The sequence below is a fragment of the Serratia plymuthica NBRC 102599 genome (assembly GCF_001590925.1).
GTDB classification, from domain to species: domain Bacteria; phylum Pseudomonadota; class Gammaproteobacteria; order Enterobacterales; family Enterobacteriaceae; genus Serratia; species Serratia plymuthica.
In genome coordinates, this window is sequence record NZ_BCTU01000037.1 from 1 (window position 1) to 49,152 (window position 49,152).

Genomic DNA, 49,152 nt, shown 5'->3' on the forward strand with positions numbered 1-49,152 from the left:
ACAGGATCCGCGCTTTTTGCGGGTTCAGCGTACCGGCGGCGACAAAGCCGAATTTAGCGTCATCCACTTCCGCGTCTTCCGTGGTGGAACCGGTCGGCACTCTGGAAGATCGCACTACGGCCACACCGTTATGTGCGGCCGTAGCCAATGTATCAAACACCGTTTTGTACAGGTTGCCGTTACCGACCCCGGCGCTGACAATGCCCTGATAACCTTCAGCGATCAGCGCCTTGGCCGGCGCATCGGAAGCGTTGGCATAGTTATAGACAATGCCGACTTTGGGCAGCTCGGTCAGGCTGGATACGTCAAAGGGGGTATCGGTAGTATGCTTGCGCTGCGGTGAGCGCTGATAGTCTACCTTGCCGTTATGGATATAACCGAGCGGACCGAAATTGGGCGACTGGAATGTCTGCACCGAGGTGGTATTGGTTTTGGTCACGTCGCGCGCATCCAGCACGCTGTCGTTCATCGCCACCAGCACCCCGCGTTTGGCCGATTGCGGATCCGCCGCCGTCACCACGGCGTTATACAGATTGAACGGGCCGTCGGCGCTCATCGCCGTTGCCGGGCGCATTGCTCCGACGATCACTACCGGCTTGTCGCATTTGACGGTCAAATCGAGAAAATAAGCGGTTTCTTCCAGCGTGTCGGTGCCGTGGGTGATCACAAAACCGTCCGTTTTGCCGCAGTCAGCGTTGATTTTCTTCACCAGTTTCAGCCACACCTCATCGTTCATGTCTTGCGAACCGATGTTCACCACCTGCTCACCCTGCACATTGGCGACGTTTTTCAGCTCCGGCACCGCATTCACCAGCGCATCGACGCCCAGTTTGCCCGCCGTATAGTTGGATTTTGTCGCCGATTCGCCGCCGCCGGCAATGGTGCCGCCGGTCGCCAACAGAGTGATGGAAGGCAATGCCAGCGCAGAACCGCTTACGCCCGCCAGGAATAGCGCCACAACGCTGAGTTTCACTGATTTCATTAGGTTTCTCCTTGATAGATAACCCGCTGAATTATGGCCCTTATCCTTAAAAAAACTGTGACTTTACCGTCGCTTTAGGAATACATGGAGCTTGGGCGTAAAACCCCGTATCATTGCGCGTTTTTAGTACGCTCAAAAAGTGAAGACAATGACGCAAACTTTTATCCCTGGCAAAGACGCCGCGTTGGAAGACTCCATCGCCCGTTTCCAACAGAAATTAAGCGATCTGGGTTTTAATATCGAAGAAGCCTCATGGCTGAACCCGGTACCGCACGTATGGTCAGTTCACATCCGCGATCGCGATTGCCCGCTGTGCTTCACCAACGGTAAAGGCGCCAGCCAAAAAGCCGCGCTGGCTTCCGCTTTGGGCGAATACTTCGAGCGCCTTTCCACCAACTATTTCTTTGCCGATTTCTATTTGGGTAAGCACATTGCCGAAGGCGATTTCGTACATTATCCGAATGAGAAATGGTTCCCGATCCCGGCCGACAATTCGCTACCGGAAGGCATCCTCGACGAACGCCTGCATGCGTTCTACGATCCAGAGCAAGAACTGACCGCCGGCGATCTGATCGATCTGCAATCCGGCAACGGCGATCGCGGCATCTGCGCCCTGCCGTTCTCCCGTCAGTCAGACCAGCAGACGGTCTATATTCCGATGAACATCATCGGCAACCTGTACGTGTCCAACGGCATGTCCGCCGGTAACACCGCGAACGAAGCTCGCGTGCAGGGCCTTTCCGAAGTATTCGAGCGTTATGTGAAAAACCGCATTATCGCCGAATCCATCAGCCTGCCGGAGATCCCGAGCGAAGTGCTGAACCGTTATCCAGGCGTGGTGGAAGCCATTGCCCGCCTGGAACAGGAAGGCTTCCCGATCCTGTCCTATGACGCCTCATTGGGCGGTAACTACCCGGTAATCTGCGTAGTGCTGTTCAACCCGGCCAACGGCACCTGTTTCGCCTCGTTCGGCGCTCATCCCGATTTCGGCGTGGCGCTTGAGCGTACCGTGACTGAACTGCTGCAGGGCCGTAGTCTGAAGGATCTGGACGTGTTCACCGCGCCAACCTTCGATGACGAAGAAGTGGCCGAACACACCAATCTGGAAACCCACTTTATCGATTCCAGCGGTTTGATCTCCTGGGACATGTTCAAGCAGGATGCGGATTACCCGTTTGTCGACTGGAGTTTCAGCGGCAGCACGCAGGAAGAATTCGCCACGCTCATGAGCATTTTCGACAAAGAAGGCGCCGAAGTGTACATCGCCGACTACGAGCACCTGGACGTTTACGCCTGCCGTATCATCGTACCTGGCATGTCCGACATCTACCCGGCGGAAGATCTGTTGCTGGCCAATAACAGCATGGGCGCGCACCTGCGTGATACCCTGCTGGCACTGCCGGGCAGCGAATGGGAACCACAAGAATATCTGGCGCTGATTGAGCGACTGGATGACGAAGGGCTGGACGATTTCACCCGCGTGCGCGAGTTGCTGGGCATTGCCTCCGGTAAAGACAACGCCTGGCACACCCTGCGCGTGGGCGAGCTGAAATCCATGCTGGCACTCGCGGGCGGCGATATGGAACAGGCTCTGATCTGGACGGAATGGACCCAGGACTTTAACGGATCGGTGTTAAGCCCGGCGCGCAGCAATTACTACCGTTGCCTGCAAACCCTGCTGCTGCTGACGCAGGAGCCGGATCGCGATCCGGCGCAGTACTACGGCGCCTTCGTGAAAATGTACGGTCAGGAAGCGGTCGACGCCGCCTCTGCGGCCATCAGCGGCGAAGAGCGCTTTAACGGCTTGTTCGCTGTCGACAGCGATCTGAAAGCGTTACCGGCGCATCAGGCGCTGCTGGCGGCCTACGAAAAACTGCAAAACGCCAAGCGCCGCCACTGGGCACAGGCATAACCGCAGTCTTAATGCGTCGGCAGCTTGCCTGCCGGCGCCACTCCTAAAGGGATAGTTTGCTGTACATCGCATTCGTAAACGCAGCAAAGAAAATAGCCAGATCTTATTTTGACGGTTAAATCACCGTTTTCTTCTTTTATTTTTTCCGGTTAATTACGCACTTATCAACAAACAAGACGTTAATTGTTGCAGGTTGGTGAAATAATAATTAACCGATAAGTCAACTTTAGCCGTCAAAAATAGACAATACCCGTAAATATTTAACCTTTATTAAGGGTATTTACCCCACCAATTCAAAATTATTTGCAAACATTAAAAAATAGTTTTCACTTAAAAATCAAATAATTAATTTAATTAACCCTGCGATTTGTCTGGTTTTGTACCCCTCTAGTTCCTCGCCTTATGATCCAAATCAATTTTTACCCTATACTGCTTTGCTAGTATCTCATTGCGTTGTTTTAACCCTTAAGAGAGAGAGTTAGTGTGAAAGCTGACAACCCCTTCGATCTGATATTACCTGCGGCAACGGCGAAAATCGCTGAAGATGCAGGTGTGTATAAAGCCACCAAGCATCCGCTGAAAACTTTTTATTTGGCGATCACTGCCGGCGTCTTTATTTCCATCGCGTTCGTATTTTATATCACTGCGACTACCGGCACTGCCGGTGTGCCCTTCGGCCTGGCAAAATTGGTCGGCGGCATCTGTTTCTCTCTGGGGTTAATGCTGGTCGTGGTCTCAGGTGCAGACCTGTTCACCTCAACCGTGCTGATTGTGATTGCCAAGGCCAGCGGCCGTATCAGTTGGCCCCAACTGGCAGCCAACTGGTTGAACGTCTATATCGGTAACCTGATTGGCGCCCTGTTATTTGTGGCACTCATCTGGTTTTCCGGTGAACACATGGTGGCCAACGGCCAATGGGGCCTGAACGTCCTGCAAACCGCTGACCACAAGCTGCACCACACTTTTATTGAGGCGGTCTGCCTCGGTATTCTGGCTAACCTGATGGTTTGCCTGGCCGTGTGGATGAGTTATTCCGGCCGCAGCCTGATGGACAAAATGTTCGCCATGATCCTGCCGGTCGGCATGTTCGTCGCCAGCGGCTTCGAACACAGCATCGCCAATATGTTTATGATCCCTATGGGTATCGTGGTTAAACACTTCGCCACGCCGGAGTTCTGGCAAGCCGTAGGGGCAACACCCGAGCAGTTTGCTCATCTGACCGTAAGCAACTTCATCATCGACAATCTGATCCCAGTCACCATTGGCAATATCATTGGCGGCGGCCTGCTGGTTGGGTTGACTTACTGGGTAATTTATCTGCGTGGTGGTGAACAACAGCATTAAGCTGTTAGTGACCGTGCGCCGAGTTAGAAATCCACAATTAAAGGTAGGTGTATAATGACCGAACTTAACGAGAAGTTAGCCAAAGCTTGGGAAGGTTTCAGCAAAGGTGACTGGCAGAATGAAGTCAACGTTCGTGACTTCATCCAGAAAAACTACACTCCTTACGAGGGTGATGAATCCTTCCTGGCTGGCGCAACTCAGGCCACCTCCACCCTGTGGGACAAGGTTATGGAAGGGATCAAACTGGAGAACCGCACCCATGCGCCAGTTGATTTCGACACCAACGTTGTCGCTACCATCACTTCCCATGACGCAGGCTACATTGCCAAAGAGCTGGAAACCATCGTTGGCTTGCAGACCGACGAGCCACTGAAACGCGCGCTGATCCCATTCGGCGGCATCAAAATGGTTGAAGGTTCTTGCAAGGTTTATGGCCGCGAACTGGATCCACAGCTGAAAAAAGTCTTCACCGACTACCGCAAGACCCACAACCAGGGTGTATTCGACGTTTACACCAAAGACATCCTGAACTGCCGTAAATCCGGCGTGCTGACCGGTCTGCCGGATGCCTACGGCCGTGGCCGCATCATCGGTGACTACCGTCGCGTTGCGCTGTACGGTATCGACTTCCTGATGGCCGACAAGCTGAACCAGTTCAAGTCATTGCAGAACAAGCTGGAAAACGGCGAAGATCTGGAAATGACCATTCAGCTGCGTGAAGAAATCGCTGAACAACACCGCGCACTGGCCCAGATTAAAGAAATGGCCGCCAAATACGGCTGCGACATCTCCAGCCCAGCGACTACCGCGCAAGAAGCCGTGCAGTGGACCTACTTCGGCTACCTGGCCGCGGTGAAATCCCAGAACGGCGCGGCAATGTCCTTCGGCCGCGTGTCCACCTTCCTTGACGTGTTCATCGAACGCGATATCAAAGCGGGCAAGCTGAGCGAAGAGCAAGCGCAGGAACTGATTGACCACCTGGTAATGAAACTGCGTATGGTGCGCTTCCTGCGTACCCCTGAGTATGATGAACTGTTCTCCGGCGACCCAATCTGGGCGACTGAATCCCTGGCGGGTATGGGCGTTGACGGCCGTACGCTGGTCACCAAAAACAGCTTCCGTTTCCTGAACACCCTGTACACCATGGGGCCGTCTCCGGAGCCGAACATGACCATCCTGTGGTCTGAAAAGCTGCCGTTGAACTTCAAAAAATACGCGGCGAAAGTGTCTATCGACACCTCATCCGTACAGTACGAAAACGACGACCTGATGCGCCCTGACTTCAACAACGATGACTACGCCATCGCCTGTTGCGTCAGCCCAATGATCGTCGGCAAACAAATGCAGTTCTTCGGTGCCCGCGCCAACCTGGCGAAAACCATGTTGTACGCCATCAACGGCGGCGTTGATGAAAAACTGAAAATCCAGGTAGGCCCGAAAGAAGCGCCAATGATGGACGACGTGCTGGACTATGACAAAGTCATGGAACGCATGGACCACTTTATGGACTGGCTGGCCAAACAGTACGTGACCGCGCTGAACATCATTCACTACATGCACGACAAGTACAGCTATGAAGCTGCGCTGATGGCCCTGCATGACCGTGACGTTTACCGCACCATGGCCTGCGGCATCGCCGGTCTGTCGGTAGCGGCCGACTCCCTGTCTGCCATCAAGTACGCCAAAGTCTCCACCATCCGTGATGAAGACGGCCTGGCGACCGACTTCAAAATCGAAGGTGAATACCCGCAGTTCGGTAACAACGATGCCCGTGTTGATGACATCGCCTGTGACCTGGTAGAACGTTTCATGAAGAAAATTCAGAAACTGCGTACCTACCGTAATGCGGTACCGACCCAGTCCGTACTGACCATCACCTCTAACGTGGTGTACGGCAAGAAAACCGGTAACACTCCAGATGGTCGCCGCGCAGGCGCTCCATTCGGTCCTGGTGCCAACCCAATGCACGGCCGCGACCAGAAAGGCGCTGTAGCCTCCCTGACCTCCGTAGCCAAACTGCCGTTTGCTTACGCGAAGGACGGGATCTCCTACACCTTCTCCATCGTGCCAAACGCCCTGGGTAAAGATGACGACGTGCGTAAAGCCAACCTGGCGGGCCTGATGGACGGTTACTTCCATCACGAAGCCTCCATCGAAGGCGGCCAGCACCTGAACGTCAACGTGATGAACCGTGAAATGCTGCTGGAAGCGATGGAAAACCCTGAGAAATACCCTCAGTTGACTATCCGCGTATCCGGTTATGCCGTACGTTTCAACTCGCTGACCAAAGAACAACAGCAAGACGTGATTACCCGTACTTTCACCCAGTCGATGTAATTGCCCCATCCGGGCGGGGTTTCCCGCCCGGTGGTTAAGCTGAATACCGGGGCCGGATCTTTCCGGCCCTTTTAACAAACGCAGTTTCCCTGACTCATCACGAGTCTGTTTTGCCAGATAGCTATACTGAATGAAATTGATGGATATCCGGCAAAACAGTTATCCGGCGCAATAACCGGCCAGCAGGAATCGTTCCACCCCAGCCGCCGGGCCTATCCGGTAGCTGCATCGCTGATCCCTGGCCGGCGGTTATGAGCCTACTTTTAGACTGCGTTTGACAGTCAATATTGGAGAACCCCCTGCAATGTCAGTGAAAGGTCGCATTCACTCCTTCGAATCCTGTGGCACCGTTGACGGTCCAGGGATCCGCTTTATCGTTTTCTTCCAGGGTTGCCTGATGCGCTGCCTGTATTGCCATAACCGCGACACCTGGGACACCCATGGCGGCAAAGAAGTGACCGTAGAAGAGCTGATGAAAGACACCGTCGCTTATCGGCACTTTATGAACGCTTCCGGCGGCGGCGTGACGGCCTCCGGCGGCGAAGCCATCTTGCAGGCCGAATTTGTCCGTGACTGGTTCCGTGCGTGCCAGCAGGAAGGTATCAATACCTGCCTGGATACCAACGGTTTTGTGCGTCGTTACGATCCGGTGATCGACGAGTTGCTGGACGCCACCGATCTGGTGATGCTGGATCTGAAACAGATGAACGACGACATTCATCAGAACCTGGTCGGCGTCTCCAACCACCGCACGCTGGACTTCGCCCGCTATCTGGCGAAACGCAACCAGCGCACCTGGATCCGTTATGTGGTGGTGCCTGGCTGGTCCGACGATGACAAGTCAACGCACATGCTGGGTGAGTTCACCAAGGACATGACCAACATCGAGAAAATCGAGCTGCTGCCCTATCACGAACTCGGCAAGCACAAATGGGTGGCGATGGGGGAAGAGTACAAGCTGGACAGCGTCCATCCTCCAAAAGCGGACACAATGGACCGCGTCAAAGGCATTCTGGAAAGCTACGGCCATAAAGTGATTTATTGATCTTTTTGTCGAGATAAAAAAACCGGCGCAATGGCCGGTTTTTTTGATCTCAGGCAGCAGCCAGCGGAGTCTGGTGATGGTTTGGCTTTTTCAGCAACATCATCAGGTACACCAGCGCAACGGCAGCAATCATCACAAACAGCAGGCGGTCGGAATAATTCTGCATCAACAACGCCGTCATTGACGGGCCAAGCAGGCTGCCGATTGTGTAGCTCATCAGCAACGCCTGATTCATCGCCACCAACTCATGCGGCAGCGCTTTCTCGCAGGCCCAGGACATCGCCACCGGGTACAGCGTGAAACCGGCGCAGCCGAGAATAAACAGCGCCGGCGCCATGGCATAGTTGCCGAGCATCGCCACACTGGCGAGGATCACCACAAACACCTGAATGCGCAGCACCAACAGACGACCATAGCGATCGGCCAGGCGCCCTACCGGCCACTGCCCGACAATACCGGAGCTGACCAGCAGAGCCATCCAGTAACCGACGTTGGCGTCGCTCATACCCTGATGGGATAAATACAGCGGCATCAAGCCATAGAGTGAACCCAGAACAATACCGGAGATAATGCAGCCATTGATGCCCAGCCGCGCGCTGCGGCGTTTCAGCATTGGCCATACCGCCGCCTGCTGCGGTTCGTCATGCTGGCTGTTAACCCGCGCAAACAGCATGGGCAGCATGGCGCAGATGATGATGGTGGCCACCCACGGCACCACGTTCAGCAATTCGGTCGATACCAGGCTCAACAGCAGTTGACCAATCACGGTGCCAAGATAGTAAACCATCATATAGGCCGCCAACAGTTGCCCGCGGTTGGACAGATTACCACTGCGCAGTAAGGCGCTTTCGACGATCACCCAAATCCAGGCGCAGCCAATGCCGGCAAAGAAACGCCAGCCCATCCAGCTCCAAAAATCGAGCGACAGCGCCATACCGGCCGTCGCGACGGCAAACACCACGCAGGCAAGATGATAGCTGCGGGTAAAGCCGATGCGTTTGATCAGTTTGCCCGCTATCAGCGTGCCTACCAGGTTGCCGGTAAAGTAAGAAGAGCTCACCATACCCACCTGGCCGGTTGACAACTGAGCGTGAGTCAACCAAAGAGGGACTAACGTATTCAATACGGCAATAGAAACCGTGAGCAATAACAAGCCACAGAGCAGCAGGAGCACTGGGCGGGAATATGCGGACATAGTGAAATTGAAACCGAACGCGCGATGAGAGTGCGCGCATCATGCCACTGGCGATAAAAAAGTCAATCCGCTCTTATCTATGCACCGCACAATTTGTTTCACTCCCGGCAACAGGGGCAACGCGCAGCAAAAAGGGCTATGCTGACGGCAGAAGAAATTCGCTCTCGCAGAGGCATAATGAAACAAACTATCGATAATGCCGTCGGCACTTTGCTGGCGGATATAGGCAGCACCCATGGTGAACTTCTGGACGTCGTGCAACGTGTTCGCCAGGTGGTCACGGCAACCGGTGGCGGCGTCAGTGAATCGGTAAAATATGGCGGCATCATGTTTGCTCATACGGCGTTTTTCTGCGGCGTGTTCGCCTACAGCGGCCATGTGACGGTTGAGTTTGGCCGGGGCTATCTGCTCGAAGACCGCCACCGGATGCTGGAAGGCGGGGGTAAGTATCGCCGGCATATCAAGCTTTATTCGGTTGCCGATGTAGAGGCAAAACATCTGGCAGATTACGCCAGACTGGCCTATGAGCTTGAGCCTCCACGCTAAAACCGGCGTACATCTGCAGCGCACCCTAAGGATAAGATGATGAAAAAGCGTGCCATTCAGATCGTCCCCAGCCGCCTCCAGGGTATGGAAATGGTAACGGCGGACACGGATTTTTCCTTTGGCCGCCATACTCACGACCAGTTTGGCATTGGCCTGATGGATCGCGGCGCCCAGAAATCGCTAAGCGGCAGAGGCCGCGTTGAATCATCCGCAGGGGACATCATCACCGTGAACCCCGGAGAAGTGCATGACGGCTCTCCCCTCGCCGGTGCCAGAGCCTGGCGCATGATCTACTGCCACCCGGAACGGCTCAATCAATGCTTCGCGGATATCAGCGAGGGGAGATTTACCTCCGGGGAGTTCAGCCACCCGGTTTTCAGCAATCATCACCTGGCCGCCTACTTTAACCGGCTGTTCTGCGCCGTAACGCAAAGCGATGCGCTGGCCGCCGAAGAGGCTTTGCTGGTTATCGCCGCAGCCCTGGCTGAGATCCCGCATCCCCCTTTAGCCTTCCCTCAAGATGGCATTGTCCGCGCACGGGAAATGATTGACGACGAGCCAGGCAGCCCGCTGACGTTGGCCGAGTTGGCCACCGAAGCCGGCCTGAGCCAATACCAACTCTTACGCGGGTTCAAACGCCGCACCGGTCTGACGCCACATGCTTACCTGCTGCAACGCCGCCTGTTGCTGGCGCGCCGGCTTATTCTCGCCGGTGACGGGCTGGCTGAGGTGGCCGATGCCTGCGGCTTCGCTGATCAAAGCCACATGACACGCCTGTTCGTCAGGAGCTTTGGGTACACTCCCGGCTCTTTCTCCCGGCAATCCGCCTGAACGTTGCCGCTGCAAAGGCGGGCTGCAATTTCGTTCAAGACTGTATGGCTCTTTCACCTGAAACTGGGTGCCAATTATCGCCAAAAGGAGCCTTACCCGTGAATGCAGATTTCCTGTTCACCTCATTACTGATCGTTATTTCGCCGGGGACCGGCGCGCTGATTACCTTGTCCACCGGGCTGCAGCAGGGTACGCGCAGCGCCCTGGTGGCGGCTGCGGGCTGCACCTTGGGCGTATTGCCCCATATGCTGGCTGCGGTGACCGGATTGGCCGCACTGTTGCAAACCAGCGCCCTGGCCTTTGACCTGGTGAAGTACCTTGGCGTGGTTTATTTGTTGTTTATGGGGTGGGAAACGCTGCGCGAAAAAGGGCCGCTGGCCCTGTCTCAGGCCAATTCGCCTTCCACAGACGGCGCTCTGGTGCGGTATGCCGTCGTAGCCAACGCGCTCAACCCCAAACTGTCCATTTTCTTTCTGGCGTTTCTTCCACAGTTTATCACCGTGGGAGATGCGCACCCTGCCCGTACCATGCTGCTACTTTCTGCGGTATTCGCCGTAATGACGTTCGTGATTTTCTCTCTTTATGGCGCCTTTGCCGCACGCGTCCGGCATCGCATTCTGGGAAATGCTCGCGTGATGCACTGGATACGCTGGTCGGTTTCCCTGGCATTTATCGGTCTCGCCATCAAATTGGCGTTGACCAGCCACTGACCCTCTGATTTTCAGACATAAAAAAAGCGCCCGCAGGCGCTTTCTTGCTGACTAGCTTTTCTAGCCGATATATTCCAGGCCATTCATGTAAGGGCGCAGAACTTCCGGCACCTGAATGCGGCCGTCGGCCTGCTGGTAGTTTTCCAACACGGCTACCAGCGTACGCCCCACAGCCAAGCCAGAGCCGTTCAGCGTGTGCACCAAACGCGGCTTCTTCTCGGTTTTGCTGCGGCAGCGTGCCTGCATGCGGCGCGCCTGGAAATCCCACATGTTTGAACAGGAAGAGATTTCACGATAGGTATCCTGAGCCGGCAACCACACTTCCAGATCGTAGGTCTTGCAAGCGCCGAAGCCCATGTCACCGGTACACAGCAAGACTTTACGGTATGGCAGATTCAGCAGTTGCAGCACTTTCTCCGCATGGCCGGTCAGCTCTTCCAGCGCCGCCATGGAATCTTCCGGGCGAACGATCTGTACCATCTCGACCTTGTCGAACTGGTGCATACGGATCAAACCACGGGTGTCACGCCCATACGAACCGGCTTCTGCACGGAAACATGGCGTGTGCGCGGTCATCTTCAGCGGCAGGGATTCTTCTTCCAGGATCTCGTCGCGCACCAGGTTGGTCAAGGGCACTTCCGCCGTTGGGATCAGCGCATAGTTGCTGCTGTCTGACTCTTCTTCCAAGGGTTTGGTATGGAACAGATCATCGCCAAACTTCGGCAACTGACCGGTGCCATACAACGTGGCATGGTTGACCAGGTACGGCACGTAGGCTTCCAGATAGCCGTGTTGTTCCGTATGCAGATCCAGCATGAACTGCGACAGCGCGCGGTGCATACGGGCGATCTGCCCTTTCATCACCACAAAGCGCGAACCCGTCAATTTTACCGCTGCGGCGAAATCCAGCCCACCGGCCATTTCGCCCAGATCAACGTGATCGCGTACCTGGAAATCGTACTGGCGCGGTTCGCCCCAGCGGCACACTTCCTGGTTCTCGCTGTCATCTTTGCCGTTCGGCACGGCATCGTCAGGCAGGTTCGGCAACGTCAGGGCGTAATCGCGGATTTCGGTCTGCAAGGAATCCAAGGCGGCCTTGGCAACATCCAGCTTATCACCCAGTTCGTTCACTTCACGACGCAGCGGCTCAATGTCTTCCCCGCGTGCTTTAGCCGCGCCGATGGATTTCGATCGGGAGTTACGTTCTGCCTGCAGCGTTTCGGATTCTACCTGCAGAACTTTGCGGCGCTCTTCTTGCGAACGCAGCAGATCCAGATCGAGTTTAAAGCCTCGGCGAGCCAGTTTGACGGCGACTGCGTCTAGCTCATTACGCAGCAGATTGGGATCGAGCATGCTAATCCTGTGCTTATTGTTATTGAAAGAAAATTTGTCGTTTTATACGGCTGAATATAAGCCGCATAAAGAAAGAGTGATACCCGGTAACCTTACCGCAACGGCAACGCTAGCGGTAGCGTTTTGTCGGGCTATTTTGATCCTGCTCAGCCAGCCATGCCAGCTTTTCACCGATTTTGCCCTCCAGCCCGCGTGCGGTCGGATGGTAGTAACGGGTCTTGGCCATTTCAGGAGGGAAATAGTCCTCGCCGGCGGCATAAGCATTGGGTTCGTCGTGCGCGTAGCGATACTCCGCGCCCAAGCCCATTTCCTTCATCAGCTTGGTCGGCGCATTGCGCAGATGCTCCGGTACGTCGTAATCAGCCATCTCTCGGGCGTCGCGCATCGCCGCTTTGAAAGCGGTGTACACGGCGTTGCTTTTCGGCGCGCAGGCCAGATAGACGATGGCCTGGGCAATTGCCCGTTCGCCCTCCGCCGGGCCGACGCGGGTAAAGCAATCCCAGGCCGCAATCGCCACCTGCATGCCGCGCGGATCGGCATTGCCGACATCCTCGGACGCAATCGCCAACAGGCGACGCGCCACATACAGCGGATCGCCACCGGCGGTAATAATGCGCGCATACCAGTACAGCGCGGCATCCGGTGCCGAACCGCGCACCGATTTATGCAGCGCCGAGATCAAATCGTAATAACGATCGCCTTTATTGTCGAAGCGCGCACTGCGCTCACCGGAGACCTCTTTTAACAATGACGGCGTCAAAACGCGGATGCCTTTGGCGTCGATTTCCGCCATATCCGCCATCATCTCCAGGCTGTTCAGCGCCCGACGCGCATCGCCGCCCACCAGCTCCGACAGCATGCGGCGCGTCTCTTCGGGCAACTCGATATTCTGGCCGCCGAACCCCCGGCTAGTGTCTTTCATCGCCTGATCCAGCACCTGGCTGATATCTTCGGCGGTCAGTGCTTTCAACAAATATACCCGCGCGCGCGAAAGCAGCGCCGAATTGAGCTCAAAAGACGGGTTCTCGGTCGTCGCGCCGATAAAGGTGATGGTGCCATCTTCAATATGCGGCAGGAAAGCATCCTGCTGGCTTTTATTGAAGCGGTGCACCTCATCGACAAACAAAATAGTGCGGCGACCGGCGTCACGGTTCTGACGTGCGCGCTCGATCGCCTCGCGGATCTCTTTGATGCCGGACGTGACGGCGGAAATCCGTTCGACGTCCGCCTGGCCGTAACGGCCGATCAGCTCTGCCAGCGTCGTTTTCCCGGTGCCCGGCGGCCCCCACAGAATCATCGAATGCAGTTGCCCTGCCTCGATGGCACGCGGCAAAGGCTTGCCGGCAGCCAGCAGGTGTTGCTGGCCGATATACTGCGCCAGCGTGGTTGGCCGCATCCGCGCGGCCAACGGCTGGAACTCATTCTGGGAAAAATCGAGCGACATATTACTCACGCGGACCTCACTGGCGCTGGTCGTCCAGCGTCACCCCCTTCGGCGGGGTAAATTTGAATTTGGCAGCGTCAACCGTGGTGTTCTGCTGGCTTTTCAGTGCGTAAGAGCTGCGCTGGCCGTCCTGCTCAACTGCGGCAAAACTGCGGATAGTACCGCTGTTGGTCACAGTAATGGCGAACTGTTTCAGGTTACCGCTGCTGGATTTTGGCGTCAGCTCAAAATCGTCGCCTTTCTGCTTCACATTATACTGTTTCCAGTCATTGGCATCGTTGCGGGTGATCAGCATAAACGGCGTGTTGCCGGTGGCATTTTTCAGCCAGGTGGCAGTGACCTGCTCGACAAACGGGTTATAAAACCACAGGGTTTGGCCATCCGATACCAGCACGCTCTCGTCAGGTGAGGTCATGTGCCAGTTAAACAGATTCGGGCGTTTCACCCACAATTCGCCTTCGCCCTGCTGTACCGCAGCGCCGTCGCTGCTGGTCACGGTCTGGGAGAAACTGGCGTGGAAACTGTTCACTTTCGCCAGACGACTTTGCAGATCCTGTGCGGCGTCGGCCAGCACAGAGGTGGAAGCGAATCCCGAAAGCAGACAGCAGGCAACCAACAGTTTTTTCATTATTCCAGATACCTTATGAAATGCGTTAACCGCAAGGCGGTGCCGTGCGGGTCAAATTAACCCTTAACCAACGTTACTTTACCCGAAGCCACAAGCCGGCAGATAGGCCAATGTTCCGAGAAGCAGACGGGTTTACGCTTCTTTGCACAAGGGCCGCTAAGCGGCCCTTTATTATTGAATAACAACGATTAAAGCTTCATCAGTCATGCCTTGGCGGTGCCAGCACCTCGCGGTTGCCGTTATGCCCCTGCTCGCTGACGATGCCCTGCGCTTCCATCTGTTCGATGATGCGCGCAGCGCGGTTATAACCGATGCGGAACTGACGCTGCACGCCGGAGATAGAAGCGCGGCGTTTATCCACCACAAACTCCACCGCCTGGTCAAACAACGGATCCAGCTCTTCGTCACCTTCCAGGCCGCCGCCAGCGCCACCCTCACCGTCGTCACCGGCGCTGAGGATACCCTCTTTATATTGAGGCCGCTCACGCGCTTTCCAATCCTTGACCACCGCATGCACTTCCTGATCGCGCACAAATGCACCATGCACACGTACAGGAATGGAGGAGTTAGGCGCCAGATACAGCATGTCACCCATCCCCAGCAGAGATTCTGCACCGCCCTGATCGAGGATAGTGCGCGAGTCAATCTTGCTGGATACGGTAAAGGCGATACGGGTTGGGATGTTGGCCTTGATCAGGCCGGTGATCACATCCACCGACGGACGCTGGGTCGCCAGCACCAGGTGGATCCCCGCAGCACGCGCTTTCTGTGCCAAACGAGCGATCAGTTCCTCAACCTTCTTGCCCACCGTCATGATCAGGTCGGCGAATTCGTCCACCATCACCACGATGTAAGGCTCTTTCTCCAACACCGGCGGCGTAATGTCCATACTGTCAGTCGGCTTCCAGAAAGGATCCGGGATCGGGCGCCCCATCGCTTCAGCCTGATCAACGCGTTCGTTATAACCGGCCAGGTTACGCACGCCGAGTGCAGACATCAGCTTGTAGCGACGCTCCATCTCCGCAACACACCAACGCAGGGCGTTAGCGGCGTCTTTCATATCGGTCACAACGTCCGTCAACAGGTGCGGAATGCCTTCATAAACCGACAGCTCCAGCATTTTCGGGTCAATCATGATAAAGCGCACTTCTTTCGGCGTGGCCTTATACAAGATGCTCAGGATCATGGCATTGACCCCAACCGACTTACCGGAGCCCGTAGTACCGGCCACCAGCAGATGTGGCATTTTAGCCAAATCGGCCACCACCGGCTCACCGGAAATGTCTTTCCCCAGGACGATCGCCAGCGGCGACGGATTGTCGCGGAACGCTGGGCAATCCAGCACTTCGCGCAGATAAACCGTCTGACGTTTAACGTTAGGCAGCTCCAATCCGACATAAGGCTTGCCGGGAATGACCTCTACCACACGCACGGCGGAAGTTGACAGGGAACGCGCCAGATCGCGTGACAGGTTGGAAATACGCGCAGCCTTGACCCCCGGCGCCAAATCCAGCTCAAAGCGGGTAATAACCGGGCCAGGTAAAATATCCACTACGTCGGCTTTCACCCGGTAGTCGGCCAAACTCGCTTCCACCAAACGCGCCTTCTGCTCCAACGCGAAAGAGTCCACCGGCTCCACCTCTTTCGGGGCTTCGGTCAGCAGATCCAGCGTCGGCAACGGCGTGGTCGGTTTTTGCAGCGGCATATCGTTGCGCATCAGGAACGGGTGAATCAGGCTGTCCATCGCCGGCTGCTGCGGTGCAGCCGGAGCCGGTTGCGCCACAGGTTGCTGATAAGCTGGCGGTTGCTGCTGTACCGGTTGCTGCTGTGGCGCCTGCTGGTAAGCAGGTTGAGCGGGCTGCTGATAAACAGGTTGAGCAGGCTGCGGCGCCGGAGTCTGAGACGAATAAGCCGGTGCAGCAGGCTCAAACTGGCCAAAGGGGACATCGTCTTCACGTTCGCTTTGCTGCTCGATACGTTCTTCAAGCTGCGGCGACAGAGTGAACAGGGGTTCACTCGGGCTATCGTCGACCAAATCATCCATCGGCGAGAAGCTGAACGCGTTGCGGGTATCTACCGGATTGGCGATCGGCGACGATGGCACAGGTTCCTGCTGGCCATAGCGTGCCTGCTGTTGCTCGGCAAACGCCTGACGCAACGCCGCTTCCTGCAGGGCTTGCTCATCATCTTGATTATCTTGCGGATATTCCTCACCGTAACGCTGGCTTTGCTGTTCGGCAAACGCCTGGCGCAGCGCCGCTTCCTGCAAGGCTTCTTCATCTTGCTGATGGCTTTCCGCAGCTTGCAGCGGTTGATCATCGCGGGGACGCTGTTCCTGCTCGGCTACACGCTGAGAAGGCAGCTTGATACCGTAAGACGCCAGCTCGCGCCGGGTAGGAATACGCACCGGATTCGGCCGTGGCAACTCAGGGCCAATGCCCTGTTTCACCTGCGAGTTACCGTCGCTGGTGGCCGTAAAGGCCGGCATAAAGGTATTGGCGACAACGGCCGCCGCTGCGGCTTCCGCCTGCGGTTTCATGCTGCCAAATGGCGTAACCTCAGGCTCGCCGGCACTGAAGCCGGTAGAGCTGCCAACGTCAACGCTGTCGCGCTGAGCCGCAGAGAAATCAAACGGGGAGCGATCGTGTGGCTGAGATACGGTCGGTGCGTCCCAATTGCCCAAACGCGGTTCATCATCGTCCCGGTAAGGATCGGCCGGGCGCGTCATTTTCGGCGCTGGCGTCTCTTCAGGGATTTCAAACGAATACAGCGGTGGCGCGGCGTTCTCCACTGCAGCACTCATCGGATGCTGGTTCACCGAGGCCGGAGCCGTTGGCGCTGCCGTTACCGCAGGCGCCGTCACCGGGGCCGCTATCGGCGCGGGAACAGGCGTTACCGGCGTGTTGACAGCCGCCGGCGCGACAGGTGCCACATCGGCATCGTCGTTAGCCCGCAAGCCGTTGAGCAGCGGATCTTCAGCCTCTTCTGCCGCGGCGTTGGCGGCATCCGTTACCGAAGGTGCAGAGAACAGTACGTCATCTTCTGCTTCTGCCGCATTGGCAGCAGCCGCAGAGGCGGCTACAGCAACGGCGGCTCCCTTCCCTGCCTGCTCCGGCTCGTCGTCGACATAGCGATCGTCATCGTCGTGATAACGCTCCTCACGGCGTGAACGGTTGGTCATGAAAGTGGCCGTACCCAGCACCACACCGCCGATTCTCTCGGCGATCACCAACCAGGACCAGCCGGTAAACAGCGTGAGCCCTGCGGCCCATACGCACAATAATGCCAGCGTTGCGCCAATGCCGTTGAACCACGGCAGCATAGCGTTGCTCAGCAAGCTGCCGATAACGCCGCCGGAAGCGAAGTAATAGAGATCGTCGACATTCAGTGCCGCCAAGCCACACGAGGTGAGCACCAGCGCCAGCGTGCCGATAAGGCGCAGTGAGAGCGCAAAATAGTCGATGTAATCGCCGCTGTCGCGCTGACGGTAAGCCGCCCAGCACAAAACCAGCATGATCGGCGGTATTGCGTAAGCAAGTACCCCGAAGGTGAAGAACAGCGTGTCGGCCATCCAGGCTCCGACGCCACCGCCCAGGTTATGAATCGGCTCATGCCACGCGGTCTGCGACCAACTTGGGTCAGACGGATTGAAACTGACCAAGGCAGCCATGAGGTAAACGGCAAAAATGGCTACCACAATCAACACAGCTTCAAGCAAACGGCGGCCACTGCTGAGTTTTTTCAGGGTAACTTCTTTATCTTCTGTATATTCCTGGCTCAAGAAAGGCTCTCCAGGTTCCTGTTAGCTGACATAGCAACAGCGCCGAGAAGCTTCCCCGGCGCCGAAACTGTATGAATAAACAGGAGTGTAACCAATTTAATCAGGTTTTGCACCTGCACCTTACCGTGTTTTGATAACCAGACGGTTACTCTGTTTGACTTCTTCCATGACCACGTACGTACGGGTATCGTTAACCCCCGGCAGACGCAGCAAGGTTTCACCGAGCAACTTACGGTAAGCCGACATATCCGGCACGCGGGTTTTCAACAGATAGTCGAAATCACCGGACACCAGATGACACTCCTGAATTTCTTCAAGCTTTTGAACTGCTGAGTTAAATTGCTCAAACACATCCGGCGCGCCGCGGTTCAGCGTGATTTCCACGAAAACCAGCAGAGATGCATCCAGATAATGCGGGTTGAGCAAAGCGGTATAGCCATGAATAAAACCCTGGCGCTCGAGGCGGCGCACACGTTCTAAACATGGGGTTGGGGATAACCCCACGCGCTTCGAAAGCTCAACGTTCGAGATACGCCCATCCTTCTGCAGCTCATTCAGGATATTGCGGTCGATACGGTCGAGATCTTTACCCGGGCGTTTCTTATTGTCTGCCATTATTATTGTCTCTCTTATTTTCTTCCCTGCACTTGCCACACCCTAGCCAACGTCAATGTGTAAGGGCTTGTTCCAAGCGAAGACCCGATGCCTGTCATATACTTCACTACCATCATTCATCGTTGTGCAACCTGTCTGTCAACCCTGCACAACGGATTCAAATGACGTTCATCTCAAGAAGGAAATTGCCATTCGCTGACGCGATGTTCCCCTCACCTGCCGCTCTCCGCTTCGACAATGGCGCAAAATCCTGCACCGCCGCCGCAAATACGTACGATTTACTGTAGGTAGGGGGATAATTTCTTCTTCCTATGATGTTTTCGCAAATGCGCAGCGGATTGTCAAAGTAAAAGAAGCAAAATCAGAAGAACCTGTCGTCATGAAAAGTCAGCACCCCATTTTTAGTTATGAATCGCTGGCTTAAACCCCGCAGAGCAAAACGGCTTAAACCCGGTAAACGTGGTGTCTCAGGCAGAACGAACGCATAACGTCGGCCAGTGGCTTCCATAAGTTAAATTGCTGCGTTTTACGCTCGTTTTGGTGGCAAAACAATAATTAATAGGTCACGGCTATCAAACAAATCGTTAACAACATCTGCTGACGCTTTTTTTAATGCTGCATTTTCCCTACAATCGGTTTCATTGTCCGCATTGTGGGAAAAGAGGGTATTCATGGGCACGGCTAAACATAGCAAATTACTGATCCTGGGTTCCGGCCCGGCCGGCTACACCGCCGCGGTTTACGCAGCGCGCGCAAACCTGAGCCCGGTACTGATTACCGGTATGGAACAAGGTGGCCAGTTGACCACCACCACCGAAGTGGAAAACTGGCCTGGCGATGCCGAAGGCTTGACCGGCCCGGCGCTGATGGAGCGCATGCGCGAGCACGCAGAAAAATTCCAGACCGAGATCGTGTTCGATCACATCAACAGCGTCGATCTGCAGAACCGTCCGTTCCGCCTGTTCGGCGACAGTGGCGAATACACTTGCGATGCTTTGATCATCGCCACCGGCGCATCTGCCCGTTACCTGGGCATGCCTTCCGAAGACGCCTTCAAGGGCAAAGGCGTTTCCGCCTGCGCGACCTGTGACGGTTTCTTCTACCGCAATCAGAAAGTCGCGGTAGTCGGCGGTGGCAATACCGCCGTGGAAGAAGCGTTGTATTTGTCCAACATCGCCGCTGAAGTTCATCTGATCCACCGCCGCGACAGCTTCCGCTCAGAGAAGATCCTGATCGACCGGCTGATGGAGAAAGTGAAAAACGGCAATATCGTGCTGCATACCGACCATACGCTGGATGAAGTGCTGGGCGATCAGATGGGCGTTACCGGCGTGCGCATTCGCAGTACCAAAGCGGATAATGCAACGCAGGAACTGGCGCTGGCCGGCGTATTTATCGCCATCGGACACAGCCCGAACACCAGCATCTTCGGTGGCCAACTGGAGTTGGAAAACGGCTATATCAAGGTTCAGTCCGGTATTCACGGCAACGCCACCCAGACCACCATTCCTGGCGTATTCGCCGCGGGTGACGTGATGGACCATATCTACCGTCAGGCGATCACTTCCGCCGGCACCGGCTGTATGGCGGCGCTGGACGCTGAGCGTTACCTGGACGGCATCGCTGGCGCAGAAGTGCTGTAACGGCACGTTCTGTTATCCTGAAAAGCGGCTGCTTCAGCCGCTTTTTTTGTACCTTAACGATGAGCGGACGGGCATAGGATGCAGAACCTTCTCCACTGGCGCTTGCTGGTCGCCGTGGCCGACAGCGGCAAAATTACGCTGGCGGCAAACCAGTGCGGCATGACCCAGTCCGGCGCCAGTCAGGCTATCGCTCAATTGGAAAGCGCCCTAAGCACGCAGTTGTTTGTCCGCCTGCCACATTCAGTGACTCTGACACAAAGCGGGGAACGAATTGTCATCCACGCCCGCGCCATGCTCGCCGAACTCGATGCGATCCAAAACTACGCGCTGCAGGCGAAAAGTGCGCACTCGGGCAAAATTCGGCTGGCCAGCTTTCCCTCGGCATTTGCCCTCTTGCTTCCGCCGCTATTGCGTAAATTCCGCCGCCTCTACCCCGCCATTGAGCTGATTCAGTTGGAAGGCACCGATCAAGAAGTGGAGAACTGGCTGGCGCTGGAAACCGTCGACGTCGGCGTGGTGCTGAACCCAAAGGAAGAAAGACAAAGCTATCCTCTGGGACAAGATCTGTGGCTTGCGGTTACCGCCAGCGGCCACCCGCTGGCCAGGGGCCGGCAACCGGTGGATTTTAAAGCGCTGGCCGGGTTACCCTTTGTGCTGGCTACCGGCGGCTGCAGCCTCAACGCGCAACGGTTGGCACAGCAGGCCGGTATTGCGCTGGCTGACATACGTGTGACCGTCAGCGACTGGAGCACCGCACTGACGCTGGTGCGTGAAGGCGTCGGCGTTTCGTTGATGCCTGCCTCGGTGATACCGACCGACGCCGCCGGCATTTGCGCTCTGCCGTTGAGCGTCCCGCTCTACCGTTATTTTGGCCTGGTCTGTTCGTTCACTGGCGCAAGCTCTGCACCGGTACAAACCCTGCTGGATTACCTGCGAGATCATCTGCCGCAGCCCGTCAGTAGCTGAACTGATGACGGGTTTCTGACATTCTAATTTTTCTGCAGGCCCCCCCGGCGCCATGCTGTCGGTCAAGCGATATCGCTTTTTGCCTCAGGAACTCTCATGAAACTCTATTTTGCGCCCGACACCTGTTCGCTATCCCCGCATATTGTCCTGCGAGAGCTGGAATTGCCGTTTGAACTTATCCGGGTGAATAACCGCAGCAAACGCAGCGCCGACGGCGGTGATTTTTATCAGATCAATCCCAAGGGTTATGTCGCGGCGCTGATGCTGGAAGACGGCCGGGTGATTACCGAAGGCGCAGCCATCGTGCAATATTTGGCGGATCTGCGCCCTGACGCCGCACTGGCCCCTCCGAGCCATACTTTCGAGCGGGTGCGCTTGCAGGAATGGCTGAATTTCATCACCGCCGAGATCCACGCCGGAGCCAGCCCGCTATTCAATGCAACCCTGCAGGAAGAGGTCAAAACACTGTTCCGCGACAAGCTGTGCCGCCGTCTCGATTATGTCGCTCAGGCACTGGATGGGCAGGATTTCCTGTTGGGGGATCGCTTTAGCGTGGCGGATGCCTATCTGTTTACCGTACTACGTTGGATGGCCCAATTTTCCATCGAGTTAAAATGCTGGCCTACGTTAACCCGGTATATGGCGCAGATCGGTCAGCGTAAATCGGTGCAAGCCGCCCTGGCGGCGGAAGCGGCCAGCCGGGAGGTGGAATAACCCTCGCAACCAGAGTCTGTTATAGGGATATTTGACCGCTTTATTATTTTCAGTCTGCCGGGTGAAGAGGTAACATTAGCCTTCGCTTGTTCGCTTCAGGTTGAGGCAAACACTTTTTTTAACAGTACGTTAACCTTGCTTGTAACAACAGGCACCGGCGACGCAGACTCATATCTGATGAAAAAAACCAGACAGCAACAGTTAACCCGTTGGCTCAAAACTCAGAGCACGTTGGCGCAGCGTTGGCTGCGCCTTTCCATGCTGTTGGGGCTGATAAGCGGCATTCTGATTGTCGTGCAGGCATGGCTGTTGGCCGCCCTGCTCCACGCCCTGATTATCGAACACGCCCCGCGCGAACAGTTGATCCCCTCGTTTATCTGGTTGGCCGCCACTTTCGCGCTGCGCGCGTTGTTGAGCTGGCTGCGTGAACGCGTTGGTTTTATCTGCGGCCAGGTGATCCGCCAGCGTATGCGTCGGCAGGTGCTGGACAAACTTCAGCAGCTCGGCCCCGCCTGGATCCAGGGGAAACCGGCGGGCAGTTGGGCCAGCATCATCGTTGAGCAGATCGAAGACATGCAGGATTATTACTCCCGCTATCTGCCGCAGATGTATCTGGCGGTGTTTATCCCGTTGCTGATCCTGATAACCGTATTTCCGATCAACTGGGCCGCCGGTCTGATTCTGTTGACGACCGCCCCGCTGATCCCGCTGTTTATGGCGCTGGTCGGCATGGGCGCCGCCGATGCCAATAGGCGCAACTTTGTGGCGCTGGCGCGGCTGAGCGGCAATTTCCTCGATCGCCTGCGCGGGTTGGATACGCTGCGTCTGTTTAACCGGGCTGAGGCGGAAACCGCGCAGATCGCCAAGTCGTCCGAGGATTTCCGCAGCCGCACCATGGAAGTGCTGCGGCTGGCGTTCCTGTCATCGGCGGTGCTGGAGTTCTTTGCCTCCATCTCCATCGCCGTGGTGGCGGTCTATTTTGGCTTCTCCTTCCTTGGCGAGCTGAATTTCGGCAGCTACGGCACCGGCGTTACGCTGTTTGCCGGCTTCCTGGTGCTGATTCTGGCTCCGGAGTTCTTCCAGCCGCTGCGCGATCTGGGCGCTTTCTATCATGCCAAAGCGCAGGCCGTGGGCGCCGCAGAAGCGTTGGAAACTTTCCTCGGCGCCGAAGGCGAGCAAAGGGGCACTGGCACGCAGGAGCTGAATACCGATGCACCGCTGGAGTTAAAAGCGCAGGATCTGGAAATTCTGTCGCCAAACGGCGTGCTGCTGGCCGGCCCTCTGAGTTTCACCCTGTCCGCACACCAGCGCATTGCTCTGGTCGGGCTGAGCGGCGCCGGCAAAAGCTCCTTGCTGAATCTGCTGCTCGGCTTCCTGCCCTATCGCGGTTCACTGACGGTCAACGGCACCGAGCTGCGTGAGCTGGCGGCAGAAGGCTGGCGTCGGCAGCTCGGCTGGGTGGGACAAAACCCGCACCTGCCGGCGCAAACGCTACGAGCAAATATTCTGCTGGGTCACCCGCAGGCGAGTGAAGCCCAATTGCAACAGGCGGTGGAGCAGGCTTACGTCAGCGAGATCTTGCCGCATTTGCCGCTGGGCCTGGACACTGAGGTCGGCGATAGCGCCGCACGTCTGTCCGTCGGCCAGGCGCAACGCGTGGCGGTCGCCCGGGCGCTCATCAGCCCACGCCGTTTGCTGTTGCTGGATGAGCCTGCAGCCAGCCTCGACGCTCACAGCGAGCGACGAGTCATGCAGGCGCTCAACGCAGCCTCGCATCAGCAAACCACCCTGCTGGTCACACACCAGTTGGAAGACACCGAAGATTACGACCAGATCTGGGTTATGGAAGGCGGGCGGATCGTGCAGCAAGGCGATTACGCCACGCTGAGCGCCCAACCTGGGTTGTTCGCCAATCTGATCGCACACCGCAGCGGGGAGCTATAATCATGCGCGTTTTGCTGCCGTTCCTGGCGCTATACCGTCGTCACAGCCTGCTGATCTGCCTGGGCATCCTGCTGGCCATCGTCACGCTGCTGGCCAGTATCGGCCTGTTGGCGCTTTCCGGCTGGTTCCTCGCCGCATCGGCGCTCGCCGGGCTAGCGGGCCTGTTTACCTTCAACTACATGTTGCCGGCTGCCGGCGTGCGTGGCGCGGCGATCTTCCGCACCGCCGGGCGCTACGCAGAGCGCGTGGTCAGTCACGACGCCACCTTCCGCGTTCTTTCTCATCTGCGGGTATTTACCTTTAAAAAGATCCTGCCGCTGTCACCGGGCGGCATCGCCCGTTTCCGGCAGGCCGACCTGCTTAACCGGCTGGTGGCGGACGTCGATACGCTGGACCATCTGTATCTGCGGGTGATCTCGCCGTTAGTCAGCGCCGCGGTGGTGATCATCGTGGTCACCTACGGCCTCAGTTGGCTGGACAGCTCGCTGGCCCTGACGCTGGGCGGTATTTTGTTGCTGCTGCTGCTGTTGGTACCACCGGTATTCTACCGCGCCGGCAAACCGATTGGCGGCCAGCTGACCGCCCTGCGCGGCCAGTACCGCACCGATCTGACCACCTGGCTGCAGGGCCAGGCAGAACTGGTGGTGTTCGGCGCAGTCAATGATTTCCGCGCCAGTCTGGATGCCACCGAACGGCACTGGCAGCGCCGCCAATGGCAACAGGCTTCGCTGGGGGGGATCGCGCAGGGGGTGATGATCCTGGCCAGCGGCCTGACGGTAACGCTGTTGCTGTGGCTCACCGCCGGCGGCATAGGTGGCGATACCCAACCCGGCGCGCTGATTGCGCTGTTCGTGTTTGCCGCGCTGGCCTCGTTTGAAGCGCTGATGCCGGTCGCCGGAGCCTTCCAGCATCTCGGCCAGGTCATCGCTTCCGCCACACGGGTAAAACAGGTTATCGATCGGCAGCCGGAAGTCACTTTCCCGGCCAGCGGCCCGGCGGCCGGGAACGGCGCTGCGTTAAGCCTGCAACAGCTCACCTTTAGCTATCCCGACCAACCTCTGCCGGTGTTGCAAGACGTCACGCTGGAGATTGCCACCGGGGAACACATTGCGCTGCTAGGGCGAACCGGCTGCGGCAAATCTACCCTGTTGCAGTTGTTAACCCGCGCCTGGAACGCCGATAGCGGCAGCATGCTGCTCAACGGCCAGCCGCTCAGCGCCTATGATGAAACTACGCTGCGCCAGATGACCACCGTCGTCAGCCAGCGGGTGCATATTTTCAGCAACACGCTGCGGGAAAACCTGCGCATCGCCGCCCCGACGGCGGCCGACGAACAGTTACGCGACGTGTTGTGCCAGGTCGGGCTGGAAAAGTTGTTGGAAAACGAAGGGCTAAACGCCTGGCTTGGGGATGGCGGCCGCCAGCTTTCCGGCGGTGAACAACGTCGCCTGGGTATTGCCCGCGCGTTGTTGCATCAGGCGCCTCTGCTGTTGCTCGACGAACCGACCGAGGGCCTGGACGCCGAAACCGAACAGCAGATCCTGGCGCTGTTGCGCCGGCACTGCCAGGGTAAAACGCTCATCCTGGTGACTCACCGCCTGTATGGGCTCGAACATCTTGACCGCATCTGCGTGATGGACGGCGGCCGGATTGTCGAACAGGGCGACCACCTTACCCTGATGCGCCGGCAAGGGCGTTATGCCCGTTTCCGCCAGCGCATCAGTGGGATACCGCTTTAAAATGGCCTGTAGAGGACGCTGAGACCTTTTATGCGTATTGTTAAGCTGTCACCACAGTCACTCGCGTTTCCCTCGCCAGAGGGCGCACTGCGCGATCCTAACGGCCTGCTGGCCATTGGCGGCGACCTGACGGCGCCGCGTTTGCTGGCCGCCTATGAGCGCGGTATCTTCCCCTGGTTTTCGCCGGGGGAGCCCATTCTGTGGTGGTCGCCTGACCCGCGTGCCGTGTTGTTCCCGGCGCAATACCATATCAGCCGCAGCCTGAAACGCTTTCTGAGCGGCAATCCCTTTCGCATTACGCTTAACCACGACTTTGCAGCGGTAATAGCCGCTTGCGCCGTTCGGCCGCATGAGGGCACCTGGATCGGCCCGGAGGTGCAGCACGCCTATCTGCATCTGCACCGCCTCGGTTTCGCCCATTCAGTCGAGGTATGGCAGGATAAAGAGCTGGTAGGCGGCATGTACGGCGTGGCGCAGGGCGCGCTGTTCTGCGGCGAATCGATGTTTAGTCGCACCACCAACGCCTCCAAGTGCGCGCTATTGGCTTTTTGTCGGCATTTTGCCGCTTATGGCGGAGAATTGATTGACTGTCAGGTGCTTAACGCTCACACTGCCACGCTGGGAGCGAGAGAAATCCCCCGCCGCCAATTTTTACAACAGCTCAGTAACCTCCAACGCAAGCCGTTAGCACCGGAATGCTGGGCAGCGCAAGTGTTACCCCCACAGCAGGCTGAACCACCCTCCCCAACAAACTAATTTTGCGGAAACGGTGCAATGTTCACCGACACGTCTTTACATAATGTGGGTTTTTCGGCATTATCTTGCCGGTTAAAAACTAAGGTAGTTAGACCTAGAGGATTCGATGGCCAAAGAAGACAATATTGAAATGCAGGGCACCGTTCTTGATACGCTGCCGAACACTATGTTCCGCGTTGAATTGGAAAACGGGCACGTAGTAACCGCACATATCTCCGGTAAAATGCGTAAGAACTACATCCGCATCCTGACGGGCGACAAAGTCACTGTAGAGCTGACCCCGTACGACCTGAGCAAAGGCCGCATTGTCTTCCGTAGCCGTTAATCGGCTCACTCGTCGCCAGCCGATGGCGGCACCGAGGATGTAACCCCTCCGGAGCCCTTTCCGTTTACCCCCGTAGCAACGTTCAACATCGAGTTGCAAGAGCGCAGGTAAACCGAGAGGGCTCGCTCATTTTTGTAGTGGTGATGAAATACTTTCACCCATAAAAAAAGCGATGCCGAAGCATCGCTTTTTCATTATCTGGACTGGCCGGCCTTTAGTGCACCGCACCTTCATCCGCTTTGCGTTTCTGCGCACTGAGGAAGTGGTAAGTCAGTTTCTGGTTGTCTTTGTCCAGTTCGACCTTCACCGAGCCGCCGTCCACCAGTGAACCGAACAGCAGTTCGTTGGCCAACGGTTTCTTCAGGTTTTCCTGCATCACACGCGCCATCGGACGAGCGCCCATCGCACGGTCATAGCCTTTCACCGACAGCCAGTCACGCGCTTCGTCGCTCACTTCCAGTGACACGCCCTTCGCATCCAACTGTGCCTGCAGTTCGACAATAAACTTATCGACAACCTGCTGGATCACCGTGGTCGACAGATGGTTGAACCAAAGAATGTTGTCCAGACGGTTACGGAACTCCGGCGTGAACACTTTTTTGATCTCTTCCATCGCATCGGTGCTGTTGTCCTGCTGCACCAGACCGATCGATTTGCGTTCGGTTTCACGAACCCCGGCGTTGGTGGTCATCACCAGGATCACGTTGCGGAAGTCCGCCTTGCGACCGTTGTTATCGGTCAGGGTACCATTGTCCATAACCTGCAACAGCAGGTTGAACACATCCGGATGCGCCTTCTCGATTTCATCCAGCAACACCACAGAGTGCGGATGTTTGAGCACCGCATCGGTCAGCAGCCCGCCCTGATCGTAACCGACGTAGCCCGGAGGCGCACCAATCAAGCGGCTGACGGTATGACGTTCCATATATTCGGACATGTCAAAACGCAGCAGCTTGATATCCATCGCCTTCGCCAACTGCACCGTCACCTCGGTTTTCCCGACGCCGGTTGGCCCGGCAAACAGGAAGGAACCGACAGGTTTGCGATCGTGGCCCAGACCCGCACGGCTCATTTTGATCGCTTCGGTCAGCGCTTCGATCGCCTGATCCTGACCGAACACCAGCATTTTCAGACGGTCGCCCAAGCTTCTCAGCACATCGCGATCGCTTGCCGATACGGTTTTTTCCGGGATACGCGCAATGCGCGCAACCACGGACTCAATGTCCGCAACGTTGACGGTTTTCTTGCGTTTGCTGATCGGCATCAGCCGGCTGCGAGCGCCCGCCTCGTCGATCACGTCAATAGCCTTGTCCGGCAGGTGACGGTCGTTGATGTACTTCACCGACAGCTCAACAGCCGCACGCACCGCCTTGGCGGTATAACGCACATCATGGTGCGCTTCGTACTTGGTTTTCAGACCGTTGATGATCTGAATGGTCTCTTCCGGCGTCGGCTCGGTAATGTCGATTTTCTGGAAGCGACGGGCCAGCGCACGGTCTTTTTCGAAAATGTTGCTGAATTCCTGATAAGTGGTGGAGCCAATCACCCGGATCTTGCCGCTGGAGAGCAGCGGTTTGATCAGGTTGGCCGCATCCACCTGCCCACCGGAAGCCGCACCGGCACCGATGATGGTGTGGATCTCATCGATAAACAGGATGCTGCTCTTGTCCTGCTCCAGCTGTTTCAGCAACGCCTTGAAGCGTTTCTCGAAGTCGCCGCGGTATTTGGTACCGGCCAGCAGCGAACCGATGTCCAGGGAATACAGCGTGCAATCCGCCATCACTTCCGGGACGTCGCCCTGCACGATACGCCAGGCCAGCCCTTCGGCAATGGCGGTTTTACCCACGCCGGACTCGCCGACCAACAGCGGGTTGTTTTTACGACGGCGGCACAGCACCTGAATAGCGCGCTCCAGCTCTGGGTCGCGGCCAATCAGGGGATCGATTCCGCCCACACGGGCCAACTGGTTGAGGTTGGTGGTGAAGTTTTCCATACGGTCTTCCCCTCCGGACTGCTCTTCGTTCACCGGGTTTTCCGCATTTGGCGCTTGGCCCGGCTCGTCTTTACGTGTGCCATGTGAAATGAAATTCACTACGTCAAGACGGCTGACGTCGTGTTTGCGCAGCAGATAAGCCGCCTGCGACTCCTGCTCGCTGAAAATCGCCACCAGCACGTTGGCACCGCTGACTTCGCTGCGGCCGGAAGACTGCACATGGAATACGGCACGCTGCAGCACGCGCTGGAAGCTTAGCGTCGGCTGAGTGTCGCGCTCTTCTTCGCTGGCAGGCAACGTCGGCGTGGTTTGTTCGATAAAGGCTTCCAGTTCCTGGCGCAGTGCGGCCAGGTCTACCGTACATGCCTCAAGCGCCTCTCGCGCGGCAGGGTTGCTGAGTAACGCCAGCAACAGGTGCTCCACGGTCATAAACTCGTGTCTGTGCTCACGCGCTCTGGCGAAAGCCATGTTGAGACTGAGTTCCAGTTCTTGATTGAGCATAAGCACCTCCCCAATAGTTGCCAAAATCTAGGCTTTTTCCAGCGTACAGAGCAACGGATGCTCGTTCTCCCTTGCATAACGGTTCACGTGTACGACCTTGGTTTCCGCCACCTCGGCGGTAAAAACACCGCAGATCGCCTTGCCTTGATAGTGGACCGTGAGCATCAGTTGCGTTGCACGTTCAATATCATAAGAAAAGAACTTTTGCAGAACGTCAATCACAAATTCCATCGGTGTGTAATCGTCGTTGTTAAGTATAACTTTATACATAGACGGCGGTTTTACCGCATCGATTTGTTTTTCTTCGGCCAAGTGTTCAAAATTCAGCCAATCGTTGTTATTGCCCATTGCTGCTCATCTTCTCTGCTCTGTCCTCTGATATGGGGACAGGTTCCGGTTATTCAAAGTGGGGTATCACTACTATTTTATCATCTTCGTCATCATCTCGCCGTACTGGAACGTGCGCAAAAATCTCTGACAAATTGTTACCAAACAATGTCAATAGCGTTAACTGCTTCAAACTTTGATGAACTGCTTCCTGCGGACAAAAGCCGATCCCTTGACGTGATGATCATTTGCTCTAGAGTGTAAATTCGTGAGCTGGTGGTCTTTTAACCGCCCCGTGCTCATCTGCTACCTGCCTTTGGCGGGTGCGAATTCAGTTATTCATCTCACCTAAAATAGCGTTGCGAGGGATGTAAAAGCATGGAGACGGGTACTGTTAAATGGTTCAACAACGCCAAAGGGTTTGGGTTTATCTGTCCTGAAGGCGGCGGCGAAGACATATTCGCCCATTATTCAACGATTAAAATGGATGGGTACAGGACACTAAAGGCCGGCCAACAGGTCAGTTTTGACGTGCACCAAGGGCCGAAAGGGAACCATGCGAGTCTTATTGTGCCGCTGGAAAGCGAGGCACTGGCCTAAACGCCGATGCAGAGCCAGCCTAAAGCAACCCGCTAAAAATGCCAGCCGCCGTGTGACTGGCATTTTTTATTATACGCTATAATGTCGAGTTGCCACTAATCACGCCGCAGCGTCAAATACCACGGAGATAGGCTATTACTCGCGCGCCAGTGCATCGATCGGGTTAAGCCGGGCAGCACTGCGTGCAGGCAGATAACCGAACACCACGCCGATACCGGTAGAGCACAAAAACGCGCTCAACAACGCCGCCGGCGGGAAGTTAATCTGCCAACCTGGCAGCACCAGTTGCACCAGCAACCCGATGGCGAAGGACAGCGTAATCCCCAGGGCACCGCCAACCAGGCACACCAGCACCGCTTCAATCAGGAACTGCTGCAATACGTCGCCGGAACGGGCGCCCACCGCCATACGGATGCCAATCTCGCGCGTACGCTCCGTCACCGACACCAGCATGATATTCATCACGCCGATCCCGCCGACCACCAATGAAATCACCGCCACCAGCGTCAGGAACAGCTGCAGCGTGCGCGTGGTTTTCTCCGCGGTCTGCACCAGGCTGTCCATGTTATAGGTGAAGAAGTCTTTCTTGCCATGGCGCAGCGTCAGCAAACGCGTCAACTGCTGCTCCGCTTCCTGGCTATTGTAATCGTCACGGATACGCACGGTGATCGAATCAAAATAGGCGTTGCCCATCAGCCGGTTGGCCATGGTGCTGTAGGGAACCCAAACGTTCAGCGTCTTGCTGCTGCCGAACATCGACTGTTTCTCCTTCGCCACCCCGACCACCGTTGCCGGCATGTTACCCACCAAAATCACCTCACCCACCACGTTCTTCTGATGCGGGAACAGCCGGCGCTGGGTGTTGGCGTCGATAACCACCGTTTGCGCCTGCGACTGCACCTGGAACGGATCAATACCGGCCCCTTGGGTGAAGGTCATGCCGTAGACGCGGAAAAACTGCTCGCTGACCCCGGTCACATTGGCCGCCACATCGACGTTGCCCAACCGCAATCGCATGCTGCTGGCGATGCTCGGTGACAGTGCGCTGATATAAGGCTGCTCGCGCAACGCATCAAGATCATCATATTTCAACGACTGACGAAAGGTGGGATCGTCGTCGCCAAAGTCCTTGCCGGGGTAAATATCCACCGTATTGGTGCCGATGGATTTGATATCCGCCAACACCATCTGCTTGGCGGCGTCGCCGATCACCAGGATCGAGACCACCGAAGCGATGCCGATAATAATGCCCAACATGGTGAGCGCAGTGCGCATTTTATTCGCCGCCATCGCACGCCACGCCATCACCAGCGCCTCGCGGAAGCGGCCGGCCATCTGCTGCCACGACGGTGCCGGCGCGGCCAGTTCCAGCGGTTTGGCATTCGGATTGCCCTGCTGCGCCGGGCGTGAATCGGCAATGATCTCGCCGTCGCGGATTTCAATGATCCGCTCAGCCTGCCGAGCGACAGCCGGATCGTGAGTCACGATGATCACCGTATGCCCCTGCTCACACAGTTGCTTGAGGATAGTCATCACCTCTTCACCGGAATGGCTGTCGAGAGCGCCGGTCGGCTCATCCGCCAGGATCACCTGGCCGCCGTTCATCAGCGCGCGGGCGATACTGACGCGCTGCTGCTGACCGCCGGAAAGCTGGCTCGGCCGGTAGCTGACGCGTTCACTCAACCCAAGGCGCTGCAGCAGCGCGACTGCCCGTTCCCGCCGCGCTGCCTTGCCCAGCCCGGCGTAGACCGCCGGTACCTCGACGTTATGCGCCGCGCTCAGATGAGGCAGCAAATGGTAGCGCTGGAAGATAAAACCAAAATGCTCGCGCCGTAGCCGGGCCAAGGCATCGCCATCCAGCGTCGCCACATCCTGGCCTGCCACCCGGTATACGCCAGCGCTGGGCTTGTCCAGACAGCCGAGAATGTTCATCAGCGTAGACTTGCCAGAACCGGAGGCGCCCATGATTGCCACCATTTCACCGGCGTCGATGCTCAGGCTCACGCCTTTCAACACGTCCACCGTCTGATCGCCCGACTGATAGCTGCGGCGGATGCCGCTCAGTTGTAACAGCGCCGCCATCAGTTGGCCTCCGAGCCGCCACGGCTGACAATAACTTCATCCCCGATGCTCAAGCCGCTCGTAATTTGTACGTCAATATTATTACGCAGACCTATGGTCACCTCGCGTTTTTCTTCCTTGCCCTGTTTCAATACCGCGACGTGGTAACGGTTATCGGCGATTTGGTCGCCCAGCGCCGCCAGAGGAATGACCTGCGCCTGGCTGACGCCCGCCAGTTGAATATGCACCTGCGCCGTCATCTGCAGACGCAGCAGACCTTCGGGGTTCGGCACTTCGAAACGCGCATAGTAAAAGATGGCGTTGTTAACCTTTTCCGGCGTCGGCTGAATGTCTTTCAGCACGCCGTCAAAACGCCGGTTAGGATCGCCCAACACGGTAAACCAGGCCTTCTGACCCGGTTTGAGGCTGATAACGTCCGCTTCCGAGACCTGCGCTTTCACCAGCATGGTGCTGAGATCCGCCAACGTCAGAATGTTCGGTGCCTGCTGCGCGGCGATTACCGTCTGGCCTTGCAGCGTGGTGATCTGCACCACATCGCCGTCCATCGGCGCTTCAATACGGGTAAATGCCAGATTGATTTTAGCGGTGTCCAGGCTGGCCTGATTGCGGGCAATCTGCGCATTGATGGTGCCGACCTGCGCCTTCTTCACCGCCAGTTGCGTCGCCGCCTGATCCAGATCCTGGCGCGATACCGCTTGCAACTTCGCCAGTGCCTGATTGCGCTGCAGCGTTACCGCCGCCAGTTGTTGTTCGGCCTGGGCCTGTTGCAGTTGAGCGTGCAGTTCACGCAGCGTCGCCTCACCCTCGCGGATACTGTTTTGTGCCTGCTGCGGATCGATCACGCCAAGCAACTGGCCTTTTTTCACCTTATCGCCGATCTCAACATACAGACTTTCCAACTGCCCGCTGACCTGCGCACCAACGTCAACCTTGCGCACCGCGTCAAGCTGGCCGGTCGCCAGCACATTTTGCTGCAGGTCGCGCTTGGCCACCTTCACCGTTTTAAACTGGGTTGGCGCCGGGCGGCTGAAATGCCAGATCGCCAGCGCGGCGATCGCCGCCACGACGATCAGTGCGATGCCCCAGCGTCGCTTATGTCCTTTAAACATCATTGATGCCATCATCCTTTTGTTTTTTATCACTTACTTCAAATAACCCAGACGGTTTACCCGGCATCTCATCCGGTGTAAATCCGTTATTCATCATGCCCATAGTAAGTTGAACGGGATTATAACCTTCACGGACTATGTACGCATTAAGTCAGAATTAAGAGCAAACCATGAGGGAAACTGGCAGCAATAGATGAAATTATCCCCGGCATCTCCCGCTACTTAACGTCCGATAAACGTTGCAGCAGAGAATGGTTTGGGAAAAGCAACCTGGCCGCTCGTTTTGGCGCGAGGCTGCTTTTCGCAAGCAAGAAGGTAATTTCAGGCGGAAACGGAGCAAAAATGCCGTGTACAGCAATAGGGTGTAACTAAACCTTAGCTCAACACAATGTGTAGACACCCTTGGTTACAGTTAAGCATTGAACTCCCGTTTAGCGAAAGCTTGCTGAAATAGCGCTATTCGACACTGCCAAGGATTTCATCATGTCTCAGCTCAGCTATCCACTCGTATCTGCACGCCCGCTTAACGGTTGGCAACTGATGACGGCACTGATTAATGGCGATATGGCGCCGAGTAATGCCTGGAAAAAAACCTCATTCCGCCTGAAGTTTCTCAGCCGCTCGCTGTTTTGCTGGCGCACTACCGGCGCCCTGCTGAACACGCTGGCGTCCAATCCTCTGCGGGATGAGATTCTGAGCGCGCAGCCCAATCTGCCCTGCAAGCTGCATCGCCCCTATCTGGCGGCGAACATGAACAAGATCGAGTGTCTGTTCGCCCTGCGCGATCATTACGCTCTCAGCGCGCAGCGCATGCCGCTGAAAATGCGTATCGGTCATCTGAAGAAACCCTTTGTGCTGGCCACCGCCAGCGGCAAAAGCGGCGAATCGGTTTCGCTGGAGCTGTCGGCCATCGATAATTTGAACAAAGAAGGGGAAGCCACCCTGCTGCTGCGTAACGCCAACGGCATTATGCTGGCGGAAATCACCTTTGCGCTGATGCACTATCAGCAACAGCCGACGCTGTTCATCGGCGGCTTGCAGGGGGCCAACAACCAGGTGCCGCACGCGGAAATTCAGCACGCCACCAAGGAATGCCACGGGTTGTTTCCGAAACGGCTGGTGCTGGAAGGCATCTGCACGCTGGCTCATCACCTGGGCATCCGGCAAATAGTGGCGGTTGGCAATACCACCCATATTTATCAGAATTGGCGTTATCACAGTAAAAAGAAAGCCCAACTGCACGCCGATTACGATCAGTTCTGGAGCTCAATGGGCGGCAAGATGCTCGACAGCGGCTACTTCCTGCTGCCGGAGCGCATCACGCGTAAACCGATCGATGAGGTGGTCAGCAAGAAACGGGCAGAATACCGCCGTCGTTATCAATTGCTGGATGAACTGGAACAGGGAATGGCTGAACATTTCAGTACCCGATAAGACTGCCGGGCGCCTAATCCGCCCGGCCCCGCGCCAGCCAGATCACACGCGAGAACATTTTCTTCAGCAATGGCGGCACGGAATCGGTGCCCCACTCGCCGGCCTGCATCGCCACTTCGATAGCCAAATCGGGTTTCGAAGAGTGATGCACCGCCTTCAGGATCACCTTACGTATCGGCATCTGAGCATTTTTCGGCACAGAAGCGACGCGGTGATACACCGGGCTGAACCCCTCGCGGAACATAAAGTGCTCCATATCCGGCGCCGGCAGCGCGGTTAGGCGGTCACGCTCGCTGTCGCCGTGGTTATCCAGCAAACTGCGCACGGTGTTGGCGTATTTCTTCCCGGCCTCGTCGCCGTCCACCAGCGCATGCCATTCAATGCCCATACGGCGAGCAAACCTCAGCAACGGCTTCAGGCCGCACTGGGCAAATTCAATCACCCGTACCCCTTCCGCTTCAAAGTGATAGCCGCACTGGCGCGCCAGTTCACTCAGCAGCCAAACCTCTGTTTCGCCTTCCACTAGCAGCCAACAGCGGGCAAACAGCGATGACGGTCGGTTAAAGCGAATATGAAAAGCAATCCGCCGCCCGTCCTCCGGCCCCAGCCCGCGTGGCCCAAGCCGATAAGTGGCAACCCGTCCCGACTCGCGCACCAGCCGGCAAACGTGTTCCACCGGAACCAGCGACACCAGCTCACTGGAGTTGGTGGTGGTGATGCGCTGCAGCGGCAACTGGTTGAGCAGCCCCCAGGCCACCGACAGCATGATCGGGTGCAGCCGGGTTTCCGGGTCCTCCACCAACAGCAACGGCCGGGCGTGCGGATCCAACTTGACGTTGCCCTTGGCCTGCAGCAGCGTAGAAAACATGCCCAGCAAAATCAGCCGCATGCTGCGGCTGTTCGGCTCAGCGACCATACGGTTGATGCTGTCCAGCGAGCGCCACGCCTGCTGGTCCTGATCTTGATCCAACCGGTGGCTGCGCGGGCGCGCCACCTGCGATCCCTGCTCAGCGAAGTAGTGTTCCAGCAGTTGCTGCATCGCCGCCAGCCCCTGACGCAGCTCGCCATTAGTCAGCTTTTGCGGATTGCGCACCAGTTCGCGCGTCAATTGATCCAACTGCTGAGCCAGCGCCTGATTATCCGCAGGGTGCTCGTCATTGAGCGTGCTGGGCCGCAAGCGGCGAATAAAACGCGCATCGCGCAAACGCAATACCGGGTGAATACGGATAATGGCGTGCGCCAGTTGTTCAATATGATGCAGTTGCATCGCATTGCCCTCGGCGTCCAAAAAACTGCGCCAGGTGCACACCGTATCGTCATCGTCCAGTTCACCTTCGCAACGGTAATAAATACGGTTCAGATTATCATCGCCCTTGACCCACAGCGGCGACAGATGGCGATAACGGGGGAGATGAGCGTGCCCGAGGTCTTTCTCGCAAAAGGTAAACACCACCTGCAAGTGCCGGTCTTTGGCCGCCTCTTCGCCGGGAGGAAAATGGAAGTCGTGCACTTCAAAACGGTATAGCTGTTGCTCCGGCGCCAACAGCAGGGTCAGCGCGTCAAGCAGGCTGGATTTACCCCAGGCGTTTTCGCCGAGCAGCAGCGTGTTGTCGTCCAGCATCAGGGACAGCCGATTAATGCCGCGGAAACCTACAATCTCGATACGCTCTAAGAACATCTGCCGCCTCCCGTGCGTGCCGTCACCGTCCTCAATGAAGGTGACCTTTCCAGAGCATGGTCAAAAAACCCCTTGCAGGTCAAGCAGACTGCATCAAATCTGCCGCTTTACTCCGGCCACCGTTTTGGTTAGCGTGTGGGCCTCGCCGGTCATCCGCGCACCGCCCCCAGAACAAAGGACGCAAGCTTCACCATGTATTCAGGACTGTTGATTATTCTGTTACCGCTGATTGCCGGTTATCTCATCCCCTTACGCAGCCGGACGTTACTCCAGGCCATCAACCGCCTGCTGAGCGGGATGGTTTACGTGATCCTGTTTTTTATGGGCATCAGCCTGGCATTTCTGGAAGATTTGAGCAGCAACCTGTTGCTGATATTCCAGTACGCCGCGGTGTTTTTCCTGTGCATCCTGGCCGCCAGCTTGCTGATGCTGACACTGCTGGAACGCAAAATGCCCTGGCGCAACAGCCATAAACAGGAGCGGTTGCCTTCGCGCCTGCATATGGCGCTGGAATCATTCAAACTGTGCGGCGTGGTGCTCGGCGGTTTCCTGCTCGGTCTGACACAGTGGCCGTGGCTGCAGTTTGCCGGAAAGGGCAGTGAATATGCGTTGATTTTCCTGCTGCTGCTGGTGGGTATCCAACTGCGCAACAGCGGCATGACGCTGCGTCAAATCGTGATTAACCGGCGCGGCATGATCGTAGCGGTGGTGGTGACGATCAGCGCACTGGCCGGCGGCGCGCTGGCGGCACAATTGCTGGGGCTGCCGATCAAAGCCGGGCTGGCGATGGCTTCCGGTTTCGGCTGGTATTCGCTTTCCGGTATTCTGATCACCGACGCTTATGGCCCGGTACTGGGCAGCGCGGCCTTCTTTAACGATCTGGCGCGCGAGTTGGTGGCAATTATGCTGATCCCGACCCTGGTACGCCGCAGCCGTTCCTCGGCGCTGGGTCTGTGCGGGGCCACCTCGATGGACTTTACCCTGCCGGTGTTACAGCGCAGCGGTGGGTTGGAAATGGTACCGCCCGCCATCGTGCACGGGTTCCTGCTGAGCCTGCTGGCGCCGGTACTGATCGCCCTTTTCTCGTGATTTCTTCCGGGGGCTATGCCCCCGTAAAGCGTAATAATTCCCATCCGCAGGGTAAAATTGCGCTAAATCAAACTTGCCCACAGTAGTACCACAAAAGCCTTTTTAAGCTCCGGTTGCCGATCTATGCTCATAAACAAGCATTATAAATGCAACTTTAAAAAAGGAAGCGATTATGTTCTGTGTGCAATGTGAACAAACCATCCGTACTCCGGCAGGCAACGGCTGCTCGTATGCTCAGGGCATGTGCGGCAAAACGGCGGAAACCTCCGATCTGCAAGATCTGCTGGTAGCAGCGTTACAAGGGCTGTCCGCCTGGGCTCTGCTGGCTCGCTCGCTCGGGATTATCGATCACGAGATCGACAGCTTTGCCCCCCGCGCCTTCTTCTCCACTCTGACCAACGTTAACTTCGACTCTGATCGCATTGTCGGCTACGCGCGGGAAACCCTCCTCCTGCGCGACGCGCTGGCCACGCGCTGCCGGCTGCTGGACGCCAGCGCACACGTCGATCATCCGCTGGCCAGTCTGCAACTCGACGGCGACGACATGCCGACGCTGTTGCAGCAGGCGGCGCAGTTCGCCCTCAACACCGACAAGGCCGAGGTGGGTGATGACATTCACGGCCTGCGCATGCTGTGCCTGTACGGCCTGAAAGGGGCGGCAGCCTATATGGAGCACGCCCACGTGTTGGGCCAGTTCGACGACCAAATCTATGCCGATTACCATGCCTTTATGGCCTGGCTCGGCACCCAGCCGCGCGACGTGGATACCCTGCTGAATAACGCCATGGGTATCGGTAAAATGAACTTCAACGTGATGGCGATCCTCGATCACGGTGAAACCCAGGCCTATGGCGATCCGATCCCCAGTGCGGTGAATGTACGCCCGGTAGCGGGTAAGGCGATTCTGATCTCCGGCCACGATCTGAAAGATCTGCGCATGCTGCTGGAGCAAACCGAGGGCCAGGGCGTTAACGTCTATACCCACGGTGAAATGCTGCCGGCGCACGGCTACCCGGAACTGAAAAAATTCAAACATCTGGTCGGCAATTACGGCAGCGGCTGGCAGAACCAGCAAATCGAGTTCGCCAAATTCCCCGGCCCTATCCTGATGACCTCCAACTGCATTATCGATCCTAACGTCGGCAACTACGGCGATCGCATCTGGACACGCAGCATCGTCGGCTGGCCGGGCGTTAACCATCTGGAAGGGGAGGACTTCACCCGCGTGATCGCCCAGGCGCAGGGCATGAGCGGTTTCCCTTATACCGAGATCGAACATATGATCACCGTCGGCTTTGGCCGCCAGACGCTGCTCAACGCCGCCGATACGGTGATCGATCTGGTGGCGCAGAAGAAACTGCGCCACGTGTTCCTGGTCGGCGGTTGTGACGGCAGCCGCGATGAGCGCAGTTATTTCACCGACTTCGCCCGCAGCGTGCCGCAAGATTGCCTGATCATGACGCTGGCCTGCGGCAAATACCGCTTCAACAAGCTGGACTTCGGCACGCTGGAAGGCCTGCCACGCCTGCTGGATGTCGGCCAGTGCAACGACGCCTATTCCGCCATCATGCTGGCGGTCAAACTTTCCGAAACGCTTGGCTGCACGGTCAACGAACTGCCTCTCAGCCTGGTGCTGTCGTGGTTTGAACAAAAGGCGATCGTCATCTTGCTGACGCTGTTGTCGCTGGGGGTAAAAAACATCGTCACCGGCCCGACCGCACCGGGCTTCCTGACCGACAACCTGATGGCGATCCTCTACGACAAGTTCGGCATGCGCCCGATCACCACCGTTGAGCAGGACCTGCAAGCCTTGCTCGGTTGATGCCGTTGTTTTTCGGGGCCGCGCCTATGCCGGCCCCTTTGCCTTTGAGGTGCTCTATGACCCAACCCACTCCCCTTTGCCCCAATCGCATGCAGGTACACTCGATCCGGCAAGAAACTGCCGACGTTTGGACGCTGAACCTGATCTGCGACGTTTTTTACCCTTATCAGGCCGGCCAGTTTGCGCTGGTCAGCATCCGCAATACCGAAGAAACGCTGCGCGCCTATACGCTGTCTTCCTCACCCGGCCAAAGCCGTTTTCTCAGCATCAGCGTGCGTTGCCTGCCGGACGGCGCGGGCTCGCGCTGGCTGACGCAGGAGGTCAAACCCGGTAACACCCTGTGGCTGTCCGATGCGCAGGGAGAGTTCAGTTGCGAACGGCACCCGGCCGATCGTTACCTGATGCTGGCGGCCGGCTGTGGCGTTACGCCGATTATCTCCATGTGCCGCTGGTTGGTAGCCAATCGTCCGGCCTGCGATATTGCCGTGATCTTTAACGTACGTACCCCTGCCGATACGATTTTTGCCGAACAATGGCGCGAGTTGTGCGCCGCGTATCCTCAACTGCAACTGACGCTGATGGCCGAACAGGATGCTCAGCCGGGCTACCTCAACGGGCGGATAACGTTAGAAGCCTTGCGACAGGCCGCGCCGGATATTGTCGAACGTACGGTGATGACCTGCGGCCCCGCGCCTTACATGACGCAGGCGGAGCAACTTTGCCGCCAGCTTGGCGTGCCGGCAGCCCGCTTCCACAAAGAACAGTTCCATACGCCGGCGGAAACGGACTCCGGGCAAGGCGAAGGGCTAACGCTGCGCGCCGCCCGGCCGCTGCGCGAGTTCCGCGTACCGGTCGGTAGCTCGCTGCTGGCGGCAATGGAGACCCACGCGCTGCCGGTTAACGCCGCCTGCCGCGCCGGGGTGTGCGGCTCGTGCAAAACCCGCATTCTCGACGGTGATTACACCACCACCAGCAGCATGACGCTCACCCCGGCCGAGATCGCCCAAGGGTATGTGCTGGCGTGCAGTTGCCAGTTGCAGGGCGACGTCACCCTCGCCTGATGCTTGCTGCCCCATCTCGCCGATGGGGCATTTATCGGCAAGCACGTCCCGCACACCCCTTCTACACTTTCCCCTGTTCCGTGCGTTTTATTACGTCCATCTGAAAAAGACTTAACGATTCATACCCACTGGATTTCAAGTCGCAGCCCACAACGCTGTGGTTTGAAAGATGAGGGGCCTTTACAACGCTTGGGGGAATTATGAAGCAAACCGTAGCCACACTGGTCGCCAAAACGCTGGAGCAGGCTGGCGTGAAACGCATTTGGGGCGTCACCGGCGATTCGCTCAACGGCCTTAGCGACAGCCTGCACCGCATGGGCACCATCGAATGGCTGGGCACGCGCCACGAAGAGGTGGCCGCGTTTGCCGCCGGCGCAGAAGCCCAGCTCACCGGGCAGTTGGCGGTTTGCGCCGGCTCCTGCGGCCCGGGCAACCTGCACCTGATCAACGGCCTGTTCGACTGCCACCGCAACCACGTGCCGGTATTGGCGATTGCCGCGCATATTCCCTCTAGCGAAATCGGCAGCGGTTATTTTCAGGAAACCCACCCGCAAGAGCTGTTCCGTGAATGCAGCCACTACTGTGAACTGGTCTCCAATCCGGAACAGCTGCCGCGGGTGCTGGAAATCGCCATGCGTAAGGCGATCCTCAATCGTGGCGTGTCGGTGATCGTGCTGCCGGGCGACGTGGCGCTGCGCATGGCGCCGGAAGACGCCAGCATGGTCTGGCACACCCCGGCACTGCCGTTGGTTCAACCGCCGATGAGCGAGCTGAACAAGCTGGCGGCCATACTGAATCAGGCGAAGAACATCACGCTGATGTGCGGCAGCGGCTGCGCCGGTTCGCATGACGAAGTGGTCAAGCTGGCCGAGCTGCTGCAAGCGCCGGTGGTCCACGCACTGCGCGGCAAAGAGCATATCGAATGGGACAACCCGTACAGCGTCGGCATGACCGGGTTGATCGGCTTTTCGTCCGGCTACCACGCGATGATGAACGCCGATACCCTGGTGCTGCTCGGCACCCAGTTCCCGTACCGCGCGTTCTACCCGACCAACGCCAACATCATTCAGATCGACATCAACCCCGGCAGCATCGGCGCGCATTGCCCGGTCAACATGGCGCTGGTGGGCGATATCCACACCACCCTCACAGCCCTGCTGCCGCAACTGGAACCGAAGAGCGACCGCGCGTTTCTTGACAAGGCGCTGGAGCACTACCGCACCGCGCGCAAGGATCTCGATGGGTTGGCGAGCGCCAATGACGATCAACCGATCCACCCGCAGTATCTGGCGCAGCAGATCAGTCAATACGCCAACGACGACGCCATCTTCACTTGCGACGTCGGCACACCGACAGTGTGGGCGGCACGCTACCTGAAAATGAACGGCAAACGCCGCCTGCTGGGTTCGTTCAACCACGGTTCGATGGCCAACGCCATGCCGCAGGCCATCGGCGCACAAGCCACCGAGCCGGGCAAGCAGGTGATCGCCCTGTGCGGCGACGGCGGTTTTACCATGCTGATGGGGGATTTCCTGTCGCTGACCCAGTTGAAATTGCCGGTCAAGATTGTGATCTTCAACAACAGCGTGCTGGGTTTTGTGGCCATGGAAATGAAGGCCGGCGGCTACCTGACCGACGGTACCGATCTGCACAACCCGGATTTTGCGGCGATTGCCAATGCCGCCGGCATCAAGGGCATTCGCGTCGAGAAGGCTTCGGATCTGGACGCTGCGCTGCAAGAAATGCTGGCGCACCCCGGCCCGGCCCTGTTGGATGTGGTGACCGCCAAACAGGAACTGGCGATGCCGCCGCAGATCAAATTCGAACAGGCCAAAGGCTTCAGCCTGTATATGCTGCGCGCCATTATCAACGGCCGTGGCGACGAAGTGGTCGAACTGGCGAAAACCAACTGGCTGCGCTGATCCTCTGCGGGCGCGGCAACCGCTGCGCCTGCCATTTTCCGCTTTTGCCACGCGATAATCCGGCTATGATGGAAGCCATTTTCCGGATTGATGCTGAGGAGTTGTATGCTTATCGATTTACGCAGTGACACCGTGACCCGCCCTTGCGCCGCCATGCGCCAAGCCATGGCGCAGGCCGACGTGGGCGATGACGTTTATGGCGATGATCCCACGGTAAACGCGCTGGAGGCGGAAGCGGTTCGTCTGTCCGGCAAGGAAGCGGCGCTGTTTCTGCCGAGCGGTACCCAGGCCAACCTGGTAGCGCTGTTGAGCCATTGTCAGCGCGGCGATGAGTATATTGTCGGCCAGCAGGCGCATAACTATAAATACGAGGCCGGCGGCGCGGCGGTGCTCGGCAGCATCCAGCCGCAGCCGATTGAGGCGAACCCGGACGGCACCCTGCCGCTGGACAAGGTCGCGGCGGCAATCAAACCCGATGACATTCACTTCGCCAGAACCCGTCTGCTGAGCCTGGAAAACACCATCAGCGGCCGCGTGCTGCCGCAGGAATACCTGCAGCAGGCCTGGCGGTTCACCCGCGAGCATCAATTGGCGCTGCACATCGACGGCGCGCGCATCTTCAATGCCGCCGTCGCGCTGAACCTGCCGCTGAAAGAGATTGTGCAATACTGCGACACCTTCACCATCTGCCTGTCGAAAGGGCTGGGCGCGCCGGTAGGTTCGCTGCTGTGCGGCAGTGAAGCCTTTATTCAGCGCGCCGTGCGCTGGCGCAAAATGACCGGCGGCGGCCTGCGCCAGGCCGGTATTCTGGCGGCAGCGGGTTTGTATGCGCTGGAGCATAACGTCGAACGGCTGCGCGATGACCACGACAACGCCAAATGGCTGGAACAGCAATTGCAGGGGATGGGCGTGGAGGTTGCTGAGCCGGGTGCACAAACCAACGTGCTGTACCTGCGCCAATCGCCAGAGCTGGCGGCAAAGCTGGGGCCGTGGATGCGAGAGCGTGGCGTGCTGATCAGCAGCGGGCCGCTGACGCGCATTCTGACCCATCTCGACGTCAGCCGTCAGGATCTGCAGCAAGTCGTCGATTTATGGCGGGAGTTCCTACGGCAGCATGCCTGAATCCTGATCCGAACGGGGCGCCACTGCGCCCCGCCTTCAGATAATCCAGCGGCCGTAAACCCAGTACCAGATCCCCAGCGTCGCCACCAGGTTCAGCACCACGCTGAGGATGAACCAGGTTTTGAACGGCTGTTTCTGGGTTTTATGGCGAAACAGCTGCTGTGCGACTATCGCGCCAATCCATCCCCCCACCAGCCCAAACACCAACAAGGTGCTTTCCGGCACCCGTTGCCAACCCTTGCGCGCAGCAAACTTATCCGCGCCGTACACCAACAACGTCAGCAAGTTGGCCAACAGCCACCACATCCCAATCGGATGCAGGAAAAACAGGCTGGCGATTAAAGCCAGGCCCAACAGGGCATAACAAACAGCATTCAGTTTCATATCATCCGGCTTATCACAGGCAAACGGCCCGTAGTGTGACCCCGCCTCTTGGCGGATGCAACTCCCTCATAACCACACAAAAAGTGCATTTAAACGCCAGGTTTGGCATTCTGTCATCGACTTTCACTGCATAAGGCAGCGCTGATGACACCCCAACGCGTATTGGTTCTCGGAGCCAGCGGCTACATTGGCCAGAATCTGATCCCTCACCTGATCGAGCAGGGACATACCATTACCGCCGCCGCGCGCCGTCTGGAATGGTTGCAAGACCAGAACTGGCCGCGGGTTAACTGCCACTATGTCGACGTTTATCGCCCGGAAACCCTGGGCGCCGCGCTATGGGATATAGATACCCTTTATTATCTGATCCACGGTATGGGCGACGGTGATGACTTTATAGAAAAGGAACGCCAGGCGGCGGAAAACCTGCGCGATGCGCTGCGCAGCTCCGGCGTCAAACAGGTCATTTTTCTCGGTGCCCTGCAGCCGACCGGCGACAGTTCGCCGCACCTGGTGGCACGCAAGCTAACCGGTGAGATACTGCGCCAAAGCGGCATCCCGGTCACCGAATTGCGCGCCAGTATTATCGTCGGCCCAGGTTCGGCGGCGTTCGAAGTGATGCGCGATATGGTCTACAACCTGCCGGTGCTGACGCCGCCGCGCTGGGTGCGCTCTAAATCTTCGCCGGTGGCGCTGGAAAACCTGCTGGTGTATCTGGCCGACCTGCTGGCGCATCCGGCGGAAGAAAATCGTATTTTTGACGTCGCCGGGCCGGAATATATCAGCTACCAGACGATGTTTGAGCGTTTCATCAGGATCAGCGGCAAGAAGCGCTGGCTGATCCCCATTCCCCTGCCCACGCGCTTTATTTCAGTCTGGTTTATCAGCCTGATCACCTCCGTGCCCACGTCCATCGCCAGCGCGCTGATTCAAGGCCTGAACCACGATCTGCCCGCCGACGGCAAACCGTTGCAAGCACTGATCCCGCAAACGCTGCAAACCTTCGATGAGGCGGTACGCGAAACCCTGTGCCGCGAGAAGGAGGTGGTCGACTCCGCCGACTGGGGCTACGATCCGGAGGCGCGGGCGCGCTGGCGGCCGGGCTATGGTTTCTATCCCAAGCAGGCGGGTTGCACGCTGGAAACCCACGCGTCCAGCCAGGCCTTGTGGCACGTGGTGCAGCAATTGGGCGGCAAAGAGGGGTATTTCTATGCCAACCTCCTGTGGCAGATCCGCGCCCGCATGGACGATATGATCGGCAATCGGGTGGTGTATGGCCGCCCGCCGCGCGATACGCTGGCAGTGGGCGATCTGGTCGACGGCTGGAAAGTGATCACCCTCAAGCCGCTACGTCAACTGGCGCTCTTGTTCGGCATGAAAGCGCCCGGCCTGGGGCGTTTAACCTTCACTATCAAAGATCACGGCGATCGCCGCAGCCTTGATGTCCGCGCCTGGTGGCATCCCGCCGGTTTCAGCGGGTTGCTGTACTGGTTCGCCATGATGCCTGCCCACCTGTTCATTTTTCGCGGCATGGCACGGCGTATTGCGAAGCTGGCCGAAGAGCACGAATACAATCTACCGTGACCCGCTGCACGGCCTGATGTTCATTTGTCGATCAACCGCACAGTTTGCTGCTGCGGTTAGGCCCTTTCCGATTGCATAGCGCACGAAATCACGGAAGAATGGCATCTTATTTGCTGGGGTGCCGCTGACGGCCTTCAGCATTCTGATTTTTGGCGAGAATAGAGTTCGTTATGAAGGTATTGGTCACCGGTGCAACCAGTGGGTTAGGCCGTAACGCCGTTGAATATCTCCGCCGCCAGGGCATAAAAGTACGCGCCACCGGCCGTAACCAGGCCATGGGCAGTTTGCTGGAAAAAATGGGCGCGGAATTCATTCATGCCGATCTCACCAACCTGATCTCGTCGCAGGCCAAAGCGATGCTGGCCGAGGTGGACGTGCTGTGGCATTGCTCCAGTTTTACCTCCCCCTGGGGCACCGAAGAGGCGTTTGAGCTGGCCAACGTGCGCGCCACCCGTCGCCTGGGCGAATGGGCGGCGGCCTACGGCGTTTCGCAGTTTGTCCATATCTCTTCGCCGGCGATTTATTTCGATTATCATCACCATCGCAACATTACCGAAGATTTCCGGCCGGCACGCTATGCCAACGAGTTTGCGCGCAGCAAGGCCGCCGGCGAGCAGGTGATCCAGCAACTGGCGCTGTCCAACCCGCAGACCCACTTCACCATCCTGCGCCCTCAGGGGCTGTTTGGCCCTCACGACAAAGTGATGCTGCCACGCCTGCTGCAGATGATTAAGCATTACGGCAACCTGCTGCTGCCGCGCGGCGGTGAAGCGCTGGTGGACATGACCTATCTGGAAAACGCGGTACACGCCATGTGGCTGGCGACCCAAAAAGAGGATACGCCGTCCGGGCGCGCCTACAACATCACCAACCAGCAGGCACGCCCGCTGCGCAGCGTGGTACAGCAGTTGATCGACGAACTGGGCATGAAATGCCGGATCCGCTCGGTGCCCTACCCGATGCTGGATATGATGGCCCGCGGCATGGAGAAGCTCGGCAGTAAAAGCGAGAAAGAACCGGTGCTCACCCATTATGGCGTCGCCAAGCTCAATTTTGATCTGACGCTGGATACCACCCGTGCGCAGCAGGAACTGAGTTATCAGCCGATTGTTTCGCTGGATGAAGGCATTACCCGCACCGCCCGCTGGCTGAAAGAACACGGCAAGCTGTACGGCCTGTAATCAACGCGCCGCACCGTACTTCTGCAGCAACGCATCGACAATCGCCTCGCTTTCAGCATCCGGCTCACCGCGAAAATCGCTGGGCCGGAAATGCATCTGGAACGCCGCCAACAGGTTTCGTTGTTGCTGTGCATCCCACTGCGCATCGACGCCATACCCGTAGCGCGCCAGCTTTTCCAGCAGCGGCGCCAACGGTACCGCCGCATGGCGGTCACGCCCCGCCAATCGCCTTTGCACCTCTGCCGCGTCCGGCCAGGCGCCGATCCCCGCTTCTGCCAGTTGCTGCCAGGGAAAGAGCGGGCCGGGATCCTGCTTGCGTTGCGGCGCTATATCGCTGTGCCCCACCACGTCGGTCGGCTGAATGCCGTAGCGCTGAATGATATCCCGGCTTAGCGGGATCAACAGCGCGATTTGCTCCGGCGTATACGGCTGCCAGTGGGTAAACAGCATGCGGCGGCTGAACCCGCGATTGACGATTTCAATGCCTATAGAGGTGTCATTCAGGCTGGTACGACCGCGCCAATAGCTGGCCCCGGCGTGCCATGCGCGCAACGCTTCCGGCACCAGTTGAAAGGCAACCGGTTTGCCCTGTTCGCGCAGCGGATGCGCCGGCAGCAGGTAATGTGCGCTGACGTGTTCATCCGTCAGGATTTTCAACGAAGAATGAAAATCTTCCGCCGTGTAGTGCATCACCAGAAAACGGATGCGCTGGTCGGCACCTTGCGCCTGATGCAGAGTTTCAAGCTGGTAGCCGCCGCGATCGACGGTGGTACCCTGCGGTGCAGTTTGGCAGCCGGCAAGCAGCGTGACGGCGATGATCCCTGGCCAAATTTTCACGTCTCCCTCCCTTGGTTCAGGTTCCCAAATTTGTAACTCAGGTTGATTAACTTGTATCCAATAATCAAGTTAATCAATAAATGATGACAGACCCGCCAGATGTGCAAGCGAGTATTGCTCAGCACTGGCAGCCCGCCCGCCAGGTGTTAGCCTCATCATATTACCTGTGCCGAAATAAGCGAATAAACCATGCGCAAATCGAAGTGTTTAACCGGGTTGATCTGTCTCGCTCTGCTGCCGCTCAGCGGTTGCGATCAGAAAAGTGTCGCCGGCGTAATGGGTGTAACTCAGCCCGCCGCTGCACCTGCCTATACGCCGCTAAGCGCCGATCAACTCTATCAGTTGGTGAGCCCGGTAGCGCTGTTCCCCGACAAGCTACTGGCCCAGGTGTTGGCCGGTGCGGGTTATCCCGATCAAATCAGCGCCGCAGATAATTGGCTGGCGCAGAACCGCAGCCTGCAACCGGCGGCGCTCGCCACGGCCGCAGACGCCCAACCCTGGGATCCCAGCGTTCGCAGCCTGGTGCAATTCCCTGACGTGCTGGACCAGATGGCAAAAAATATCCCCTGGACCAGCGCCTTGGGCAACGCTTACGTCAACGATCCCACCGACGTAATGAACGCTATCCAGGTAATGCGCCAACGTGCGGCGAATAAAGGCACGCTGAAAAACTCCCCTCAACAACGGGTGGTACTTGCACCGGCTACGCACGCTCTCCAGCAGCAACCCTATCAACAAACCGTGGTCGCCGCGCCCGATCGGGTGATTGTGATTGAACCCAGCCAGCCGGATGTAGTTTATGTGCCGCGTTACGATCCCTGGGTGGCCTACGGCGAAACGGTGCCGAGCTATCCCGGTTATCGCTATCAACCTGCCTCCGGCTACAGCGGTGGGGATATGCTGGCAGCCGGCGTTATCAGCTTTGGCGTCGGCATCGCAGTCGGCGCCTTGATCAATCAGCATAACGATGGCTGGCATAGCTGGGATGTGCATTGGGGCGACCGGCGTCAACCGGTGATTTACAACAATGCGCCTTATATATCGCGCTCCACCACTGTGATTAACCGCGTCACTAATATCAATCAGTACAATAATGTGAACCGCCCCAATACAGTGAATAACTATAATACGCAGGTGAATCAGGCACCGCATTTCGTTCCGACCATGCCAACGGCAGAGCACCCGGCGCCGAATTTTGCCACCATGGCAAAACCGCACTTTGCCCCCCAGCAGGCAGGCAACGCTCATCCACCGGTGGGAATGCCGCCCTTCCCCCCTTCAGCGCCTCCGGCACCCCGCCCGGTAACGCAGCCCTCCGTCGTCCATCAGCCGATGAGCATGCCAAACTTTAACCATTCTGCCCCTACGGCAATGCCACAACATCCGCGGACGGAAACGCCACCACCGCGTCAGGCGGATAACCGGGCAACGCATCAGCCTGCGCCATTGGCAGCGGCTCCTCATCCGGCCTACGCGCCTTCACCGACGGTCAGGCCGGTGAATCATGCTATTGCGCCACCGGTAATGAATCGACCTACGCCGATGCAACAGCATCAACCCCCGTTGCGTCAACCGCAGGAGCAACACCCAATACCCGCGGCAAAACCACAGGAACA

General features: G+C 57.5%; 38 protein-coding genes. 24 read left to right on the plus strand and 14 right to left on the minus strand.

Annotated features, from left to right (window positions below; all coding sequences use genetic code 11):
• On the minus strand, positions 1-982 hold a 982-nt coding region (ansB, locus tag SPL01S_RS22105), incomplete at its 3' end, for an L-asparaginase 2 (protein ID WP_063202862.1).
• A gap of 148 nt (positions 983-1,130) precedes the next feature.
• Between ansB and ycaO the strand changes: the two genes are divergently transcribed.
• The 4 genes from ycaO to pflA all read left to right on the plus strand — a co-directional run bounded on the left by ycaO (position 1,131) and on the right by pflA (position 7,620).
• Positions 1,131-2,894 carry a 30S ribosomal protein S12 methylthiotransferase accessory factor YcaO gene (gene ycaO, locus SPL01S_RS22110; RefSeq protein WP_063202864.1) on the plus strand — a complete coding sequence of 588 codons (1,764 nt, stop codon included), beginning with the start codon at positions 1,131-1,133 and terminating at the stop codon, positions 2,892-2,894.
• Between the two features lie 483 nt (positions 2,895-3,377).
• A complete protein-coding gene (gene focA / locus SPL01S_RS22115; protein ID WP_062870379.1) occupies positions 3,378-4,238 on the plus strand; it encodes a formate transporter FocA in 861 nt (286 codons plus the stop codon).
• A 54-nt stretch (positions 4,239-4,292) separates the two neighbouring features.
• The gene (gene pflB / locus SPL01S_RS22120) at positions 4,293-6,575 is read left to right on the plus strand and encodes a formate C-acetyltransferase (RefSeq protein ID WP_062870378.1); all 2,283 of its coding nucleotides are present in this window, start codon (positions 4,293-4,295) and stop codon (positions 6,573-6,575) included.
• Positions 6,576-6,879: 304 nt separating this feature from the next.
• On the plus strand, positions 6,880-7,620 hold the full coding sequence (gene pflA, locus SPL01S_RS22125) for a pyruvate formate lyase 1-activating protein (RefSeq protein WP_063202866.1): 741 nt from the start codon (positions 6,880-6,882) through the stop codon (positions 7,618-7,620).
• 49 nt (positions 7,621-7,669) lie between these two features.
• Here pflA and SPL01S_RS22130 read toward each other — a convergent pair whose 3' ends face one another.
• Positions 7,670-8,815: an MFS transporter gene (locus tag SPL01S_RS22130; RefSeq protein WP_013812288.1), complete on the minus strand. Its 1,146-nt coding sequence runs from the start codon at positions 8,813-8,815 to the stop codon at positions 7,670-7,672.
• A 177-nt stretch (positions 8,816-8,992) separates the two neighbouring features.
• Here SPL01S_RS22130 and SPL01S_RS22135 point away from each other — a divergent pair, with 177 nt between their 5' ends.
• From SPL01S_RS22135 to SPL01S_RS22145, 3 genes are all read left to right on the plus strand, one after another.
• Positions 8,993-9,361: a DUF1801 domain-containing protein gene (locus SPL01S_RS22135; RefSeq protein WP_004942622.1), complete on the plus strand. Its 369-nt coding sequence runs from the start codon at positions 8,993-8,995 to the stop codon at positions 9,359-9,361.
• Between the two features lie 39 nt (positions 9,362-9,400).
• Positions 9,401-10,192, plus strand: a complete 792-nt coding sequence (locus SPL01S_RS22140) for an AraC family transcriptional regulator (protein ID WP_063202868.1) — start codon at positions 9,401-9,403, stop codon at positions 10,190-10,192.
• A gap of 98 nt (positions 10,193-10,290) precedes the next feature.
• Positions 10,291-10,902: a LysE family translocator gene (locus SPL01S_RS22145; protein ID WP_063202870.1), complete on the plus strand. Its 612-nt coding sequence runs from the start codon at positions 10,291-10,293 to the stop codon at positions 10,900-10,902.
• Positions 10,903-10,962: 60 nt separating this feature from the next.
• On the opposite strand, the gene serS is transcribed toward SPL01S_RS22145, so the two are convergent.
• From serS to lrp, 5 genes are all read right to left on the minus strand, one after another.
• Complete coding sequence (gene serS / locus SPL01S_RS22150; RefSeq protein ID WP_004942617.1) at positions 10,963-12,255, minus strand: serine--tRNA ligase; 1,293 nt, start codon at positions 12,253-12,255, stop codon at positions 10,963-10,965.
• A 109-nt stretch (positions 12,256-12,364) separates the two neighbouring features.
• Positions 12,365-13,708 (minus strand): replication-associated recombination protein A, encoded by a 1,344-nt coding sequence (locus tag SPL01S_RS22155; RefSeq protein ID WP_120978379.1) that lies wholly within the window; start codon positions 13,706-13,708, stop codon positions 12,365-12,367.
• A 7-nt stretch (positions 13,709-13,715) separates the two neighbouring features.
• Positions 13,716-14,327, minus strand: a complete 612-nt coding sequence (gene lolA / locus SPL01S_RS22160; RefSeq protein WP_004942614.1) for an outer membrane lipoprotein periplasmic chaperone LolA — start codon at positions 14,325-14,327, stop codon at positions 13,716-13,718.
• A gap of 199 nt (positions 14,328-14,526) precedes the next feature.
• Positions 14,527-18,108: a DNA translocase FtsK 4TM domain-containing protein gene (locus tag SPL01S_RS22165; RefSeq protein ID WP_063202872.1), complete on the minus strand. Its 3,582-nt coding sequence runs from the start codon at positions 18,106-18,108 to the stop codon at positions 14,527-14,529.
• Between the two features lie 120 nt (positions 18,109-18,228).
• On the minus strand, positions 18,229-18,723 hold the full coding sequence (lrp, locus tag SPL01S_RS22170) for a leucine-responsive transcriptional regulator Lrp (RefSeq protein ID WP_004928318.1): 495 nt from the start codon (positions 18,721-18,723) through the stop codon (positions 18,229-18,231).
• A gap of 671 nt (positions 18,724-19,394) precedes the next feature.
• Here lrp and trxB point away from each other — a divergent pair.
• The 7 genes from trxB to infA all read left to right on the plus strand — a co-directional run bounded on the left by trxB (position 19,395) and on the right by infA (position 26,810).
• Positions 19,395-20,366: a thioredoxin-disulfide reductase gene (trxB, locus tag SPL01S_RS22175; protein WP_006324539.1), complete on the plus strand. Its 972-nt coding sequence runs from the start codon at positions 19,395-19,397 to the stop codon at positions 20,364-20,366.
• A 78-nt stretch (positions 20,367-20,444) separates the two neighbouring features.
• Complete coding sequence (locus SPL01S_RS22180) at positions 20,445-21,332, plus strand: LysR family transcriptional regulator (RefSeq protein ID WP_063202874.1); 888 nt, start codon at positions 20,445-20,447, stop codon at positions 21,330-21,332.
• Between the two features lie 96 nt (positions 21,333-21,428).
• Positions 21,429-22,046, plus strand: a complete 618-nt coding sequence (gstA, locus tag SPL01S_RS22185) for a glutathione transferase GstA (RefSeq protein ID WP_063202876.1) — start codon at positions 21,429-21,431, stop codon at positions 22,044-22,046.
• A 177-nt stretch (positions 22,047-22,223) separates the two neighbouring features.
• Positions 22,224-23,990 (plus strand): heme ABC transporter permease/ATP-binding protein CydD, encoded by a 1,767-nt coding sequence (gene cydD, locus SPL01S_RS22190; RefSeq protein WP_006324536.1) that lies wholly within the window; start codon positions 22,224-22,226, stop codon positions 23,988-23,990.
• Between the two features lie 2 nt (positions 23,991-23,992).
• Positions 23,993-25,729 (plus strand): heme ABC transporter ATP-binding protein/permease CydC, encoded by a 1,737-nt coding sequence (cydC, locus tag SPL01S_RS22195; RefSeq protein WP_063202878.1) that lies wholly within the window; start codon positions 23,993-23,995, stop codon positions 25,727-25,729.
• Positions 25,730-25,759: 30 nt separating this feature from the next.
• Positions 25,760-26,485 (plus strand): leucyl/phenylalanyl-tRNA--protein transferase, encoded by a 726-nt coding sequence (gene aat / locus SPL01S_RS22200; protein ID WP_063202880.1) that lies wholly within the window; start codon positions 25,760-25,762, stop codon positions 26,483-26,485.
• Positions 26,486-26,591: 106 nt separating this feature from the next.
• A complete protein-coding gene (gene infA, locus SPL01S_RS22205; RefSeq protein ID WP_002211347.1) occupies positions 26,592-26,810 on the plus strand; it encodes a translation initiation factor IF-1 in 219 nt (72 codons plus the stop codon).
• 214 nt (positions 26,811-27,024) lie between these two features.
• On the opposite strand, the gene clpA is transcribed toward infA, so the two are convergent.
• Together clpA and clpS are read right to left on the minus strand one after the other, a co-directional pair.
• Complete coding sequence (gene clpA, locus SPL01S_RS22210; protein WP_013812275.1) at positions 27,025-29,304, minus strand: ATP-dependent Clp protease ATP-binding subunit ClpA; 2,280 nt, start codon at positions 29,302-29,304, stop codon at positions 27,025-27,027.
• A 27-nt stretch (positions 29,305-29,331) separates the two neighbouring features.
• Positions 29,332-29,652: an ATP-dependent Clp protease adapter ClpS gene (clpS, locus tag SPL01S_RS22215; protein WP_004928347.1), complete on the minus strand. Its 321-nt coding sequence runs from the start codon at positions 29,650-29,652 to the stop codon at positions 29,332-29,334.
• Positions 29,653-30,009: 357 nt separating this feature from the next.
• On the opposite strand from clpS, the gene cspD reads away from it, so the two are divergent.
• Positions 30,010-30,231 carry a cold shock-like protein CspD gene (gene cspD, locus SPL01S_RS22220; RefSeq protein ID WP_004942590.1) on the plus strand — a complete coding sequence of 74 codons (222 nt, stop codon included), beginning with the start codon at positions 30,010-30,012 and terminating at the stop codon, positions 30,229-30,231.
• Positions 30,232-30,366: 135 nt separating this feature from the next.
• Here the strand turns inward: cspD and macB are convergent, their stop codons facing one another.
• Entirely contained in the window at positions 30,367-32,313 is a 1,947-nt protein-coding gene (macB, locus tag SPL01S_RS22225; protein ID WP_063202882.1) for a macrolide ABC transporter ATP-binding protein/permease MacB, read from the minus strand.
• Entirely contained in the window at positions 32,313-33,425 is a 1,113-nt protein-coding gene (macA, locus tag SPL01S_RS22230) for a macrolide transporter subunit MacA (RefSeq protein ID WP_004942579.1), read from the minus strand. Before macA ends, macB begins: the two co-directional genes overlap by 1 nt.
• A 480-nt stretch (positions 33,426-33,905) precedes the next feature.
• Here macA and SPL01S_RS22235 point away from each other — a divergent pair, with 480 nt between their 5' ends.
• Entirely contained in the window at positions 33,906-34,856 is a 951-nt protein-coding gene (locus SPL01S_RS22235; RefSeq protein ID WP_063202883.1) for a VirK/YbjX family protein, read from the plus strand.
• Between the two features lie 13 nt (positions 34,857-34,869).
• Here the strand turns inward: SPL01S_RS22235 and SPL01S_RS22240 are convergent, their stop codons facing one another.
• Positions 34,870-36,534, minus strand: coding sequence for an ATP-dependent endonuclease (locus SPL01S_RS22240; protein ID WP_063202885.1), 1,665 nt, complete (start codon positions 36,532-36,534; stop codon positions 34,870-34,872).
• Positions 36,535-36,726: 192 nt separating this feature from the next.
• Between SPL01S_RS22240 and SPL01S_RS22245 the strand changes: the two genes are divergently transcribed.
• The 5 genes from SPL01S_RS22245 (at position 36,727) to ltaE (ending at position 43,550) form a co-directional block, all read left to right on the plus strand.
• A complete protein-coding gene (locus SPL01S_RS22245; protein WP_063202887.1) occupies positions 36,727-37,623 on the plus strand; it encodes a LysO family transporter in 897 nt (298 codons plus the stop codon).
• Between the two features lie 172 nt (positions 37,624-37,795).
• On the plus strand, positions 37,796-39,445 hold the full coding sequence (gene hcp, locus SPL01S_RS22250; protein WP_063202889.1) for a hydroxylamine reductase: 1,650 nt from the start codon (positions 37,796-37,798) through the stop codon (positions 39,443-39,445).
• A gap of 56 nt (positions 39,446-39,501) precedes the next feature.
• The gene (gene hcr / locus SPL01S_RS22255; protein ID WP_063202891.1) at positions 39,502-40,506 is read left to right on the plus strand and encodes an NADH oxidoreductase; all 1,005 of its coding nucleotides are present in this window, start codon (positions 39,502-39,504) and stop codon (positions 40,504-40,506) included.
• 200 nt (positions 40,507-40,706) lie between these two features.
• Positions 40,707-42,428, plus strand: coding sequence for a ubiquinone-dependent pyruvate dehydrogenase (gene poxB, locus SPL01S_RS22260; protein WP_063202893.1), 1,722 nt, complete (start codon positions 40,707-40,709; stop codon positions 42,426-42,428).
• A gap of 105 nt (positions 42,429-42,533) precedes the next feature.
• On the plus strand, positions 42,534-43,550 hold the full coding sequence (gene ltaE / locus SPL01S_RS22265) for a low-specificity L-threonine aldolase (protein WP_062870362.1): 1,017 nt from the start codon (positions 42,534-42,536) through the stop codon (positions 43,548-43,550).
• A 36-nt stretch (positions 43,551-43,586) separates the two neighbouring features.
• Here the strand turns inward: ltaE and SPL01S_RS22270 are convergent, their stop codons facing one another.
• Positions 43,587-43,934: a DUF1294 domain-containing protein gene (locus tag SPL01S_RS22270; protein WP_013812265.1), complete on the minus strand. Its 348-nt coding sequence runs from the start codon at positions 43,932-43,934 to the stop codon at positions 43,587-43,589.
• Positions 43,935-44,078: 144 nt separating this feature from the next.
• On the opposite strand from SPL01S_RS22270, the gene SPL01S_RS22275 reads away from it, so the two are divergent.
• Together SPL01S_RS22275 and SPL01S_RS22280 are read left to right on the plus strand one after the other, a co-directional pair.
• Positions 44,079-45,518: a DUF2867 domain-containing protein gene (locus SPL01S_RS22275; RefSeq protein WP_063202895.1), complete on the plus strand. Its 1,440-nt coding sequence runs from the start codon at positions 44,079-44,081 to the stop codon at positions 45,516-45,518.
• Between the two features lie 170 nt (positions 45,519-45,688).
• Positions 45,689-46,699: a 3-beta-hydroxysteroid dehydrogenase gene (locus tag SPL01S_RS22280; RefSeq protein WP_063202897.1), complete on the plus strand. Its 1,011-nt coding sequence runs from the start codon at positions 45,689-45,691 to the stop codon at positions 46,697-46,699.
• On the opposite strand, the gene SPL01S_RS22285 is transcribed toward SPL01S_RS22280, so the two are convergent.
• Entirely contained in the window at positions 46,700-47,536 is an 837-nt protein-coding gene (locus SPL01S_RS22285) for an N-acetylmuramoyl-L-alanine amidase (protein WP_063202899.1), read from the minus strand.
• Positions 47,537-47,725: 189 nt separating this feature from the next.
• Here SPL01S_RS22285 and SPL01S_RS22290 point away from each other — a divergent pair.
• Positions 47,726-49,152, plus strand: a 1,427-nt coding sequence (locus SPL01S_RS22290) for a DUF3300 domain-containing protein (protein WP_063202901.1), incomplete at its 3' end; no start/stop codon positions are given.

What these genes read in the sequence shown, in the direction of transcription:
- ycaO (WP_063202864.1), top strand. Translation starts at nt 1,131, where the DNA reads ATGACGCAAACTTTTATCCCTGGCAAAGACGCCGCGTTGGAAGACTCC.
- pflB (WP_062870378.1), top strand. Translation starts at nt 4,293, where the DNA reads ATGACCGAACTTAACGAGAAGTTAGCCAAAGCTTGGGAAGGTTTCAGC.
- pflA (WP_063202866.1), top strand. Translation starts at nt 6,880, where the DNA reads ATGTCAGTGAAAGGTCGCATTCACTCCTTCGAATCCTGTGGCACCGTT.
- SPL01S_RS22130 (WP_013812288.1), bottom strand. Translation starts at nt 8,815, where the DNA reads ATGTCCGCATATTCCCGCCCAGTGCTCCTGCTGCTCTGTGGCTTGTTA.
- SPL01S_RS22135 (WP_004942622.1), top strand. Translation starts at nt 8,993, where the DNA reads ATGAAACAAACTATCGATAATGCCGTCGGCACTTTGCTGGCGGATATA.
- SPL01S_RS22140 (WP_063202868.1), top strand. Translation starts at nt 9,401, where the DNA reads ATGAAAAAGCGTGCCATTCAGATCGTCCCCAGCCGCCTCCAGGGTATG.
- serS (WP_004942617.1), bottom strand. Translation starts at nt 12,255, where the DNA reads ATGCTCGATCCCAATCTGCTGCGTAATGAGCTAGACGCAGTCGCCGTC.
- lolA (WP_004942614.1), bottom strand. Translation starts at nt 14,327, where the DNA reads ATGAAAAAACTGTTGGTTGCCTGCTGTCTGCTTTCGGGATTCGCTTCC.
- lrp (WP_004928318.1), bottom strand. Translation starts at nt 18,723, where the DNA reads ATGGCAGACAATAAGAAACGCCCGGGTAAAGATCTCGACCGTATCGAC.
- trxB (WP_006324539.1), top strand. Translation starts at nt 19,395, where the DNA reads ATGGGCACGGCTAAACATAGCAAATTACTGATCCTGGGTTCCGGCCCG.
- SPL01S_RS22180 (WP_063202874.1), top strand. Translation starts at nt 20,445, where the DNA reads ATGCAGAACCTTCTCCACTGGCGCTTGCTGGTCGCCGTGGCCGACAGC.
- gstA (WP_063202876.1), top strand. Translation starts at nt 21,429, where the DNA reads ATGAAACTCTATTTTGCGCCCGACACCTGTTCGCTATCCCCGCATATT.
- cydD (WP_006324536.1), top strand. Translation starts at nt 22,224, where the DNA reads ATGAAAAAAACCAGACAGCAACAGTTAACCCGTTGGCTCAAAACTCAG.
- cydC (WP_063202878.1), top strand. Translation starts at nt 23,993, where the DNA reads ATGCGCGTTTTGCTGCCGTTCCTGGCGCTATACCGTCGTCACAGCCTG.
- aat (WP_063202880.1), top strand. Translation starts at nt 25,760, where the DNA reads ATGCGTATTGTTAAGCTGTCACCACAGTCACTCGCGTTTCCCTCGCCA.
- infA (WP_002211347.1), top strand. Translation starts at nt 26,592, where the DNA reads ATGGCCAAAGAAGACAATATTGAAATGCAGGGCACCGTTCTTGATACG.
- clpA (WP_013812275.1), bottom strand. Translation starts at nt 29,304, where the DNA reads ATGCTCAATCAAGAACTGGAACTCAGTCTCAACATGGCTTTCGCCAGA.
- clpS (WP_004928347.1), bottom strand. Translation starts at nt 29,652, where the DNA reads ATGGGCAATAACAACGATTGGCTGAATTTTGAACACTTGGCCGAAGAA.
- cspD (WP_004942590.1), top strand. Translation starts at nt 30,010, where the DNA reads ATGGAGACGGGTACTGTTAAATGGTTCAACAACGCCAAAGGGTTTGGG.
- macB (WP_063202882.1), bottom strand. Translation starts at nt 32,313, where the DNA reads ATGGCGGCGCTGTTACAACTGAGCGGCATCCGCCGCAGCTATCAGTCG.
- macA (WP_004942579.1), bottom strand. Translation starts at nt 33,425, where the DNA reads ATGATGTTTAAAGGACATAAGCGACGCTGGGGCATCGCACTGATCGTC.
- SPL01S_RS22235 (WP_063202883.1), top strand. Translation starts at nt 33,906, where the DNA reads ATGTCTCAGCTCAGCTATCCACTCGTATCTGCACGCCCGCTTAACGGT.
- SPL01S_RS22240 (WP_063202885.1), bottom strand. Translation starts at nt 36,534, where the DNA reads ATGTTCTTAGAGCGTATCGAGATTGTAGGTTTCCGCGGCATTAATCGG.
- SPL01S_RS22245 (WP_063202887.1), top strand. Translation starts at nt 36,727, where the DNA reads ATGTATTCAGGACTGTTGATTATTCTGTTACCGCTGATTGCCGGTTAT.
- hcp (WP_063202889.1), top strand. Translation starts at nt 37,796, where the DNA reads ATGTTCTGTGTGCAATGTGAACAAACCATCCGTACTCCGGCAGGCAAC.
- hcr (WP_063202891.1), top strand. Translation starts at nt 39,502, where the DNA reads ATGACCCAACCCACTCCCCTTTGCCCCAATCGCATGCAGGTACACTCG.
- poxB (WP_063202893.1), top strand. Translation starts at nt 40,707, where the DNA reads ATGAAGCAAACCGTAGCCACACTGGTCGCCAAAACGCTGGAGCAGGCT.
- ltaE (WP_062870362.1), top strand. Translation starts at nt 42,534, where the DNA reads ATGCTTATCGATTTACGCAGTGACACCGTGACCCGCCCTTGCGCCGCC.
- SPL01S_RS22270 (WP_013812265.1), bottom strand. Translation starts at nt 43,934, where the DNA reads ATGAAACTGAATGCTGTTTGTTATGCCCTGTTGGGCCTGGCTTTAATC.
- SPL01S_RS22275 (WP_063202895.1), top strand. Translation starts at nt 44,079, where the DNA reads ATGACACCCCAACGCGTATTGGTTCTCGGAGCCAGCGGCTACATTGGC.
- SPL01S_RS22280 (WP_063202897.1), top strand. Translation starts at nt 45,689, where the DNA reads ATGAAGGTATTGGTCACCGGTGCAACCAGTGGGTTAGGCCGTAACGCC.